Raw genomic sequence first — 56484 nt, 5'->3', positions numbered from 1 at the left:
GCTCAACGGGGAGACCGGTGCCGGGAAGACCAGCGTGCTGGACGGGATCTGCTACGCGCTCTACGGCTCGCTGCCCGGGGTGCGGACCGGGTCCAAGTCGCTGCGCAGCGACCACGCGGCCCCCGATGCGGTGCCGGAGGTCATCTGCGAGTTCTCCACCGGCGGGCGGCGCTTCGAGGTCACCCGCTCCCCGGCGTGGAATAGACCTTCGAAGCGCAGCAAAAAAGGTTTTACCCTTGAAAACGCCCAGTCCCGGCTGCGCGAACGCATCGACRGGGCGTGGGTGGAGAAATCCACCCGCAACGACGAAGTCGGGCAGCTGCTCACCGAGGTGCTGGGGCTGGACCGGGAGCAGTTCACCAAGGTCGCTATGCTGCCCCAGGGCGCCTTTGCCGCGTTCCTGCGCGCCAAGGACAAGGACCGCGAGGACCTTTTGCGCTCGCTCTTCGACACCAGCGAGTACGCGGCGACCGAGCGGATCCTGGGCGAGCGCCTCAATGCCGCCCGCGCCGAGGCCGAGGAGGCAGCGCGCGCCCGCACCACCACGCTCCAATCGCTGGTGGCCGACGCCGAGACCACGCTGTTCGCCGGTTTCCACGACGCCGAAACCGGGAAAACTGCCGGGGACCACGGGCAGGACCCCGGGGAAGGCACGGCACCGGAGGCCGGGCTGCCGCCCGAGGCCCGCGAACACCTGCAGGCCGGGGAAGACGCGGAACTCGGCGCCGTGCTGCGCGAACGCGTCGCCGCCACCCGCACCGCGCTGGGCGAGGCGCGGGCCTCGGCCGAGGCGGCGCTCGCCGCGGCCCAAAAGTCCCGGACCGCACTGGATGAGCGGGCCACCCGGCACCGCCAGCTGGCCGAGCTGTCAACCCTGCGCGCTTCCCACGAGGACCGCGCCGAAGAGATTTCCGCACTCGGGGCGCTGCTGGAGGCCGACGCCCGCGCCGTCGGCCTGCGCCCGTACCACCAGCAGCTGCTCGACGCCCGGACCAAAACCGAGAAGGCCCAGCACCGGCTGGCCGACGCGGTGTCCGCGATCGAATCCGGCGAGGCCAGGGCGGCACTGGATGCCCGGGATGCAGGCAGCGAAACCCTGCTGGCCGCCGCGCGCAGCGAGGAGCCCGAAGCCCAGTCGCTCGAGGCCCTGGGCGGGCATGCCGGCGCCGCGGCCAAGGACTCCCGTGCCGCCGCGGCCCTGATCGAGGCCGCGCTGCCCGAGGAAGCCGAACTGGCCCAGGCACGCCGGGACATCGACACCCTGCAGGAGGACATCGAGGCCGGCACCCTCAAGCAGGCGGAGCGATCCACCCGCATCCAGGCACTCGGGGACCAGCTCCCGGTCCTGCGCACCCGGAACGGGGAACTGGCCGCGCTCGCCGAATCCGCACCGGGCCTGGAATCCGCGGTGCGGCTTGCCACCGAACGCCGCGACGCCGTGGCCGCACGCACCAAGGCGGAAAAGGCGCAGGTCACCGCGCACAGCGCCTGGAACAAGGCACGCACCTCAACCATTGAGGCCCGGGAGCGGGTCGCCGCGCTGATCTCCCTGCGCCTGGAGCAGTCGGCCGCGGCACTGGCCCGGGAACTGGTCGACGGGGAACCCTGCCTGGTGTGCGGATCGACCACGCACCCGGAACCGGCCACCCTGCCCGAGGGCGAACTGATCGGGGCCCAGGACATCGAGGCGGCCCAGGCGCTGCTGGCCACGGCGGAAAAGACCGAGGAGAAACACCGCAGCGCGCTGAAGCAGGCGGACACCGCCCTGGATGTCGGCCGCGGCAAGATCGGCGAGCTCTCGACCGAGGAAGCGGAGGCCGAGCTGAAGACGGCCACCGACGCGCACGCCCAGGCGTTGGCCTCGGCGGGCGAATCCGCCGCCGCGGCCCGGGCGCTGGAAACGGCCGAAACCGAGCTCGAAGCCCTGAAGGCGGCACTGGCCTCGGCCGCCACCGCACTTGAGGTCGCGGCCGCCAGGAAGCAGGCCGAGGCGGCGAAGGCGACCAAGCTCGCTGCACGGCTGGCCAAGCTGGGCAGGGACGGCCAGTCCCTCACCGAACGCCACCTGGCCCTGTCCGCAGCCGCGAAGTCCCTGGAAACCGTGGCCGGCGCGGTTCAGGTGCGCCTCGACGCGGGCGCCGCCCTGGAGGATGCGCGGCTCCTGTGGGCGGGCAAGCTGGACGAGATCGGGGCGGCGGACACCGCCGCCTGGAAGGAGCTGCAGCTGGACGATGCCCGGCGCTCCACCGAGCAGGCACGGGTGCGCGCGCACAACGACGCGGCCGTGCGCATCAAGACCCTGGCCGAGGCGCCGGGGATCGAGCTGGCCCGCACCGAGGCCGCCGAAGGCATCGGCGCCCCGGACGAGGATGAACTCGAGGCCGCCGGCCAGTCCGTGGCCCGGGGCGCGGCGGCACGCGACGGCCTGCTGGCCCGCGACGCGGTGCTCGCCAGCTACGCCGCACGCCTGGAAACCGCCCTTGAACGCCTGGCCGCGCTGGTCGTGGAGGCCGGACCTGTCGTCGAACGCTTCGAGACGCTCAAGGGCATTGCCGACCTGGCCCGCGGCGCGGGGGAGAACCGGCTGAAGATGACGCTGAGCACCTACGTGCTGGCGGCCCGGCTGGAGTCGGTGGCGCTGGCGGCGACCGAGCGGCTGCTGGCGATGACCGGGGAACGGTACTCGCTGGTCCACGACGACACCCCGCGCGGCAACAACAAGTCCGGGCTGGGACTGCAGATCCTTGATTCCTGGACCGGGGTGCGGCGCGACACCCAGACGCTCTCGGGCGGGGAGTCGTTCATGGCCTCGCTGTCCCTGGCCCTGGGGCTGGCCGACGTGATCCAGCACCAGAGCGGCGGCATCGACATCGAGACGCTCTTCGTCGACGAGGGCTTCGGCTCCCTGGATGCCGAGACGCTCGAGGAGGTCATGGACGCGCTGGAGAACCTGCGCAGCGGCGGACGGGTCATCGGGGTCGTCTCGCACGTGGCGGACATGAAGCAGCGCATCACCACCCAGCTGAATGTGCACAAGTCACGCACGGGTTCCACGGTGTCGATGCAGGCGGGGGTGTGACCGGGACCCTTGTGGCCCTCCGCTAGACTGGTTGGTGTTTGCCAAGGGTTTTGTGTAGCGGGAGGCAGGGACGGTACACGCGTGTATGTGGAGTGCCCGTCATCACCATGAGTAATTCCGTTTCCAGGAAAACAACGCCCCAGCCCTCGCCCTATGCGGCGCTTCCGCCGCTGGTCGGCTGGGCCTTCTTCCCACTGGGCTTCTTTGCCCGCCTGCCGCTGGCCATGCTGACCATCGGCTCCATGACCCTGCTGATCGATTCGACCGGCTCCTACGCCGCCGGCGGCATGGCCGCCGCCATGGTCGGGATCGGCTCGGCCGTGGGAGGGCCGACCATCGGCTACCTCTCGGACCGATTCGGCCAGCGCCGCGTGCTGGTCCCGGTGGCGGTGGCCCAGGCCATCTTTATCACCGCGCTGCTCTGGTTCGGGGGTGCCGGTCCGCTGGCGCCGCTGGGCGTCATAGTGCTGCTGGCCATCCTGGCCGGTGCCACCGGCCCGCAGGTTGGCCCGCTGGCCCGTGTGCGCTGGATGGCGCTGACCCGCAAGCGCGACACCGGGGGACGCGAGCTCTCCGCCGCACTGAGCTACGAGTCGATGGTCGACGAGCTGGGCTTCGTGCTCGGCCCGGCGGCCGTGGGCCTGTTCGCCGCGCTGGTCGCACCCTGGCTGCCGCTGGCCATCGCCGCGGTCCTGACCATCGTGCTGGTCCCGCTTTTCGCGGTGCACCGCACCGAAAAGGCCGTGCTGCCCGCGGCGCGGAACGCCGTGAAGGTGAAGCTCAGCGCCAACCAGGTCACCGGGATTTCCTTCGCCGTGGCCGGCATGATCGGCATGGGGACCTTCTTCGGCGCGAGTGCCGCCGGAACCCTGGCCTTTGCCGGGGCGCTGGGCAACGCGAACATCGGCGGGCTGCTGTACGCCGCGGTCGGGTTCACCTCCGCGATCGCCGCGCTCTCGGTGGCCTTCTGGCCCAGCGGATGGCCGCAAGCCAGCCGCTGGCTCGCCGCGGCGATCTTCATGGTCCCGGCAGCGCTGGCCCTGCAGCTTCCCGGGGACCTTGCCCCGATGATTGCCGCACTGCTGATCGTGGGCATCCCCGTGGGCCCGGTGCTGGTCACGATCTTCACCCTCGGCGGGGAAATCGCCCCGCGCGAGCGCCTGTCCACGGTCATGACGCTGCTGTCCTCGGGGATCGTGGTGGGCACCGCCATCGGCAACTCGCTGGCCGGGCTGCTGGCCGATTCCCACGGCTATGCCGGAGCCTACGCGGTGGCCGCCGGGGCCGCCGGGTTGATCCTGGCCGCCGGCATCGCCATGGCGATCCTGCGCCAGCGCCAGCGCCGCATCATGATGTCCGGCAACGGCCCGCGCGCCTGACCGCACCGGCCCGGAAACCTCGAGCGGGCGCCGGCACCACGGATTTTTCCGGGTGCCGGCGCCCGCTTTTTCGCGTGCTGGGAACTTCCTAGGCCAGTTCGGCCTCGATCGCCAGCGCCGCGGCCTTCATCCTCTCGCCGATGGCAGCGACCTCGCTGGTGTTCGACCCGGTGCTGTAGACCACCGCAACGGCCGCCGGAAGCCGGCCCGGCACGTTGATGGGCGCGGCCACCGAGGACAGGCCGGGGATCACCTCGTCGATGCTGGTGGCGTATCCCTGGGCACGGGCGACGGCGGCGTTGTCCCGGTACGGCGTCTCGTGGTTGAGTTCGTTCCACTGCTCCGCGGTGAGCGTGGACTGCATGGCGATGCCCGGCGCCCCGTGCCCGAAGGGGTGCCGGGTTCCCGGGTGCTGCACCACCGTGGCGTGCACGTGGCGCGGCTCGACCGTCACCAGCGTGGTGCAGTCCGGCTGGTCCCACACGGCGATGAACGCACACATCTTCAACTCATTGGCCAGCACCGTCAGCTCGGGCAGCGCCGCGCTTTGCAGGTCGCGCTGCACCCCGCGGGCCAGTACCGCAAGCCCGGGGGCCCCGTGCACCCGCCCGGACTCGTCGCGGGTGACCAGGCGGTGGGATTCCAGGGTGCGCAGGATCCGGTAGGCAATCGAGCGGTGCACACCCATGTCGGCCGCGAGTTCCGCAATGGTCCGCGGTCCGTCGGCCTCGGCCAGGATCTCGAGCATGCGGATGCCGCGGGACAGGGTTTGCGATGCCGGGGCGGGGGCGCTGGTGGCAGTCATGGGTTTGGTGGCCATCCTCTGGGGAATCGTGCTGATGTGGCGTGCCGGTTGCTTCCGGGGGTTGTTGGCCAACCGGTGCTGGGCTATGGTGCAAATAGAGTTCTTTATTGGAACTATACGTTCGATATTAGAACATTTCCTCCTCCGTTGCGAGGAACCGAACGGCTGGAAATGGATCCGGGAGCACGCCATGATCGTTCCGCGCAGCAGGGGAGCCGCAGAGGGCGGAGTCCCGCGCAGGATCGATGCCTCAACATTGCCACATTTCCGCGGCAGTCTCGGGCGTTTTGCCACCGGCGTCGCCATCGTGACCTTCGACGGGGCAACCCGCCGGCACGGGATCACCGTCAATTCCTTCACTTCCGTCTCCATGGACCCGCCGCTGGTGCTGGTGTCCATCGCCCGCAAGTCCAGGGCCCACGACGAACTGGCCAACACGCCGTTCACCGTGAACATCCTGGGTGCCGAGCAAAAGGCGCTGGCCCTGCACTTCGCCGGCCGCCCGAGCCACGAGCCGGTCTGGGTCGAGGGGGAGACCGCCCCGCGTCTGGCCGGGGTGCTCGCCTATTTCTCCTGCACCCCGTGGGCCGCCTACGACGGCGGGGACCACACCCTGTACCTGGGCGAGGTCCAGGACTTCAACTACCGCCGCGGCGACGCCTTGGCCTTCGCCAACTCCGCCTTCACCACCATCCCCGAAAGCCAACTCGGCGTCGAGGAGCTGCTCTAGGTCCGCGCCCGCCGCATGTCCCTTCCCGCACACCGCCGCCACATCCGAAGAAAGCCCACCACGCAAAAAGAGGTCCTCACCATGGGAATCCGAACCGGCCAACAGTTCCTGGACAAGCTCGATGCGATGTCCCCGCACCTGGTGATCGACGGGGAGGTGGTGTCGAAGAACCTCACGCAGCACCCCGCCTTCAAGAACCTGGCGCAGACCTACGCCCGGCTCTTTGACATGCAGCACGACCCGGCGTACCAGGACGCCCTCACCTGCATCTCGCCCACCACCGGAGAGAGGGTCAATGCCTCCTTCCTGATTCCGCGCACCCCGGAGGACCTGGCCCAACGCCGGGCCGCCACCAACACCTGGGCGCAGTACTCCCATGGATTCCTGGGCCGCACCGCCGACTACATGAACTCCGCGCTCACCGCCCTGGCCAGCGCCAAGACCTTCTTCGCGAAGGGCGACCCGGTCTACGGGGAACGCATCGAGGCGTACTACGAGTTCGCGCGCGAAAACGACCTGCTGGCCACGCACACGCTGATTCCGCCCCAGGTCAACCGCTCGGTTTCGGGATCCGAGCAAATGGGCGGTCAGCTCACCGCCCGCATCGTGGAGGAACGCTCCGACGGGGTGATCATCAACGGGGCCAGGATGCTGGCCACCGTCGCCCCGATCGCCGACGAGCTTTTGGTCTTCCCCTCCACGGTGCTGCGCGGAACCCCGGAGGACGCCCCGTACTCCTTCGCCGTGGCGGTGCCCAACGACGCCCCGCGGCTGCGCTACCTCTGCCGCACCGGGTTGCACAACGGGGGGAACATGCACGACGAGCCGCTGGCCGCGCGCTTCGACGAGATCGACGCGGTGGTGGTCTTCGACGACGTGTTCGTCCCCAACGACCGGATCTTCATGCTCGGGCACCCGGAGCTGTGCAACGCGTGGTACACCGACACCGGCGCCGGCGCGCTGATGACCCACCAAGTCGTCACCCGCACCGTGGCCAAATCCGAATTCTTCCTCGGCCTGGCCTCGGAGATCGGCGCGGCCATCGGCATCGACGGCTTCGCGCACATCCAGGAGGACCTGGCCGAGCTGATCCGCAACGTGGAAATCGGCAAGGCGCTGGTGGTGGCCGCCGAGGCGCAGGCAGCCATGAGCGTCGACGGGGTGTTGCTGCCGCATTGGGAGACTCTGAACGCGGCGCGGAACTGGTACCCGAAGATCTCCCAGCGCTACCCGGAGATCATCCGCAAGATGTGCGCCTCGGGGCTGATGGCCCTGCCGGGGCAGGCGGACCTGGAAGTTGCCGGCGAGGACATCGCCAAGTACCTGCAGGGCAAGTCGCTGACCGGGCCCGAGCGCATCGCGTTGTTCAAGCTCGCCTACGATGCGTCGATCACCGGGTTCGCCGGGCGCCAGTCGCTCTACGAGTACTTTTTCTTCGGGGACCCCGTCCGCATGGCAGGGGCCATGGTCAACGGCTACGACCGCGAGCCGGTGCGCGCCAGGGTGCGCGAATTCCTGGCCCGCGACCACTGATTCCTGAACGGATTCCCCTGGCCGGTCGCCCCGTTGCGATGCCGTGCTCCTGTGCGTTGCGGGCGCCGGACCGGCGCGGAGCCGGCGCCGGAAGAGGTGGGCGGACGAACCCCCGGCCGGAGGCACGTGAGTGAACTCACGATCATGGGTTACCATGGTCACAGCCGCTTACCGTCCGAACGGTCGGTATAACCACACTCACACCGCGCCTAGCGCCAACCGCTGGAGATCCCCATGGCCCGCACCTCCCTGGCTGCAAGCAAGAAACGTTCCGAGGAACGCCGCGTCCTTGCCGGCACGCTGGTCGGCACCACCATCGAGTGGTACGACTTCTTCATCTTTGCCCAGCTCACCGCCACCCTCCTGAGCCCGCTGTTCCTGGAACCCCTGAGCAAGTCGAACCCGGGCTTCGGGCAGATCCTGGCCTTCGCCATGATCGGCATCTCCTTCCTCTTCCGCCCGCTGGGCGCCATCGTGGCCGGCCACCTGGGGGACAAGTACGGGCGCAAGCGCATCCTGGTCGCCACCCTGATCATGATGGGCGCGGCCACCGCGCTGATCGGCATGCTGCCGACCTACGCGCAGATCGGCGTGGCGGCCCCGCTGCTGCTGGTGCTGCTGCGCATCGTCCAAGGCTTCTCCGCCGGCGGCGAATGGGGAGGCGCGGCACTGATGGCCGTCGAGCACGCCCCGAAGAACAAGCGCGGCTACTTCGGTGCCTACCCGCAGATCGGCGTCCCGATCGGCATGATCCTGGCCACCGGCATGCTCTACATCCTGCGCACCTCGATGACCCCCGAACAGTTCGGCGCCTGGGGCTGGCGCATCCCCTTCCTGCTCTCGGTCGTGCTGATCGTGGTCGGCTACCTGATCCGCAAGGCCGTCGAGGAATCCCCGGTCTTCAAGCAGCTGGCGCTGCGCAAGGCATCCGAGCACACCCCGCTGAAGCAGCTGTTCCAGACCAACACCAAGGAAGTCATCCAGGCCGCGCTGATCTTCATCTCCAACAACGCCGCCGGCTACCTGGTCATCGCGTTCTTCATCTCCTACACCACCAAGGTCCTGGGCATGCCGGTCGCCCCGGTGCTGCTGGCCACCACCATCGGTGCCGTCGGCTGGCTGATCTTCACCCTGGTCGGCGGCTGGCTCTCCGACCACCTGGGACGCCGGAACACCTTCGTGATCGGCTACGGCATCGTCTTTGTCTGGATGATCCCGATGTTCATGCTCATCGACACCGGATCCATCTTCCTTTACGGGCTATCGGTCTTTGTGCTGACCACCGGGCTGGGGCTGTCCTACGGACCGCAGTCCGCCATGTACGCCGAGATGTTCCCGGCGCACATCCGCTACTCGGGCATCTCCATCGGCTACGCCCTGGGTGCAATCCTTGGCGGTGCCTTCGCGGCGACCGTCGCCCAGATCCTGCTGGAGGAAACCGGCAAGTCGATCTCCATCGCCATCTACATCATGGTGCTGACCGTCATCTCGGTCGCCGCGGTGCTGTGGGTCGGGGAAACCAAGGGCAACAACCTGCACGTCGAGGACGTGGACCCGGAACTGCAGGCCACCCACGATGCGGCGCAGCGCGACCAGCTCACCTAGCCACCACGACCGGTGCGCCGTCCGCGCACCGCGCAAGCGACGAACAAGCAAGGGGCCCAGCGGCCCCCGGTCCCCGATTTTCGGGGAGCGGGAGCAACTGGGCCCCTTTGCTGCTTGCGCCCGGGAATCGCCCGGGCATTGCCCGGGCACCGCGCGGCATTGCCGGCTAGAGGTGCGGAACCAGGGCCAGGATCTCGTAGTCGGCCAGCGAGTCGAAGCGCGAGTAGAAGGCGCTGACGGAGTGGAAGACCCGCGGGGTGATGGCGCAGATGAATTCGTCGACCAGCGGCTGGACCGCCTTGTGCGCCGGGGCCGGGGCCACCGGGACGGCCACCACGATGCGTCCCGCCTTGGCTTCGCGCATCAGCTCCACCGCGGCGAGCATGGTCGCCCCGCTGGCCATCCCGTCGTCGACCAGGATCACGGTGCGACCGGCCACCGGCAGCACGGACTGGCCCACCAGGCGGGCCCGCAGCTCGTCCAGCTCCTTGCGGGCGTCGGTTTCGACCTCGTCCAGGATCTCCTTCTCGAAGCGCAGCTGCGCCGAGTCCCAGACACCTTCGATGTACTTCAGCGAGGTGTGCTCCCCGTAGGCGGCCAGCGCGGCAAAGGCGATGTCGGTGCGTTCGGGCATCACCAGGCGGCGCACCGCCAGGGCATCGAGCGGCAGCCCCAGCCGCGCGGCGATTTCCGCGGCCACCGGGACTCCGCCGCGCAGCAGGCCGAGCACCAGCGCGTTCGGGTCCCGGGAATACCGCTGCAGGTCGACCGCCAGGAATTCGCCGGCGGCCGTGCGGTCCGCGAAGCGGTTGGGGGCAATGTGTTCGGGTGTCATGTCTCTTAGTGTGCACCAGTGCGGGCCCCGGAGGCGCCGCAGCCACGATCCCGTGGCCGCATTGCGGGCCAAACACTTGATATTGCGGCTAGCATGTGGGCATGAAGCGATCTCCGGCCCTCGTCCTGGCCGCGGCGCTCGCCCTGGCCCTGGCCGGGTGCGGGTCCGGACCGGGCACATCGACGCCGGAAAGCACCGCGCCCAGCGTGTTCTTGCGCCTGGAAAACGTCGGACCCACCGACGCCAACGGCGGGCCGCGGGCCATACCGACCAGCGCGGTGCCGGCACCGAGACCCACGCCGCCAACACCTTTGCCGGAGTCGGGAGCCTGGGTGCCGACGATCGCCGTGCCTTTGCCGCCACCGAGCGGCCCGGTTGCCGCCGCGGTCACGGGGCAGTGGGGCGGGGCGACCGAGGGATCCCCGGTGCTGTGGTTCTCCGAGACCGGACGCTTCAACGGCAACGACGGGTGCAATTCGCTTGCAGGATCCTGGGTGGTGGACGGGGCGCGCATCGAGCTGAACGACGAGATCATGACCCTGGTGGCCTGTCTCGGGATGGACACCTGGCTTTCTTCGGCCGCGGTGGTGCAGGTGAAGGGCGACACCCTCCACGTCACCAACGCCGACGGGCAGGAGATCGGCACGCTGCCGCGCCTCAACGTCGCCCAATGACCCTTGCGATGCGGGCGGGGAGGTGCGAGGGGGCATCGACCAGGCCGGTTCCGGCGATTGCCGATTCACCGGCTACTGCACGATGTTCCCGTTTTCCAGGTGGATCCGGCGCCCGTCGAATGCGGAGCGCAGCGCCCGGTCGTGGCTGACCATCACGACGGTGCCGGCGAAGGCCTCCAGTGCCTGCTCCAGGTCGTCGGCCAGTGCGGGGGACAGGTGGTTGGTCGGCTCATCGAGCAGCAGCAATTCCGCCGGCCGGGCAAAGAGCCGCGCCACATCGAGCCTGCGCCGCTGGCCCAGCGACATGGCCCCCACGCGCGCGACCAGTTCCCCTGGCCGGAACAGGCCCAGGGACAGCAACTGCCCCAGGTCCTCGTCGAGATCCCGCCCCGAACCCTGGCAGAAGGCCTGGGCAGCCAGCCAGTGCGCGGGGAAATCGGTGGGCTGCTGGCGCAGGTATCCCACCGCCTGGTTGACCGAGCAGGTTCCGGAGGCCGGCTCCAGCACCCCGGCGATCACCTCGAGCAGCGTGGATTTCCCGGCGCCGTTGGGACCGGTGACCAGGACCCGTTCCCCGGCGCGAACCTGCAGCAGGTCGATGCCCAGGCGAACGGGAACACGCACATCGGCCAGCTCCAGCACCACGGGACGGAGCTCGTCCCCGTGGCCGGCGACCGACAGCGGGCCTGAGGTGAACCGCAGGGGCTCGACGGGAACCGCGGCCTCGTTGGCCCGCAGCCGGGCCATGCGGGTCTTGGCCCGGCGCAAGGCCCCGGAGGAACCGTGCGAGCGGTCGCGGGCCCGGAACGCCCCGTGGCCGAATCCGGGCTTCTCGGCCTTCCGCGGGATCGCGGCCACGGCGGTCCCGGAATGCAGCCCCAGGCGCGCGGCCTGCGCCAGGTCTTCCTCCCACTGCTCCCGGGACAAGACGACGGCCCGGCGTTCGGCGGCCTTGGCCCTAAGGTATCCGTCGTAGCCGTCGGCATGGCGGGTGGGCACACCGCCGTCGAGCTCAAGGATCGCCTCGGCGACCTGCCCCAGGAACAGGCGGTCGTGCGTGCAGAACACCACCGTCCCGCGATGGGTGGACAGGCGCTGCTCCAGCCAGTGCAGGCCCGCCGCGTCCAGGTTGTTGGTGGGTTCGTCGAGCAGCAGCACCTCGGGGTTGGCCGCCAACGTGGCCGCCAGCGACAACCGCGACTGCTCCCCGCCGGAAAGCGTGGACATCGGCCGCTTGCCCGGGAGCCGGCCCAGGCCCAGCCGGTGCGCCGAGGCGGCCAGGCGGCGTGCGGCACCGGCACCGTCGCGGGCCTCGTGCTCTGCTGCCAGGCGCGCGTAATCCTCCAGGGCCGCGGGCAGCCGGTCCTCGCGTGCGCGCGCGAGGGCTTCGGCCGCGGCGGAGATCCTGGCTTCGAGCTCGCGCACCGGGGCCAGGGCATGGGACGTGAAGTCCGCGACGCTCCATCCCGGTTCGACGCGGGGTTGCTGCGGCAGGTAGCCGATTCCCCCGGCGGCCTGCCGGATGGCCGTCCCGCGATCCGGGGTGAGCTCGCCGGCCAGCAGGCGCAGCAACGTGGTCTTGCCGGCGCCGTTCTCGCCGATCAGGCCCAGCCGTTCGCCGGGGCGCACGGCAAGGTCCAGCTCGCGGAACACGGTCCGCGCGGGGAAGGAAAAGGTGATCCCGTGCAGGGAAAGTTGGGTTTTCATGATGGTGTCCCAGGTATTTGCGCGCAGTTGCCGGTTGCGGGGCCGGACCGCTGCGCTTGCTGTCATCGGGGTTAGGGTGCGCGGGCGCGGATGCCAGGACCGCCGGTACGGCGATGGACAGGGCAGGGGTTGCGCACCGAGCGGCCCGGCGGACGCGCCCCATGGGGGCAAGCGCCGGCAGGCGAACCGATTACAGGTAGACAACCATCATGGGCCAAACCATAGCAACGGATGGCGCGGGCTGTCGAGCAGTGCGAGAGGGGCAGGCACCTGCCGGGACTAGCGGTCCAGGCGCCGTTGGCGGATGGCGCCGTAGACCCCGGCGACTATCACCGCGCCGACGATGGCCAGGACCCAGGTGCGCAGGTTGAGGAGCCCGCCGAGCCCGGTGTGGAAGACGAGGCTGCCGATCCAGCCGCCGACGATGGCTCCCGCCACCCCCAGGGCCAGCGAGGTGAACCAGCCGCCGTTGACGCGCCCGGGCATGATGTTCTTGACCAGGGCGCCGACGACAAGGCCCAGGATGATCCAACCAACCAGCCCCATCGGGTGCTCCTTCGAGACATAGGGCGCCCGGGTCCCGGGCCGTCCGTGCGGACGGCGCCCAACCCCGGACGAGCAACAATTTACGGCGCAAGCCGCCGGTACGCAATGCGCGGCGGGCGGCGAATCCGCGCGGGAGTCCGCACCACGGCAGCCGCAACCTGGCCGGTGCCGGGGCCCGGCATCAATCGCGGCTGTGGCGTGGGTCTTTGGCGCCGGTGCCGGCAGCGCGTATGAATAGAGGGAGAAACGAAGGAGGACACGATGCGCGGCGAGGTGCCGGAAGCCCAGAGCCACGTGCCGGACCCCGGGCGCTGGCGGATCCTGGCGGTCCTGCTGGTCACCATGTTCATGTCGCTCGTGGGGGTGTCGATCGTCAACGTCGTGCTCCCGGCGATCCAGGCGGGCCTCGGCGCCTCGCAATCGGACATCCAATGGGTGCTGGCCGGTTACGCGCTGACCTTCGGGGTCGTGCTGGTGGCCGCCGGGCGCGCCGGGGACGTCTATGGCCGCGGCGCCCTGTTCATCGCCGGGGTCGCGGTCTTCACCCTGTCCTCGGTGGCCGCCGGGCTGGCACCGGATCCGCTGAGCCTGAACATCGCCCGGTTCGTCCAGGGCGTGGGATCGGGGCTGGTCAACCCGCAGGTGCTGGGCATGATCCAGCAATACTTCCGCGGCCCCGAGCGGGGGCGGGCCTACGGCGCCATGGGCACCGTGGTCGGCTTCTCGGTGGCGATCGGCCCGCTGCTTGGCGGGGCGCTGATCGCGCTGCTGGGTCCGGATGCCGGATGGCGGGCGACCTTCCTGGTCAACGTCCCGGTCGGGGCGCTGGCCATCGTGCTGGCGCTGCGCTGGTTCCCGCGGCCGATGTTCACCCAGGCCGCACGCCCGGAACCGCAACCCGCACCCGGTGCCGGGCGCCGCAGCCGGCGGGCCACCGACCTGGACCCGGTAGGCAGCACGCTGCTGGGACTCGGAGTGCTGGGAATGCTGCTGCCCTTCGTGCAGGGACGCGAGAGCGCCTGGGTGTGGTGGCTGCTGCCCGGCGGGCTGGCCGTGGTCGCCGGATGGGTGCTGTGGGAACGGAGCTACGCGGCCCGCGGGTACGCCCCGATGGTCGACCTGGACCTGTTCCGCATCGGCTCCTTCACCCTCGGCACGCTGATCGCCGGCTTGTACTTCGTGGGGATCTCCAGCGTGTGGGTGCTGGTGGCCATCTACGTCCAGGACGGTCAGGGGTTCACGGCGCTGGATGCCGGGCTGCTCGGGTTGCCGGCGGCACTGTGCGCGGCGGCCAGCTCGCACCTGGCCGGGCTGCGGGTAATGGAATACGGGCGCAAGATCGTGATCCTCGGGATCCTGTGCGCGCTTCTCGGACTGCTTTCCAGCATCGTGGTCATCGAGCTGCACGCGAGCGGGCGCGTGGGGCTGTGGTGGCTGCTGGGCACGCTCGCGTTCGTGGGCATCGCCCAGGGCGCGATCATCGCCCCGAACCAGGCCCTGACGATGCTCGAGGTGCCCGCCGAGCACTCCGGCAGCGCCGGGGGAGTGATGCAGACCTCCCAGCGCATCGGCACGGCCGTGGGCATCGCCATGATGACCGCCATCTTCTTCGCCACGCTGTCCGCCACGGCCTGGGACACGGCCATGAGCGTGGGCCTGGCCTCGATTGCCGCGGTGGTGCTGATCACGCTGCTGGTGGCGCTCGCCGACCAGCGCCGGCGCACCCGGGGGTAGCCGCCGGCCGGACGGCTACGCGTCGGGGTTCCGCGAACCGCGCAGCAGCGCCGCCACGGTCTCCTCCTGGACCTGGGAGAAGTCCTCGTAGTGGCTGCCGACGGCGGAGAAATCGCGCGGGGAGTGGAGGACGACGATCGCCGATGCCCCTTCCATGGCGTGCGCCCGCTCCCGCGGTGCCACCGGGACCGCGACGACGACCTGGTCCGCCCCGCACCGGGTGACCACGTCCAGGGACGCGTGCATTGTGGCACCGGTGGCCAGGCCGTCGTCGCACAGCACCACGGTGCGCCCGGCCAGCGGCGGCGCGAAGTCGGCGAAACGCGCGGCCAGCACCTCCAGCTCGGCTGGAGCCCTCTCTTCCACGGCCCGAAGCCCGGCGGTCCCGGCCGAGGCCAGCGCGTGGTGGTGGACCGAGGGCACCAGGTAGCGTCCGGCCACCCGGCGGTAGGTGGCGATGGCGCCGAAGGCTACCTCCTCATGGCCCGGGACCCCGAGCTTGCGCACGGCCAGCGCGCCGAGCTCGGCGCCCAGCCTGTGGGCCAGCGGCGCGGCGACCGGCAACCCGCCGCGCAGCAACCCGAGCACCACGGTGTCGGCACCCAGGCCCTGGGCGGCCAGGACCTCGCCGAGCAGCTCGCCGGCCTGCGCCCGGTCGTGGAACTTCACCGCTGCATGCCTGCCCATGCCTCCAGTGTGCCCGTGTTCGGGGCCGGGGTGAATACCGGACAGCTCAGCCGGCCGCCCGAGCCGGCGCCGCCGACGGCCGGGGCGCGCACGGATGCCAGGGGAATCCGGTCACTTGAAGGGGTTCCACCCGGCGGTGGGAAACAGGAACGCCAACGAGGACCGCATCATCAGGAACCCGAGGATGCCCACAACCCACGGCAGCCACTGGGAGGACGACTTGGCCAGCCACGCCGAGAGCCGCCCCAGCGGGCCCTGCACCCTCGGTCCGGCAACCGCCCGGATGCCGATGACCACCGCTGCCGGAAGCAGCATCACCAGGCAGTAGAGCACCAGCAGCCCGGATTGCGCCGGCAGGGGGTACGGACTTTGGGTCAGCAGTCCGATGGCCCCCAGATAGGGAAGCATGGTGGGCAGTTCCAGGAGCCCGGCGGTGACGCCCAGCCCCGCAATGCCCCACGGGCTGGCCAATGCCGCGTCCAGCCGACGTGCCCAGCGGCCCTCGGAGCCCGGCCCGGCCTGGTGTGCGGCGCCCCGCGCGGGAGCCGGTGCGCGGCCGGTTTCGGCGGCCGGGCGGCCCGCACCCGCACCCGCAGGCACGGCCCCGGATGCCGCCGTGGCCTTGTCCGGGTTCTTCCTGAAGGACCAGGCGAGCATCCCGGCGCCAAGCAGCAGCACCGCCCACCGGAAGGTCGAGGAGCCCAGCAGCGCGCCGGTGAATTCCTTGCTGACCAGGTCCACGCCGCCGAGCAGCAGCAGCCCGACGGCCAGGTAGAAGCTCCCCACAACGCCCAGGTAGCCCAGTGCCGGGCGCAGGTTTCCGCGCGACTTCGCCCGCAGCACCAGCCACACCGGGATCACCAGGGTGCCGATGCTGGTGGCATCGATCAGGGCCAGCACGGCCAGGGAGGCGAACAATCCGGTGGTTCCAAGCATCATGCTTCCAGCTTCCCCCGGGCACCGGTGCATGGGCGTCGCTCCATGGGAGCATCCGGGGTCATCCCTTCGTAGGACACCGGGTGCCGACGCCAGGGCGCCGCGTCGCGCATCCGCCATATCCGCTGCCCCCGCTGCCCCGGGCCTCGCGCGCGCGATGCCTGCCGCCACACCGGGTTTGCGGCGCGTCGCCCCCGGGTCTCGGTCTCGCGCGGGCGCGCGCGGGCGCGCGCGAGACGCCCGGAACGCCAGCGACGGACCCGGCAGGGGCACTTCGTGGTGTCGCCCTTGGTAATAGCGCCCCGACGTACCACGATGAAAGGGTGCTAGACGATGAGAACGCCACCGCGACGCCCGGGCCCGGCCGCCGCGCACGGGTGCGACCCCAGGACCTGGCCCTGGCGCTGGGCTATGCCGGAGTCACCTGGCTGTTGCACGCGCTGGCCATGAACAACGACGGGGCCTGGGGGCTGCACCGATACAACGGGTGGTGGCCGCTGCCCCTGGCCATCGGCTGCCTGGCCGTCGCGCTGAGGCAACGCCACGTCCTGGCCGCCTCGGCCACCATGGCGGTGGCCGGGATCGGGCTGTTGCTGGTGGGCAGCAGCGGCGGGTTCTTCCTGGTCTTCGAGTCCGTCTTCACGCTGGTGCTCTTCGGCGGGGCCAGGGTTTCGCGGGCCGCCGAGCACGGCTCGCTGGTCCTCACGGCGCTGCTGACCATCGTGATGTACTTCGTGACCGGTTCCGCCGCGATCAGCGTGACCCTCGCCCTGGTTGCGGCGATGGTCCTGGTGATGCCGGCGCAATGGGCGGGAAACATCCGCCACGCCCGGGAGCTGGCGGCCAGCGAGGCCCGCACCGCGGCGGCCAGGGCGGAGGCCGCGGAGGCGCGCTCGGCGGCGCAGGCGGCCGAACACGAACGGATGCTGGTGGCCGAGCGCACCACCATGGCCCGCGAGGTCCACGACGTGCTCTCCGCCCGGCTCGCCGCGATTGCGCTGCAAAGCGGTGCGGCGCTGAACTCCCCGCAGAACCCGGAGCTGGCCGCCCGCGCCATGGACGCCATCCGTACACAGAGCGTCAACGGGATCGAGGAGCTGAACACCATGATCCGCATGCTGCACCGCGGCACCCCGCTCGCGCCGGCCGGGTCGCTGGGCGATGTCCCGGCCCTGGTCCGGACCTACAGCGGCGCGGGGCTCCGCGTCGCCTACCGCAACGAGCTGCCCGCAAGGGGAAGCACCCTGGATGCCGTGACGCAGGCAACCATCTACCGCAGCGTCAACGAGTCCCTGGTCAACTTCGCCAAGCATGCCCCGGACGGCGAACTCGCGCTCTCGCTGGTGCCCCGCGACGGGTCGGTGCTGTTCTCGGCCTCCAACCCGGCGGCCGCCGGGCACCCGGGCGATGGCGGGGCCGCCGGCGTCCACGGCACGGGCACGGGCACCGGGCTGCAGGGCATGCGGGCCCGAAGCGCCGAGCTGGGCGGCTCGTTTCGGATCTCGACGGCCAACGACACCTTCGCGATCTTCATGCTGCTGCCGATGGGCCACCGCCCGCCGGCAGCGGCCGCGGCGCCCGGGATAGCGGATAGGCCCCTCGGCCACGCACCTGCCCACCTCAACGAAGGAACCACGTGAGCGCACACCAGGGGCCGGTTCCCGGCCACGAACCCCGCGAGGCCCCGCCCCGGCAAGCGATCACCGTGCTGCTGGCCGACGACCACGCCGCGGTCCGGCTCGGCATGCGCATGGTCGTGGAATCGGCACCGGGTTTCACCGTCGTCGGCGAGGCCGGGAACGGTGCCACGGCGGTGTCGATGGCCCGCGCCCTGCGCCCGGACGTGGTGCTCATGGACCTGCGCATGCCCGTCATGGACGGGGTTGCGGCCACCGGGCGGATCGTGGCCGAGTCGCTGTCCAAGGTCCTGGTGCTCACCACGTTCGACCACGACGAGTACCTCTTTGGCGCGCTGGCCGCGGGCGCCCAGGGTTTCCTGCTCAAGAGCGCGTCCCCGTCCTCCATCATCGCCGCCATGCACGCGGTGCTCGGCGGCGACCAGGTGCTGGCCCCGGAGGTCACCGCCAAGATCGTGCACGCGGCGCTCGAGGCGGCGCCCGCGCCCGCGCCGCAGTTCCCGGGCATCGACCCCCGCCTGGTGCTGACCGGGCGGGAACTGCAGGTCCTGCGGGAACTCGGTGCGGGCCTCACCAACCACCGGATCGGGCGGAACCTGGGCATCGGCGAGACCACCGTGAAGACGCATGTCTCACGGCTCATGGGCAAGCTGGGAGTCTCATCCAGGGTCCAGGCCGCCCTGGTCGCGCACCGTGCGTTCGCACAGGAATAGGACATCCGCACGGAGCAGCCGGGCCCGATCCAACCATCACCCGCGGCGCATCGCGCTGTCCGCGTGCGGGACTGGTTGCCCCGCCGCGGTCCGCCGGTGACTTCACGGCCGGCGGGGAGTAGCCTGAACCCGATGCGCCGCAGGACCCCCGTCCGCCGTTCGGGGACACCCGGGGCGCTCGGGAAGGGTAGCACCATGGCCAAGCTGATCTACGCATACCTCGCCTCGCTGGATGGCTACGTCGCCGACACAACGGGGGACTTCGGCTGGGCCTACCCGGGCGAAGAGGTCATGGACTTCATCAACGCCAAAGAGCGCGACGTGGGCACCTACCTTTACGGGCGCACCATGTACGAAATGATGGCCGGCTGGGAAACCGACCCCGGCTATGCCGCCGGGTCGCCCGGGGACGCGGAATTCGCCAGGCTCTGGCAGGCCGCCGACAAGGTCGTCTTCTCGCGCACCCTTGAAGCGGCAAGCACGAAGCGCACGCGGATCGAGCGCAGCTTCGATGCCGGTTCGGTGCGGGCCTTGAAGGAAAGCGCGGCAAAGGACCTGAACGTCTCCGGCGCGACGATCGCGGCCGAGGCGTGGCGCGCGGGGCTCATCGACGAGTGCCAGGTCTATGTGGCCCCGATGCTCGTCGGGGGAGGGAAGCCGATGTTCCCCGATGGGATCCGCCAACCGCTGGAACTGCTCGAGGAACGCCGCTTCGCCAACGGCATGGTCTTCATGCGCCACCGGGTGCTGCACTAGCCGGCTGCTATCCCCGGCCGAAGAAGCGTTGGAAAAAGCCCGCCTTGCGGCTTTCCGACACTTCTGGTTCATGCTCGATAGGGTCAACGTCCAAATACCCGGTCTCTAGGAGTTCCAGTTCGATTTGAAGCTCAGCCTCGGGAGTCGTGGGAGCCTGCCTTGCATGGTGCTCAAGCCGCTCGAAATAGTGGATCGAGCGTGCCCTGACAGGTGCTTCTTCAGAGATCTTCAGTAGCCCGATTTTCGAGGAGAGAAAGAGCCCTTGCTCAAATTCCTCGCCCATCACGTCTATCGAGTCTTCGTACATCAGATGATCAGAAAGGATTGGCAGAGTTGCATTGGGATCGGTTTTCCAGACGCCTGACAGACGATGCCGACCATTGACCAGGTTATCCAGCCATGGATCTCCTTGAGGGGCTTCGGCGTCGCTAAACCAAGACGTGACGATCTTGCGTTCAACCTCGCTCAGCTCCAACCTGTCATCGGCAACCAGCTCAAATTGGCCTTCGTCCTCGTCATCTTGCCTATGGAACTCTTGACGGGCCAGCTTTCCACCTAGCTCTTGGATTATTTCCCCCACGGCACCCCAGCGGATGGTGTCACGATCCGCATGGCGTTGACCTCCGTCTGCCTCGTCAGGGTCCACGAACCAGGGCATCTCCGACACGCGGGCGAACCAGAACCGTTCCGGATGCTGAAGCTGAATTCGGATCTCGTGGGATCGGCCTAAGCCTGAAGTCGTCATAGGCCGACAGTCTACGAGCTGACCACCGGTCCACCAGGACTCCTACCGAGGCTTTCCCATTCCTCAAGATCCACCCAATCGGCCGCCCGGACAGCGGCGGGATCCTTCGAACGCCAAAGGGGCCGGCGCGCACGCCCCATCGCCAGGATGGTGCATGCACGCCGGCCCCCGATCGGACGCGAAGGTCCGGTTATGCGGCGGGTTGCCGGGTGCCGGCTAGAGCTGGTGGCCCATCTTGAAGCCGACTTCCTCGCCCGGGTCGCCGGTCAGCGCGTCGCCCGGTGCGCGGGTGTAGGAGAAGCCGTCGGCCCCCACGGTCACAGCCATCTCCGAGGAATCGGTGCGCTTGATGACTTCCTGCGGGTTGCCGTCCAGGTCCAGGACCAGGGAGGCCTCGGTGTACCAGGACGGGACCACGGGGTTGCCCCACCAGTCGCGGCGCTGGTTGTCGTGCACGTCCCAGGTGATCACCGGGTTGTCCGGGTCCCCGGTGTAGTAGTCCTGGGTGTAGATCTCGATGCGGTGGTCATCGGGGTCCAGGATGTAGAGGTAGAACGCGTTGGAGACGCCGTGGCGGCCCGGTCCGCGCTCGATGCGGTCGGACATGCGCAGCGCGCCCATCTTGTCGCAGAYCTGGATGATGTTGTGCTTCTCGTGGGTGGAGAATGCCACGTGGTGCAGGCGCGGTCCGTCGCCGCCGGTCAGGGCGGTGTCGTGCACGGTGCCCTTGCGGTGCATCCAGGCGGCGTAGGTGGTGCCCTCCTCGTCCTGGATGTCCTCGGTGACCCGGAAGCCCAGGTCCTCCAGGTAGGCGCGGCCGCGCGGGACGTCAGGGACGACCTGGTTGAAGTGGTCCAGGCGGACCAGCTCGCCGGCCGAGTAGATGTCGTAGCGCTGGTGCAGGCGCTCGACGTGGTCGGTCTCGAAGAAGAACTCGTACGGGAAGCCCATCGGGTCCTCGACGCGGACCGAATCGCCGATGCCCTTCACGAAACCCTCGGTGCGGCGTTCGGTGCGGCAGCCCAGTTCCTTGTAGTACGCCTCGGCGGCATCCACGTCGGCGTTGGAGCGCACGCGGAAGGCCATGGCCTTCAGTGCGGCGACCGGTCCCTGGGTCAGCACCAGGTTGTGGTGGATGAACTCCTCGAAGGAGCGCAGGTAGATCTGGTTCTCGTCTTCCTCGGTGACGTGCAGTCCCAGCACATCGACGTAGAACTTGCGCGATGCGGCCAGGTCGGTGACGACGAGTTCGGCGTAGGCGCAGCGCAGGATGTCCGGGGCCGGAACCGAGGGGGTGGGAATGGGGTTTGCTGGGGTCTTGGTCATGACGGGTTCGCTCCTTCGCGAATAAAGCTGGAAAGTTGTGGAAGTGCCTAGGCGCCGAACTTGGGGGTGTGGACCTCACCGAGGGTGATGTGCACGGCCTGCTGGTCGGTGTAGAAGTCGATCGAGCGGTAGCCGCCCTCGTGGCCCAGGCCCGAGGCCTTCACGCCACCGAACGGGCTGCGCAGGTCGCGCACGTTGTGGCTGTTGAGCCAGACCATGCCGGCCTCGACATCCTGCGCGAAGTTGTGCGCGCGCTTGAGGTCGTTGGTCCACACGTAGGCGGCCAGCCCGTACTTGGTGTTGTTGGCCAGGGCCAGGGCCTCCTCGTCGGTGTCGAACGGGGTGATCGCCACGACGGGGCCGAAGATCTCCTCCTGGAAGATCCGGGCGTCCGGGGCGACGTCCACGAACACGGTCGGGGCGACGTAGGAGCCGTTTTCCTGGCCCTCGGGCAGGTTCTCCGGGCGGCCGCCGCCGGCCACGACGCGGGCCTCGGTCTTGCCGATCTCCACGTAGCTCATGACCTTGTCGTAGTGCTCGGGGTGGACCAGCGCGCCGACCTGGGTTTCGGGATCGTGCGGGTCCCCGACCTTGATGTTCTTGGCACGCGCGGCGTAGGCCTCGATGAACTTCTCGTAGATCGGGCGTTCGACCAGGATGCGGCTTCCGGCGGTGCAGCGCTCGCCGTTCAGCGAGAAGACGCCGAAGAGGGTCGAGTCGATGGCCGCGTCGAAGTCCGCGTCGGCGAAGACGATGGCCGGGGACTTGCCGCCCAGCTCCATGCTCATGCCCTTGAGGTTCTCGGCGCAGTTGCGGAAGATCAGCTGGCCGGTGGAGGACTCCCCGGTGAAGGAAATCAGCGGCACGTCCGGGTGCTTGACCAGCGCGTCGCCGGCTTCCTCGCCGATGCCGTTGACCAGGTTGAAGACGCCGGCCGGCAGGCCGGCCTCCTCGAAGATGGTGGCCCACAACGAGGCGGACAGCGGGGTGAACTCGGCCGGCTTGAGCACCACGGTGCAGCCGGAGGCGATGGACGGGGCGAGCTTCCAGGACTCGAGCATGAACGGGRTGTTCCACGGGGTGATCAACCCGGCGACGCCGATCGGCTTGCGGTTCACGTAGTTCAGCTGCGATCCGGGGACCTTCAACGCGGTGTCGTGCTGGGCGACGATGAGGTCGGCGAAGAAGCGGAAGTTCTCCGCGGCGCGCTGCGCCTGGCCGCGGGCCTGGGTGATCGGCAGGCCGGTGTCGAAGGTTTCCATCTCGGCCAGGCGGTCTTCCTGGGCGACGACGGCGTCGGCGATCTTGTACAGCACCTTGGCACGGGCCCGGGGGCTCATGGTCGGCCACGGGCCGTTCTTGAACGCCTCGGTGGCCGCGGCGACGGCTGCATCGATGTCGGCCTTCTGGCCGGCGGCTGCCGTGGCGTAGGTCGTGTTGGTCACCGGGTCCAGGACCTCGAAGGTCTCCCCGTTGATGGAGTCGACGAACTTGCCGCCGATGTAGTGCTGGATGGTCGTGGGAAGGTTCTCGGGAACGAAGTGCTTGCTCATTTACTGGCTCCTTGTGGGGGGGGATTGCGGGGAAGGTGGTGTGCTGCGGAAGTGCTAGAGCGGGGAGGCCGGGAGGTTGGCCGCCGCGAGGTAGGCGTTCAGGGTGGTGGTCCGGTGGGCCCGGGCCGCCTGCTCGATCTGTGCGGCCGGGGCATTGGCCTCGATCAAATCCAGCAGGTTTGCATGTTCCTTCACCGATTCCCGGGCGCGCCCCGGGATGTGGGTGAAGGAGGAGGAGCGCATCGCGGCCAGGCGGTTCCAGCCGCGCTGCACCAGCTCCAGGATGTGCGGGTTGGGGCAATTGCGGTAGAGCACCTGGTGGAACTCGTTGTTCAGCTCGGTGAAGCGCACCGCATCGAAGTCGACCAACAGGTCGGCCATGGCCTGGTTTATGGACCGGGCCGCGGCCAGCTGGTCGGCGTCGATGAACGGGGCGCTCAGCGCGGTGGCTGCGCCCTCGATGATCGCCAGGGTCTGCATGGTGTGCAGGTAGAGCGTCATGTCGGCCGCGGCCACCATGGCCCCGACGTTGCGTTCGAAGGTCACCAGGCCCTCGGCCTCCAGACGGCGGATGGCCTCGCGGACCGGGACCACCGAGCAGCCAAGCTCGGCGGCGATGGCGCCCAGCACCAGCCGGTAGCCGGGGGTGAAGGTTCCCTCGGTGATCTTCTCGTGCAGCAGCCGGTAGGCCGACTCTGACTTGCTCGGGGCCATCGTCGGCCTAGATTTCCGGTTCGCCGTCGGCGACCCACTGGTTGTACTTGGCCTTCCAGGCCGCGTTCATCGGGAACAGGCCCTCGATCTTGCTGCCCTTGGACACGTTCAGGAAGACGAACGTGTCCTGGCGCTCGGATTCGACGACCTCCTCGGCGATCTCGGCGGCCAGGTGCGGCGGGATGACCAGGATGCCGTCTGCGTCGGCGATCACGATGTCCCCGGGCACGATGGTGGTCCCTCCGCAGCCCACGGCCACGTCGGTGTCCCACGGCACGTGCTTGCGCCCCAGGACCGCCGGGTGCGCCCCGTTGTGGAAGGTGGGGATGTCCAGGGCCGCGACGGCGTCCAGGTCGCGGACCCCGCCGTCGGTGATGATGGCCTCGGCGCCGGCCACCTGGGTGCGCATGGCCAGGATGTCGCCCAGGGTGCCGGAGCCCTTCTCGCCGCGGGCCTCCATGACCAGGATCTCGCCCGGGCCGATGTCGTCGATGACGCGCTTCTGCGCGTTGTAGCCGCCGCCGTGGGTCTTGAAGAGGTCCTCGCGGTTCGGGACGTAGCGCAGCGTGCGGGCGGTGCCGATGACCTTCCTCATGCCCTTGGTGGCCTGCAGACCGTCGACCGAGACGTTGTTCAGCCCGCGCTTGCGCAGGGCGCCGGAGATGGTGGCGGTGGCCACCGACATGAGCTTTTCCTTGACGTCGTCGGTCAGCGCCTGCTTGCCGGTGACCGGCAGCTCGATGCCCGCGCCGGCGGCGGTGCCGAAGGCGTCGATGCGGTCCGCGTCGGTGATCTTGGGCTGGTTGCCGAAGGCCGCGAAGTCGGCGGTGCCTTCCACGACGGTGGTGGCCAGGCGCCCGGTGGACAGGCCGGCGGCCTCGTCGTCGACCTGCACCTCGACCAGGTCGCCCGGGACGATCACGGAGGATCCGGCCGGGGTGCCGGTGAGGATCACGTCCCCTGCCTTCAGCGTCATCTGCTGGGAGAGGTCCGCGACGATCTGCGCGAAGGAGAAGATGAGTTCTTCGGTCGTGGCGTCCTGGGCGAGCTCGCCGTTGACCCAGGTGCGGATGCGCAGGGCCGCCGGGTTCACGGCCGCCGCCGGAAGCAGCACCGGGCCCATCGGGGTGTAGCCGTCGCCGGACTTGGAGCGGATGTTCGATCCCTTGTCGGCGTACTTCATGTCGTACACGCCCAGGTCGTTGGAGGCGGTCACCGACCCGACGTGGGACCAGGCGTCCTCGACCGAGACGCGGCGGGCATCGGTGCCGATGACCAGCGCGATCTCGCCCTCGAAGGCGAGCAGCTCGGTGCCGGCGGGACGCTCGACGGTGGACCCGGAGGTTGCCAGCGAGGAGGAGGCCTTCATGAAGTAGGACGGGAAGGCCGGGGTGCGGCCGCGCTGGGCGGCACGCGAGGAGTAGGAAAGATGTACAGCAAGAACCTTGCCGGCCGCCTCGAAGATGGACTGGTCGACCTGCACCGGTTCGGTGGTGGTGGCGTCGCTGCTCACGGTTTCCTCCTGTTGTGTATGAAATCGTATACGATCCAGTGTGATGGAGATCTCCGCGATTGTCAACACGTGTAGCGCGAGACGGTCGGTCCCGCCCGGTCGGGCGGAGGAAAAGCGGATACACCGCGCGAACGCGGAAGGCCCGTGGCGGTTCCCGCCCCGTCGACGACGTCCACCCGGGTGGGGCAGGGGCCTGCGGACCCAGCCTTCCCCGGTCGGCGGCACCATGGGGATTCATCGCGCCGGAGGGATACCGGCGACGAGCGTTTCGTAGATTTCGCGGTGGGCCCGCGCGATCCCGAGGCGCTGCCTGCGGCGCCCCGCCGCGTCAAGTCCCGGCAGTCCCCGACGCAGCAACAATCTCCGGACCGCCTCAAGAAGCGAATCTTCATCCACCCCGCCGGGGGCCAGCCGGAACGTGGCAACCGAGGCATCTTGGCCGGAATAGTGCCCGCAGTCGGGCACCGCGACGGGCGTGCCCACGTCCAGTGCCGCTTCGAGCCAGCCCGAGTGGGTGCCGAAGCGGTAAGGCAGGACACAGGCATCCAGCGATGCGAGGTAGGCGAAGAGCTCCGGCTCGCTGAAGTACTCGTGGGTCTGCAGCTCCCAGAGTCCCGACTTCGCGCCGGCATGCAACTTATTCGCCAGCGCCGGCCGGTATTCGGCGTGGCCCGGATCCAGGGGCTGCGCGTGGATATTGACCTGGAGCCCGGCGGAGGGGATCTTCCCCACGACTCGCGCCAGTGGATCAAGGATTCCCGTGTCCATGTTGGGCCGCAAGCCCTTGAAATGCACGCCGATCCGCTTCATAGACCCGGCGGGCCGTGTTTCGGCCCGCCGTTGGCGTGCGGCACGGATCCGTTCCATGGACGCGCAGTCCACGACGTGCGGATGCGGGAGCACCTGGGCATCGACGGCCCAGCGCCGGCGGATCTCCGCCGCCGCGCCCTCGGTCAGCGTGATCAGCTTGTCCGCCGCCGGAATCAGCACATCGAGCAGCTCCATATGCGCGGCTGGGTCGGGCTGGTGCGGGTTGACGAGATCGTGCACCGTGTAAACCAGGGGCTTGCTGAGGCGGCGCAACTCGGAGACCAGGTCACGCAGCCGTGCCGGGGTTGCAGCGTCAAAGCCGAAATGAATGTGCATCAAGTCAAAGGCGCCATGGTTGGCCCGCACCCAGTCGGCCGAAAGCATGGCAGGAGGCCACCACCCGGATTGAACGGATCGCACGCCGGTTTCGGGCGGAGGATCGGGCAGCCGGAGCACCTGCGGCGAGGCCGAGGCCTCTGGGTCCTCAAGATGGCGAATATAGATCTGGTTACTCGGGATGGATGCGACCCTGACAGGTCCGGTGATGCGTGCGCGGTTCAAGTATTCCTCCCGGGAGTTGGCGAACATGGGCGGGGTGCCCGAGGGCCCATTGGACGTGGACGTATGCTGGTGCAGTACGGCGGACGGCAGCCGGTGCCTTCCCGGCACGACCGCGGGAAGTGGAGGAGGATGGATGGAATCTCGGAGCTTTTCGGTACTCGTGATCGCCCACGGGAGGGCAGGACACTTGCGCAACCTGCTGGCTGGCGTGGAACGCTCGGCCGAGCTCCCTGGCGAAGTGGTCCTCGTCTACATGAATGAGCCGAATCCGGCCCCTGTTTCGTGCTGCGTGCCGTTGCGCATCCACCATGTTTCCTCGCGTCCGGGCGAAGCGGGCCTGCCGCTGGCACGGGCCCGCAACACGGCCGCACGTGCGGCGGCTGGCCCGAATCTGGTGTTCCTGGACGTGGACTGCATCCCGTCGGCCACGCTGATCACAGCACTGCTCGATGCCATCGACGCGGGACCGGCGCTGGCCATGGCGACCCCCCGGTATCTTACGGCTGCGCTCCGCGACGGTGCCGGTGACGATGATGCAGCATTGCTTGCCGCTTCCGTCCCGCACCATGGTTGGGAGCATTTGCCGAGAGGGGATTGATTCAGTGGGACCCCGCCGGCTCCGGGATCGGGGTCCAGCGGATGCCGACCACAGCGGAAGTCGCGGCAACCCGCAGCAACGATCCCTACTGAATCCTGGATCATGTCCCTGCCGTTTCGAGGCAAGCGGCGAGCATCGACTCCAACGCCTCGGAGAAGCATGAGGGGGTGACCAACAAGGTGCTGGCCAATGTCGCGGGATCCGTGCCGACCGCCCGTTCCAGCAGATCCGGCCAATCGACGGTGGTCTCCCATGATCCGAGTACCGGTACTCCCGCTTTCTCCTCAAGCGCCCGGGCAAAATGAAGTTGCTCGCCGTGGGGCCGGTCCTCGGGGACCAACAGCACCGGGCGCCCGCTCGCGGCGGCTGCCACGACTGCGTTGTGGCCCGCCGAGCTAATGACCAAGTCCGCTTCGCTCATCGTCCGAGTCGGATCGGACAGGACCCCGTGCAGTCGGAGGTTAGGCGGCAGCGGGGTCCCGTCCTGGTCCACCGCACCGGCAACCTCCCATTGCCAACCACTGGATGCGGCAGCCGCGTCCGCCAACTGCCGCAGCGGAATCGAGGACGCCAGCGATGTCTGCACCACCACGCGACGGCGGCGGGATCGAGCGGCACGGGGAACCGTTGGCGCAGGCATGGATCCCGGCGCGCCCAGGTAGTGGCTCTTCTCGCCGAAGTCCCTTAAGTGGGCGGGGTCCTCGAGAGCTGCCGGAAAATACCCAAAGATTCCGTCGGAGACCTCATAGGCAAGTCGATGCGCAGGGTCGGTGCGGTCCCCTGGCATTCGCCGGAAGGCTACGGGGTAGCCGCTGAGCCTGGCAAACAAGGCGACTTCCACGGAGACATCCACCATGACCACGTCCGGGGCAAACCGCGCCCAGGCCTGGTTCAACATGGTGAAGCGCCGTTGGATGCCAGGCCCGACCGGGGCATAGTGCAGGGCGTCCCCGGAACGCATCTTTCCGTGCTTCTGCAGAGGACCTGCATCCGCGGGCAATGCCACGTATTCCAGGTCCCCTGACAACAGATCAAGCCGGCGCTCGCCGGTGCTGGCGACCTGCAATTCCATTCCGCCCAGTTCCGCCAGGCGCTGTGCATGACGCAAGTGCCCGGTGCCATGGTGGTGGGCGTAGTAAGAGACCTTGTACTTCACGAGAGCCGCCCCGGGGTGCATTGCGGCATGAGCACAACTGAACGCAAGTGCCCTTCATAAGCGTCGATCATCGAGTCCAACGAAAAAGAGCGCACACTGGCGCGTACCTTCCCACGGTCCAGTTCCCGGGCCCCGAGGACGGCCCTGGCCAGGGATCCGGCGTCGGGGCCCGTGGCAAGGACACCGGAGTGCCTGTTGATGATTTCGGTCATCGCGCCGAACGGAAGCGCGGCAACCGGGGTGCCGCAAGCGATCGCCTCCAGGGTGGTGAGTCCAAAGGGTTCCTCCCACAATGGCGAGGAAATGAACACCTGGGCCGACGCAATCATGGCGCCCAGTTCCCCTTGATCCAGATGCCCGAGATAGATGATGTCTGCGTCCAGTTCCGGTTCGACCAATGCACTGAAGTAGTCTCGGTCCTGGATCGGGCCGGCGATCTTCAGCTTCATGTTGGTTGCACGGGCAGCGGCGATGGCCAAGTGGGTACCCTTTTCCGGCGTGATGCGCCCGGTCCAAGCAGCGGTGCCGCGCAGTGGGCCAGCACCGGCCCGCCAGCTATCCAGCGTGATGCCGTTGTGGACCACGTCGACCTCAGGCAACCATTGGCGCCAGGCGCTGGCGTTGGCATGCGAGACGGTGACGTGGCGGTGCGCCGAGTCCGGACTCCAGCCCGGGGCACCGAATATCTCGGCCAGGCGGGGCAAGACCGGGGTGTGCAGGACATGCAAGGTCGGTACCCCGGCGAGTTCCCGGTGGGGTACGGGGCTGAGGGAATTATTCAACACTGCATCAAATCGTTCTCCGCGGATACGCCTGACGGCCCGGGCCATGGCGCTATCGAGGACGAGGTGTTGCCGGTCGCGCCCATCGCTGTCGGGGTAGCCGTCCACCGCATAGGAACGCGCGAGCACGGGTTCGACCCGGCATGTGGCTTCGCTGCCCTGTTTTGCAAAGAGCGTGACATCATGTCCCCGAGCAGCGAGTCCGTCGACCAGATGGGCGGTGTGGGATTCCATGCCGCCGGCAAATGGCGGGACCACCGGGTGGTGCAAGTGCGCCAGGACCGCGATCCGAAGGCGGTCGTCTGCGGGGAGGGCTCGGATCATGTACGCATCCGCATGGAAAGCTATCTCCTTCGTCAGGGCGCTGGCAGGTGGGCGCCTTCCGCCTATGTATCGGGAAGTGTGGTGTTCTGTCAGGATATGGTCAGAAGTTCGGTCTCGGATAGCTTTTTGCAACCCCAGGAAGAATCCGCGGGGTGCGACCGCCCGTTCCCCGGCGCAGGGCAGACCGGGCAGCGGGCGGGGCCAACGTGAAAGGAAGCAACATGCCCGGCCGATCCCTTCGGATTCGCTACCACTCGAGACGCTCCGTGACGGGGTTCGGCACGCCATGTCGCCGCCGCAGGGCACACGCAGTGCCCGGCATGGCGGCGATGGCCCAGCAGCGTGAGGAACACGGCGGCGAATCGGAAGCCTGCCGCAAGTCGTAGAGCTCCGCACAGGCCGGGCGGCAGAAACGGCTGGAGTGGCTACCGGAGCCAGGACCGGACAAAGACCGCGCTGATCACGTCACTGAGGAATTCCGGGGGTTCCCCGGCAACCAAGGAGGAACGACATTCCAACCACACCACAAAACGCCGGTACCGAACATGCGGACGATTATTCCGAGGTCGTCTTGGGATCACATACCGATGGGTAGTCCCATGGGGACCCCCAACGGTTCGGCGAAGCCGGGAATGGTCGACCCGTTCCGGGGCCCCGAATGCTTCAGCGCCCAATTTCCTGACGAGGCGGAAGCCGGGTCGGGGATCGGCAATGTTCCGACTATCGGCGCATTCGGTCCGGGGTCGGGTCGCGACCGGGGCAGTCCGAGCTTGGCCGCGCCCGCTGTCGATCCTGAAGCGGACGGTACTGGATTGGAGGCGCCGCCAGAGGGCCAGGACCACTTCGACGCAGGTATACCCAACCATCTCGCAATCGGACCGAAAAACCGGCGTTGGCTTGGTCTCGGTGCCCGATGCGGGACAACGCCGCTGCGCCGTGCCGCAACACGGCGAACCCGAGCAGGATGCCAGAGACCGTGAAGCCGAAGCCGACCCGTTGAACCTACGGCCGAAAGATCCGGAACGCTCAGACATCTACGATGGTCCGGCCAGGCACACCGGGTCGGCAACGACCAAACCTGGAAGCTGAATTCGAAATCGCTGGACATGAGAATATCCCACGGCCAAGAAATCAGGTTTCGAGCCGGAGGTCGAGCAGACCTCGGCGCCCGGGGAAGCAGCAGGGGACAAACCCCCGCAATGCCGGGACCATGGGTACGAGGCGTAGCGTCGCACCGCGCGCAGTCGCGGGTGTTCCCGTGGCTTGATTCGTCCCCGGCGGGATGCCACGACATCATGCACCGCAAACGCGTGCCGGGTCCCTGGCTTCCGGAAAGCCAGGGACCCGGCACGTCACGTTGGTGGAGCCAGAGCCAGAGCCTGAGCTAGAGCTCGACCGTGGCGGAGTCGCCGGGGGCGCTGCCCTTGCCGGTGACCTTTTGCTTGACCCAGCTGGCCACAACACTTGCCGCACCGCCGGGGTTTTCCCAGTACTCCGCGGAATCCGATTCGACATGGAGCAACACGGTGTTCGGTGAATCGACACCGTCGGGGGCGAAGGTCTCGACCATCGAATTCCACAACTCGCGCTTCTTCTCGACTTCCTGAACCACTGTCGCCCGGCCGCTGACAGACACCCACTTCTTTGCGCCCGCAAAGGAGACGTTGACGCTGTGGTTGGCCTTGACCTCTCCGACGATCTCGGAGCTAACGGTGGAGAAAAACCAGAGGTCCCCGTTCCCGTCCACCTCCGTAACCGTGAGTGGACGGCTAAGCAGCGCGTCCCTTCCGTGCGTGGTGAACATGCCGATCCGCACGTCCTTGATGATCTCGAGAACCTTTTCTACCTCTTCGTTGGCCATGCTGTAGCTCCTTTGATATCTGGGTTTGCCCCACGCTACCGGTTATCTGTCGAGATGGAAGGAATTGGCAAACATCGGCCAGCGACTTGCTTCGGCGTGAGGGTTAGGTCCGGATGCAGGTTCGGGCGATTACCGCTTCCTCGGGGCACCATCTACGACGGCCCGATGAAAAGCGCCGTCGCGCGGTGGCCGATGCACCCTGGCCGGTCCAGGAATGGGTCCGCGACATCCGCGCGCGACGGATGACGTTGCCGCCGTGGGTCCTGTGGAACACCGGGGCCCTGGTCCGTGCAACATCACGGCCATGCCGAAGCAGGGGCGCCGTGCACTCGTCGTTCCCGATCAGTCGGCCAGGAACGATACGGCCGCGTTTCTGAATTCCCGGCTGGTCACCGCGTTGGCATGGTCGCGTCCGGCCAGCCAGAGCACGGACTTCTCGGTGTTGCGGGCTGCCAGCAGCTCGGTCAGCCGCGGCATCGTCGTGGCCAACGCGTCCCCGTCCCCGGCCACCAGCAGCGTGGGCATGGCGGGGACCATCTGCTCGGGGGAGAAGGGCTCGGTCTTGATGGCCTGGATCATGCTCATGAGCGAGAACATGTCGTTGGATTCCACGGTCATCGCCATGCGCAGCAAATCTGCCGTCGACTCGTCGGCGATCGAGGTGCCGTCGGCCAGGAATTGCTGTGCGGCGTCCAGGTCGAAGGCGGCCAGCGGGTCGATGCTCGCCGGCCCGCCGAGCACGAGCCGGTTGACCAGCTGCGGCTGGGTGCCGCCGAATTCCCAGGCCAGGCGCGCGCCCAGGGAATAGCCGACCATGTCGACGCCGCTGAGCGGGTCGTTGTCCGACAGGGTTTTCGCCCCGTGGTCCATCAACAGCTGCAGCAAATCCGCGCGCATCCGGCTGGGCGTGTAGGCATCCAGGTCCTCGGGCGCCGGGGAGGTGCCGTGGCCGGGAAGATCGACGGCCAGCACCTTGCGGCCGGCCTCGGTCAGCGAGCGGATCCACCCGGATTTCACCCAGTTCAACTCGCTGGAAGAGGCAAAGCCGTGCAGTAGCACGACGGGTCGCAGCGCCGAGGCGGTGCCGGGTTCGTAAACCGTCAGGCCCAGGGCGTTGGCGGTGCCTTCGACGAGGTGCTCGTGTGTGGATTCCATGTGGCAGATCCTTTCAGATCCGGAAGGGCTTGGCGAATGCCCGGGCCGTGGTTGCCGGTTCAACGGCCTGAAAGTGTTCGACCACCGGGAACGGCTCGTAGAAGCGATGCAGCAGGGCCTTCCAGTGGCCGTAGTTCCCCGAGCCGCGGAAGCCCACGGTGTGCGCCTCGACGGATGCCCAGGAGACCAGCAGCAGGAAATGGTTGGGCGTCTCGATGCTGCGGGACAGCTGCAGGCCGCCGAAGCCCTCGGTGGCGGAAATCAACGGGCGGGCCTGCTCGAAGGCTGCCATGAATTCGTCCTCCATGCCGGCGATGACCGGCAGCAATGCGTGTTCGGTGATCATGCATCCCAGTGTGCACCACCCCGGCACGCCGATGCGAAACAGTGCCGCGGAGCGTCTCGTCCGCGGCACTGTCCCGCTGCGCCCGCCGTGGCAGGGGAGCCTTGGGCGGGAACAGCGGTTCGCGGGTCAGCCGTCGGCTGCTCCGGCCTCGAGCAGGGCCTTGAGCTTGCGCAGGTCCTGGCCCATGGCCCGGCGCATCATCGGCGCCATCAGGAATCCGGCAGCCTTCGAAAACCCGGCGGGTTCGCCGGTGTTGGCCAGGACCATGCGCGTTGAGGTTCCCACGTCTTCCCACGTGTAGGTGGTCTTCATGGGGAAGGGGCCCTGGGCAGTGCGCATGACCAGCCTGCTGCCGGGCACCCAGTCGGTGAACTTGTAGGTGTATTTCAGCTCCCGCCCCAGGAAGCGGGCGCCGAAGTCCGCGAGCGTGCCCACGCCCAGCGGCGGGCCGCCCCGGTGGTCGGCCGAGCCGATGTTCGCGTACCACGACGGGGCGTTGGAAGGATCGGCCGCATACCCGGCCACGACTGCTCGCGGCCGCTGGATCACGATCTCGTACCTGGGATCGACCATCTTGCCTCCTTGGGCCGCGGACGCGCCTCAGCGGGCCGCGATGTTCCGGCCGGTGAAGGCCACCAGGCGTTCGAGGCTGGCGGCGGATTCGTCGACCAGGGTCTCCTCGGCAAAGCTGTTGCCGCGCATCTGGGGGCCGATGGTGTTCCGGGCGAGCCCCAGCACGTAGTCGGACAGCCCCGGGTGGACCTCCAGCGACCGGCCGGTGGCCGTGGCCAGGTCCCAGGCGTGCACCAGGAACTCGAGGTTCAGGATGTTCGCGACGATCGTGGCCGGAAGCTGGGCGAAGCCCATGTCGATGGTGCCCTCCAGCCCGCGCCTGGTGAGGGCCTCGAGCGTCGCCTGCGCGGCGTCGGCCACGCGGGCCTCGGCGGGGGCGGAGGGGTCGTCGAGCAGCTGCAGCCCCAGCGCCTTGCCGATGCCGTGCACCGAACCGACCAGGTGGTCCAGCAGCTGCGTGACGCTGAAGTTCTCGCAGGGCGTCGGCAGCCCGTTGTCGGCGGGCTTGAGCTGGTGCAGCACCCGCTGGACAACGGCCAGGGTTGCCTCGGCGCTGCTGAGCTCGTTGAGCGGATCCGGGATCGCGGCCCAGTCGTCGGCCCCGGCGTCTCCGTCGGTGGCCAGGCGGACCAGGCGCTCGAGGAAGTGGTTCCAGCCCTCGGTGTGCCCGGCAACTTCCCCGGCGGCCAGTCCCTCGTGCACAAGGGTGAGCCTGGTGCCGCCGTCGGTAGGCTCCAGGGTGATGGTGACGGTCGAGGCCGCGGAATCGCTGCCTTCCCAGCCCCAGTCGAAGACCAGGCGCTTGCCGGGGTCGACCTCCTTGATGGTTCCGGCCGCCCAGTGGCCCGGCGTGACGGTCCAGCGGTATTCGCCGCCGGCGCGCAGGTCCATGCGCGCCGCGACCACTTGCCAGCGGCGGAGCCGGTCCGGGCGGGTCACCAGCTCGAAGGCGGCCTCGGGATCGATCGGGAGGAACACTGATTTTTCAATGGACATGGGAGTCTCCTAGGGGTGTGTTCATGATTGCGGTCCCGTGGCCTCGTCGACCAGCAGCTCGAGCTCCGAGGTCCAGAAGGACTCCAGCGATCGGCGCAGTGTGGCCATCCCGGACGGGTCGAGGCGGTAGAACCGGTTGCGGCCGTCCTTGCGGGCGGTGACCAGCCCGACTTCTGCCAGCAGCAATAGGTGTTGGGAGATGGCCGAGCGGGTCACGGGGAAGCGTTCGGCCAGTTCGGTGACGGTGTGTTCCCCGTTGGCCAGGATGTGGAGCAGGGCGCGCCGGGTGGGTTCGGCAGCGGTTTCCAGGACGTCGGGCACACAAGATACGTTAGTCGCCACTAACGCATCGCACAAGGGGTCCGAGCGGGGAAATTGACATGCCGGAAACCTTCCGCGTCACAGGGCTTGTGAACGGGAGGGCCGGGCCGTATTCTTAGTTCTGGTCAAGATGACACTAACTAGGAAGGTGGATCGGTTGCCGTTTTCGAATGTGGCCGAGCGCCGCGAACAACCACCGGCACTGGCCGTGTCCACGGTGATCTTCTCGCTGCGCGACGACGAACGCACCGGGCGCAAGGGCCTGTGGCTGCCCCTGGTGCGCCGCACGCGCGAACCCTTCCGCGGCCAGTGGGCACTGCCCGGCGGCCCGCTGGGGCCACGCGACTCGCTGCTCGACGCCGCGGCGAACAACCTGCGCGACACCACCGGACTGATCCCGCGCTACCTCGAACAGCTCTACGCCTTCGGGGACCTGGACCGCTCGCCCACCCGCCGGGTGGTCTCCATCGTCTACTGGGCGCTGGTCCGCGAGGACGACCCCCACGACACCGCCACCTCGGTGCTGCTCGATGACCCCAACGTCGCCTGGTTCCGCGCGGAGGACCCCGAGGTGCTGGGCAACCTGGCCTTCGACCACCGGCACATCATCGAATACGCACTCTGGCGGCTGCGCAACAAGGTCGAATACGGCTCCATCGCCCACCGCCTGCTCGGCGAGCGCTTCACCCTCGCCCAGGTCCGCGAGGTCTACGAGGCGGTGCTGGACAAGGCACTGGACCCGGCGAACTTCCGCCGGACCCTGCGCAGCACCCCCGACATCGAGGAAACCGACGAATTCCTCTCCGGCGGCAAGCACCGCCCCCCGCGCCTCTATCGCTACACCGGCTCAACCACCCACCCCCTTGAGAGCGAGAACATCTCATGAGCAGCATCAACGCCACCCTGCAGACCCTGAAGCTCGTTTCCCCCGAAGCCAGCTGCAACACCGACCTGACCAAGGGCCCCTGGCACTTCGACACCGGGGAGGCCGACTACGGGCCGGGCTCCTCGCAGGAGGACGTGGCCCCGGCCGACACCCCGCGGCAGGGCGAGATCCCGGCCGAGTACCGCGAAGCCTCCGATGCGGAACTGACCGCCCGGATCCTGGCCGCCAAGGAAACCCTGGGAGACGAGCTGGTGGTCCTGGGCCACCACTACCAGCGCGACGAGGTCGTGGCCTTCGCCGACTTCGTGGGGGACTCCTTCCAGTTGGCCAACGCGGCGCTGACCCGCGAGCAGGCCAAGTACATCGTCTTCTGCGGCGTGCACTTCATGGCCGAGACCGCCGACATCCTCTCCACCAAGGAGCAGGCGGTGATCCTGCCGAACCTGGCCGCGGGCTGCTCGATGGCCGACATGGCCGACGAGTCCTCCGTGGAGGAGTGCTGGGAACAGCTCATGGACCTCTACGCGGACGAGGACTCCTCCGACGGGCTGGCCTCGGTCATCCCGGTGACCTACATGAACTCCTCCGCCGCGCTGAAGGCCTTCGTCGGCAAGCACGGCGGGATTGTGTGCACCTCCTCGAACGCCGCCACGGTGCTTCGGTGGGCGTTCGAGCGCGGACGCCGTGTGCTCTTCTTCCCCGACCAGCACCTGGGCCGCAACACCGCCAAGGCCATGGGCATACCGCTGGAGGCGATGCCGATGTGGAACCCGCGCAAGCCGCTGGGCGGTTCCGACGAGGCCACCCTGCACGATGCCAAGGTCATCCTGTGGCACGGCTTCTGCTCGGTGCACAAGCGCTTCACCGTCGCGCAGATCGAGCGCGCCCGGGCCGAGCACCCCGGCGTGCAGATCCTGGCGCACCCCGAGTGCCCGATGCCGGTGGTCGACGCCGCCGACGCGGCAGGGTCCACCGACTACATCCAAAAGGCCGTCGCCGCGGCCCCGGCCGGTTCGGTCTTCGGCATTGCCACCGAGATCAACATGGTCAACCGGCTGGCCGCGCAGCACCCCGAGCACACCGTCTTCTGCCTGGACCCGGTGATCTGCCCGTGCTCCACGATGTACCGCATCCACCCGGGCTACCTCGCCTGGGTGCTTGAGTCCCTGGTGGACGGGGTCGTGTTGAACCGGATCGACGTGCCCGCGGACGTGGCGGCCGACGCCAAGGTCGCCCTGGAACGGATGCTGGCGGCACGGCCGTGAACGCCACCGACCTGGTGGTCGTCGGCTCCGGGGTCGCCGGGCTCTACGCCGCGCTGACCGCCGCGGTCCGCGGGCTGGATGCCACCCTGGTGACCAAGGACGCGCTGGCGGACTCCAACTCCTGGTACGCCCAGGGGGGATTGAGCGCCGTGGGCCCGGCCGGGGCCGCGGCGGGGGATTCGATCGCCAGCCACATCGCCGACACGCTCACCGCCGGGGCACACATGAACGACGCGAATGCCGTGGCGATCATGTGCTCCACCGCCTGGGGCCACGTCACCCGGCTCATCGAGGCCGGTGCGCACTTCGACACCGATGCCTCCGGCGCCTTCGCCCTGGGCCTGGAGGCCGCGCACGCCCACCCGCGGATCCTTCACGCCGGCGGGGACGCCACCGGCAAGGGGCTGGCCGGAGCGCTGATCGCCGCCTGCCGCGTCCAGCAGGCCGCCGGCCGGCTGGTAATCCGCGAACACGCCTTCGTCACCGAGCTGCTCACCGAGGCCAACCCGTTGGCCCGTGCCCAGCGGGACCCGGCAGCGGTGGTCACCGGGGTGCGGGTGCTCGGGCCCGACGGGCAACACGAGGACCTCTTCGCCAAGGCCGTGCTGCTGGCCACCGGCGGGGCCGGGCAGCTCTTTGCCGCGACCACCAACCCGCTGGGTTCTACCGGCGACGGGGCCGCCCTGGCCTACCGGGCCGGCGCGGCGCTGGCCGATGTCGAATTCATCCAGTTCCACCCGACCCTGGTGTCCCCGGGTGGCTTCATGGTCTCCGAGGCGGTGCGCGGCGAGGGCGCGGTGCTCATCGACGGCCACGGCGAACGCTTCATGACGAGGGTTCACCCGGATGCCGAACTGGCGCCCCGCGACGTGGTGGCCCGCGCCATCCACGCCGTGCGCGCCAACGGCGGCACCGTGCACCTGGATGCCCGCGGCGTGGAGGCCACCCACGGGCCCGGGTTCCTGGCCCGGCGCTTCCCGTCCATCACCGCCGAACTGGCCAAGCTGGGCTGGGACCTGGCCGCCGAACCGGTGCCCGTCACCCCGGCCGCCCACTACTGGATGGGCGGGATCCTCACCAACGACACCGGCGCCACCACGCTGCCCGGGCTCTACGCCGCCGGGGAGGCCGCCTGCACCGGGGTGCACGGCGCCAACCGGCTGGCCTCCAACTCGCTGCTCGAGGGCCTGGTCTTCGCCTGGCGCACCGTGGCGAACCTGCCGGCCAACCCGCCGGGCGCCGCCGTGGCAAGCAGCGCGGACACCAGCAGCGCGCTCATGAACGTGATCGTGACCCAGCCCGCCGCCGCTGGGGATGCCGACGACGCGGACTCGCGCGCGCGAGGCGAAGCACGCCGGGAAATGGAGCTGTCCGCGCTGCAGGCCCTGGCCCAGGCGCACCTGGGTGTCGAGCGCACCGCCGATGGTCTGCGCACCGCGCTGGCCCAGCTCGCGCGCTGGCGCGTCACAACCCATGACCGCGCCTCCCACGAGCGGGCCAACCTGCTTGACCTCGCCACGCTCATCGCCACCGCCGCGCTGAACCGGGAAAACTCCCTCGGCGCGCACTACCGCTCCGACGCCCCCGAGGCGCCGCAGCCGCTCAACGGGCACCTGCCCCGCTACGCCCAGGTGCCGGCCACCACGAACCTGAACCTAAGGATCTCCTCCCTTGTCTGACTTCACCAGCACCGCCACGGCCACAGTCGCCCGGGCCCGCCCCGCCACCCTTCTTCCGGTCCCAGCCCGCGCCATCGAGAAGATCGTGCTCGCCGCCCTGGAGGAGGACAACCCGCGCGGGGACGTGACCGGAAACGTGCTGATCCCCGAAAGCACCACCGCCACCGCCGCGGTCATCGCCCGCGAACCGGGCATCTGCGCCGGGCTTCAGACCTTCATCGCGGCCATGAAGCTCACCGACCCCGCCCTGGAACTGCGCCCGGCGCTCGCCGACGGGGACGCCTTCACCACCGGCGACACCCTGGTCACCGTGTCCGGCCCGGCCCGCGGGCTGCTGGCCGGGGAACGCGTGGGGCTGAACCTGCTCCAGCGCCTGAGCGGCATCGCCACCGCCACCGCGGCCTTCGTGGAGGCGGCCGCGGGCACCAACGCGCGCATCGTGGACACCCGCAAGACCACCCCGGGGCTGCGCGTGCTTGAACGCTACGCGGTGCGCTGCGGCGGCGGGCACAACCACCGCGACAACCTCTCCGAGGCCGTCATGGCCAAGGACAACCACCTGGCGCTGCTGGGCACCGGCTCCGAGCTGACCGCCGCGCTGCGCGCCGCCCGGGCCAACCTCGGGCACACCGTGCACTTCGAGGTGGAAATCGACTCGCTGGACCAGCTCGACGCGGTGCTGGCCGCCGGGGTCGACACCATCATGCTTGACAACTTCTCCGTCGCGGACCTGGCCGCCGGGGTGCGCCGGATCGCCGGCGCCGCGCTGGTCGAGGCCTCGGGCAACGTGAAGCTGGAGACCGTGGCGGCCATCGCCGCCACCGGGGTCGATGTGATTTCCTCCGGCGCGCTGACCCACTCGGTGCGCGCCCTGGACCTCGGCCTGGACATCGCCATCGATCGCGGCCGCGGGGCGGACACCCCGTGATCTACCTCGATGCGGCGGCCACCACGCCCGTGCGCCAGGACGTCCTGGACGTCATTATCCCGCTGCTGACCAGCGACTACGGCAACCCCTCCAGTACCCACTCGATGGGCCAGACCGCCGCCCGCGCGCTGGACTACGCCCGGGGAACCGCGGCCAAGGTGCTCGGGGTGCGCACCGGGGACGTGGTTTTCACTTCCGGCGGCACCGAGTCCAACAACCTGGCGATCAAGGGCCTGGCACTCGGAAACCCGCCCGGGCGCCACCTCATCCATTCGGCCATCGAGCACCCCGCCGTGGCCGAGGCCTGCGCCTACCTGGTCAAGCACCACGGGTTCGATCTCGACGTGGCCCCGGTCGACGGCCTCGGGATCCTGGACCTGGACGCGTTCGCCAAGCTGCTGCGCCCGGACACCACGCTGGTCTCGGTGATGGCGGTGAACAACGAGGTCGGCACCGTCCAGCCCGTCGCCGAGGCGGCAGCGGCGGCCCGCGCGGTGGGAGCCCTGGTGCATTGCGACGGGGTGCAGGCCGCCGGCTGGCTGGACATGGCCGAGATTGCCGCGCATGTCGATGCGCTGAGCATCTCCGGGCACAAGATCGGCGGGCTCAAGGGCGCCGGGCTGCTGATGGTCCGCGGCAAGCTGGCCCTGGAGCCGTTGATCCACGGCGGCGGGCAGGAACGCGAACGCCGCTCCGGGACCGAAAACGTGGCCGGGGCCGTGGCCACCGCCACCGCGCTGTCACTGGCCGCCGCGGCCAACGCCACCGGGACCGCGCAGGGCCACGGCAGGCACCTCATCGACACCGTGCTGGGCGGGCTGAACACCGACGGGCGGATCCGCGCCCGGCTCACCGGGGATCCGGAGCGCCGCGTGCCCGGCATCGTCTCCTTCGTATTCCCCGAAACCGGCGGCGAGACGGTGCTGCTGGAACTCGAGCGCCGCGGGGTGGTGTGCTCCTCCGGGTCGGCCTGCGCCGCCGGGTCCACCGATCCCTCGCACGTTTTGCTGGCCATGGGGTACGACGAGGACACCGCGCACACCGCGGTGCGGCTGAGCTTCACCCGAACCGTGAAGGAAGCGGAAATCGCCACCGCCGCCCGCGCCGTGGTGGCGGCGGTCAAGGCAATAGCCGGCCGGTAGCTCCCGGACCCGGCGGACCGTGGGTTCGCGAACCCGGCCGGATCCCTTGGGCCGGGGACTCCCTTCGTGATTTCATGGCCCCATGTCGATTGTGCTGGTTGAAGGCGACTCCGACGCCGTCGCCGTGCGGACCCTGGCCGGGAGGCTCGGCCTGCCCACCCCGCGCGTGCTGCCCGTCGGCGGGTCCAAGAGCGCCCGCCGCGCGGCAGGTCAGCTGGACGGGCAGCGGCTGCTTGGCCTGGTGGATGCGGCCGAGCGGCGCGACTTCGAGCGGGTGCTTGCCACCGTGTTCGTCTGCGACCCGGACCTGGAAGCCGAATTCGTCCGCGCCCTGGGCATCGAGGGAATCGAAGCGGTGATCGCCGGGCAGGACGAACTCGAATCCTTCCGCCGCCTGCAGGCCCAGCCCAACCTGTCCGACAAGCCCGTCGAACACCAGCTGGCCCGGTTCTTCGGCGGCCGCAGCGGCAACAAGGTGCGCTACGCCCGGCTGCTGGCCGAGGCGGTGCCCTTGGACGCGATTCCCGCCCCGCTGGCCGGTCTGCTTGCCGCGCTCGACGACGGGGATCCGGCTGCCGGAGCCTGATGGGCGGCAATTTCCCTTCCCCCAGGCTTGCGGGGGACGGGGAACCTCTCCTTGACGCCCTTCACAACCTTGGGGTTGTGCGATAAACATGGATGCCTGGAAGAAGACGCGAGCGCAGCAGCCCCGATGACACCGGCGGCCATCACGGCCAGGGCACAGGTCCTGGCGCGCGAACACCGGTTGATGCGCGCGGAACTGGTTGATCCGGCGTCCGACGGGACTGTCGCAGGGTGAGGTCGCCGAGCGCATGAGGGGTTACGCAGCAGGCAGTTTCAAAGTTCGAGGCGTACGATGCCGACCCCAAGCTATCGACCCTCCGGCGCTACGCCAATGCGGTGGGAGCGCTTCTCGGGCACCGGGGTGAGTGGGACCACGGGCAGTCCGAAGCACTGGCCGGTGATGCTTGCGCGCGCGTGAGCGCGCGAGGCAACGCCGGTTCCGCCGACCAGCCGTAACCGATCCTGAAAGACGCCTGCGGGCGCACGGCTGTGGACAGGTAGACTGCCCGGCGTCGCGGCATAGACTATCAAGCATGTCGCCCACCTCACATCCGGCAGAAATCCCCGGCCAGGCCGCGCAGCAGGTGGCGGCCAAGTTGGCGCAGCTGGTCTCCTGCCGGACGGTGTCGCATCCGGACCGCGACGACGAGGACCGGGCCGAATTCACCAAGCACGCCCACCTGCTCAGCGGACTCTTCGGGCACATCGCCGGTGCTGTCGAGAAGCGCACGCTGGGGATCACCGGGCAGCTGTGGCACTGGCGGGGCACCGAAAGCAGCAAGCCCGTGGTGCTGATGGCCCACCAGGACGTGGTCCCGGTTCAAGGCGAAGCGGACTGGGAGCACCCGCCCTTCGCCGGGGTCATTGCGCAGGGGCGCGTCCACGGACGCGGCACCCTGGATGACAAGGGCGACCTGGCCTGCATCCTGCAGGCGGCCGACGACCTGGCCGCCGCGGGCTTCGTCCCGGGGCAGGACGTGTACTTCTTCTTCGGGGACTGCGAGGAGATCTCCGGGCCCACCGCCATGGAGGCCGTGGACTTCCTCACCGCGGCCGGGGTGCGACCTTGGATGGTCCTGGACGAGGGCGGTGCGGTGGCCCACCAGGCGTTCCCGGGGATCGACGCCCCGGCCGGGGTGATCGGGGTGAGCGAGAAGGGGACCCTTGACCTGCTGCTGGAAGCCGAGGACTCCGGCGGGCATGCCTCAGCTCCTCCCCGCTTCGGCGCCGTGCAGCGCATCGCCCGGGCCGTGGGCAGGCTGCAGGCCAAGCAGTTCCCTGCGGCCCTGCACCCGGTCACCCAGGAGACCTTCCGCCGCCTGGCCGCCACCGCCCCCGGGATCACCGGCACCTTGCTGAAGCTGGCGTCCCGCCCCGGGCGGCTTGCCGGCGAGGTTCTGGCACGTGCCGGGGCGGAACCGGCGGCCATGGTGCGCACCACCGTCGCCGCCACCCGGCTCGAGGGAAGCGACGGCATCAACGTGCTGGCGCGGCGGGCCGCGGTGGGGTTGAACATCCGCATCAACGTCACCGAATCGGTGGAGTCGGTGATTGCCGGGGTGCGCAGGCGCGTGCGGGATGCGAAGATTTCCTTCACGGTGCTGGGAGCCACCGAGCCCTCGCCGATCTCACCGACGGACTCCGATGGCTTCGCCCTGCTGGAATCGGCACTCGGCCATTCGCACCCGGAGGCCCGCCCGGTCCCGTACATCATGATGGCGGCCACCGATGCGCGCCGCTTCACCGGGATCTGCGAGCAGGTCTACCGCTTCGCGCCGCTGGGCATGGACAAGGCCCAGCGCGGGGCCATCCACGGTGCCGACGAATCGGTGGAGGTCGCCGAGCTGGGAAAGGCCGTGCGGTTCTACACCTTCCTGATCCGGTCGCTGTAGCTCGCTGAGCTCCGGATGCTGCAAGGGGGGCGCGCGGGGATGCTCAGGGGCCGTCGGCAGTCGGGGGCGCGGTGTCCGCGTGCCGGTGCACGACCTTCCATTGGCCGTCCTCGCGGCGGTAGACCTGGGTCACGCGCAACGCGTAGGCGCTGGGTTCGCCGTTGATGTGGGTCGAGGTGATTTCCCGATGCACCGTGTAGGCCAAATCGCCGCTAACATCCGCCGCGATCAGCTCGATGTCGCCGGACACGGAACTGGAGAAGCTGTCGGCCAGCTTCAGGAAGACCTCCCGTGCCGCTTCGGGATCCAGGGCTTCGAGCCAGGCGCCGAAGAGCGTGACCGGCTCGCGGTCCGACCACGTCGTGAACCTGCCGCTCGAATCCCCGTTGTGCAGCGCGTCCTCGGCCCGGCGCCACGTCGTGTTGAACCACTGCAGGAAGTCATTGCGCTCGTCCATGACAGTGGTATACACCCAAGGCCCGGGCCAGGGAAGAGCACGGCCGAAGCGGATCGATCCGAGGTTGCCCGCACGCCGCGGCAGCCCCGAAGGCGTCGCGCAATACACGGGATTCGAAACTATGTTCTAGTCCGGTTCGGGCAGGGCCGGAAGCGGGGTGGCTAGAGGGCCCGATGCATCACGTTCAGGCCCACCAGTCCGTGGACCGGGTGGTTGAAGGCCTGCGGGATCACGGCCAGGACCTCGAAGCCCAGCGACTCCCAGAGCCGGATGGCATGGATGTTGGTGGAAACCACGGCATTGAACTGCATGGCCGTGAAACCCTGCCCGGAAGCCGCCTCGATGACATGGGTCGCCAGGGCCCGGCCCAGCCCCCGCCCGGAGGCGCGTGAGGCGACCATGAAGCCGGCGTTTGCCACGTGGGAACCTGCGGCGGACTGGTTCGGGTGCAGTTCCGCGGTGCCGGCCACCGCGCCGTCGTCGTCCACCGCCACGAACACCGTCCCGCCGGACTTGCCCATCCACCACGCACGGCACTGCTCCTCGGTGGCATCCACGGGCCAGCAGTAGGTCTCGCCCTGGCGCACGACCTCCTCGATGATGGGCCACAGGCCCGGCCAATCTTCCTGCGTGGCAACACGAATATCCATCCAGCCAATCTATTCCAGATTCCCCCTGTCACCGGCCACGCCCGCGCGGGTAGTGTGGCGCATAGCGGGAGGGAAGGCGGGGAATGCCGCCGGCGACGGGGGAACCAGGCAGGGAACCGGGAAGGGGCGGGGCAGATGTCCAAGCGCAGCGACGCCCGGGTGCGCGAACTGCTCGCCTCCATGGCCTCGATCGCCAGCGACCTCTCCGTCACCGCCATCACCCACCGCGTGCTGGACGAGGCGATGAAGATCTTCGGCGCCACCTCCGGGGTGCTGGAACTGACCAACGCCTCCCACCAGCAGGGGCACCTGGCCAAGGGCAAGGACGCCGCAAGCCTGCTCGAGGCCGCGGGCAAGGACGAGGCCAAGCGCCTGCGCCTGGCGCTGAAGACCCGCCAGCAACACTTCGCCCGCCTCACCCTGGGGCCCAAGCACGGCAAGGACCGCTACTCCCGGGCCGACCGGGAACTGGGGGAGGCGCTCGCCGGAAGCGCCGGGGTGGCCCTGGAGAACGCCCAGCTCTACCAGGACGCCGCGGACCGCGCCCGATGGCTGGCGGCCTCCGCCCGCATCGGCACCCTGCTGGGCGGCGAATCCCGGCACCACACCCAGGGCCTGAACGACGTCGCCGAACTGGCCCGCCGCGAATCCCGGTCCAAGTACGCGCTGCTGCTGACCCCCATCACCGGCCAGGAACCCGAGAACACCGGATACCGGATTGCCGGGATCAGCGAACACGTCCACCCGCACCTGGCCGGACGGGTGCTGCTGCAGGTGGGCGTGCGCCACCAGCTGGTGCTGCGCAACAGCCAGCCGCTGCTGCTGGCGGCCCCCGAGGCCATCCTCCCGCTGGGCGAACTGGCCGACGGGGAAGCCACCCTGGTCGCCGAGCTGCTGGCACGCGGCATCCACTACGGGCTGCTGGTCATGGTCAGGGAACACGGGGCGCCGGGCTACCGCCCCGTCGAGGCCCAGATGGCAGGGATCTTCGCCGCCAACATTGCCCAGGGGCTCGGCCTGGTCCAGATGCACCACCTGCGCGAGGAGGTGCTGCTCTACCTGGAACGCGAACGCATCGCCCGGGACCTGCACGACATCGTCATCCAACGCATCTTCGCCGCGGGCCTGGGCATCAGCGCCCTGCGCAAGCAACTGCCCACCCCCGCCGCCCGGGAGCGGGCCACCGGGCTGGCCGGGGAACTGGACACCACCATTGCCGAGCTGCGCGCCACGATCTACTCGTTGCGTGCCGACGCGGGGGAGACCGAGACCCCCAGCTCACGGATCCTGCGCGCCATCCGGCTGGCCTCCGAACCGCTGGAGTTCACCCCGGTGCTGCGCCTGGGGGACGAAGTTGACGCATTGACCGACGAAACCACGCTCACCCACCTGCTGGCGGTCATCACCGAGGCCCTGAGCAACGTGGTCCGCCATGCCCGGGCCCGCGCCGTCGAACTCACGGTGGAACGCACCGACGGAACCTTGGCCCTGACGCTGCGCGACGACGGGGCCGGCTTCGTCCCCGGCGGACCCGAAAGCGGGCTGGCGAACATGCGCCAGCGCGCCGGGGAACTGGGCGGAACCCTGGAGATCGACTCGACCCCGGGGGAAGGCACCATGCTGCACTGGGTCGTGCCGATGCCCGCCGAAGACTAGGCGCCCTGCGGGCTAGGTGCCTCCGTCGTTGGGCCCCGGCAGCGGATGGGTCACGAACACCGCCGCCTGCGTGCGCGACTCGAACCCCAGCTTCGCCAGCATCGAGGAGACGTAGTTTTTCACGGTCTTTTCCGCCAGGCGCATGCGCTCGCCGATCTGCCGGTTGCTCAGCCCCTCGCCGACCAGTTCCAGCACGCGGCGTTCCTGGACGGTCAGCTGGTTCATCCGCGGGTCAGGGTTTTCGTGGGTGATCAGCCCCGAGACGATGCGCTGCTTCAGGCCCGGGGTGAACAGCGATTCCCCGCGGGCGGCCCTGCGCAGCGCACGGATCAGGTCGTTGCCGGCGATCTGCTTGAGCACGTAGCCCACGGCCCCGGCCAGCACCGCCCCGCGCAGTGCCTGCTCGTCGTCGTAGCTGGTCAGGATCAGGCAGTTCAGCGATCCGTCGATGGAGCGCACGTCCCGGCAGACCTCGATGCCGGTGCCGTCGGGCAGCCGGGCGTCGAGCACCGAGACGTCCGGGCGCAGCGCGGGGATCTGCTTGCGGGCATCACGGGCCGTCCCCGAGGTGCCCACGACCTCGAAGCCCTCGCCCTCCAGCAGCTCGCGCAGGCCGCGGCGCACCAGTTCGTGGTCATCGAGGATGAAGACGCGGATGGGGGTCGCGGGCTCCGGGCCGGTGCCGGGCTCGGGGACGGTGGCGGGCTCGGGGCCGGTGGCCTGCCCCGGGGCGTTCCCCGTTGCCGCTGCGTGGTCCATGACGGTCCCTCCCGATCCCGTGGGTGCGTGCCGGTGCGCCTGCACCCTTCCATTCTTGGCCGCGGAACCGGCTTCGGACAAGGGGCCAAAGGCCCGTGGTGGATTCCGGTTGGCAGCAGGAACCTGCCCGGGGGACACCGGCCGGAGTCCCAGGGGGCTAGGCGGGCTGCGGGAATCCGAGCAGGTCCCGGACGCGGGCGTACTTCGCCGCCAGGCGGACACGGAGTTGCTCGGGCAAGAGCGCGGTGCGGGCCGGGTCGGTGTTGTCCTCGATGTCGGCGCGCTTGACCAGCATCCCGACGGGGTTGGCGCGCACCCGTGCGCAATAGTCCTCCAGCGTTTCGCCCTCGGTCTTGGTGACGGCACGGACAGCCTCGATCACAGGAGCCGGGATGCCTGCTTCCAGCAGGTCCCCGGCGGTGACGTCGCAGTCCTCGAGCACGTCGTGCAGCCAGGCCGCGGCCACCGCGGTGTCGTCCCCGCCGTGGCTGGCAACGCCGGCGGCCACGCGCGCGGGGTGGGTGATGTAGTCGACGCCGGACTTGTCGAGCTGTCCGGCGTGGGCGCGGCGGGCGATGTCTTCGGCAACCTGCACGAATGCGTGGCTGGTCATGGGTTCTCCTCCATTGGATGCTGGAATGCTCCGGCTCCCAGCGTAGCGAGGACCGGTGACGGTTGATCCACCCGGCAGTGCGAGGTGCGGGTGGAGTCGGCGGTGCGCAACCGCGCCGCTGTCCCGGAACGGGCACGGGAATGCGGAACAATGGAAGCCGTGAGACGAAAACGACGCAAGAGGAGCCGCTCGGCCGGCAGGGCGCTGAAGCGCCAGCGCAAGAAGCTGACGCCGCGTCAGCGGTTGGGCGTGTTCCTGTGGACGATCGGACTCCTCCCGGCCCATGTCGGGTTGTTGTTGGTGATCGGCGGCCTCATCTACCTGCCGTCCGCCGCCTCCGCCCAGCGTGCAGATGTCGAAGTGCGCCAAAACGGGGCCCCGGCCACCGGGGAAGTCGTTCAGATCGGGCGCGCGTCCACGCTCAGCAGCGGACGCAGCAGCGGGAGCACGACCTACTACCCGGTGACCGAGCAGGAAATCCGCGGTGTGCAATCGAGAACCGAATGGAAGCACTACGACTCGACGGACAGCGGGCTCTGGGTCGTGGGGCAGCAGCTGCCCCTGCTGTACGACATGGGCGGTTCCACGCGCATGGTCATCGACACCCCCGAGGCCACGGCGCTCCTGGGTCGGAAGGTCAGCTCGTTCCAACGCGCGATGCTCATCGGCGCCCCGGCGTCGGTGGTCGGGTTCGCCGTGGTCTACACGGACCGGCGCATGAATCCCGATGCCCGCGAAAAGCGGGCCCGGGCCCGGGCCCTGCGGAGCAAGCAGCTGCGGCGCCGAACCCCCTGACGTTCCCGGCTAGGGGGTGCCCTCTCCCGGGTCCTGCGCGGTCGGCGGGTAGGTGATGGCGGTGCCCTCGACGCGGGCGAAGGAGGTCAGCGTGTGCGCGGTGGACTTGGTCCTGGAGAAGATGTCCAGCACCTCGACGCCGCGCACCAGCAGCGCGTCGCCGACCAGCGAGCGGTGGCAGCGCCACGGCACCGCCTCGGCGCACATGATGGCCGTGCCGTCGCCCCGGGCCAAGTCGAGCAGGTCCTCGATGGCCGCGGCGAACTCCTCGGTCTGCATGTAGTCGGCGTAGCCGCGGAAGGAGTCGTTGCGCCATGCGCCGTTGACGCTGTCCCGACGGGTGGGGCGCAGCCCGCCGAGGTCCTTGGCGCGGTGGTAGCCGATGCCTGCGCCGGCCAGGGCCGCGGCCAACTCCTCGCCGTTGAACTGCGGGTTGTGCCGGGACTTGGGGATGGTGCGGATGTCGATAACCCGGGTGATGCCGTGGGCCCGGAGGATCTCGATGAATTCCTCGATGGCGTGCGTGGAATGCCCGATCGTGTGAATGCGGGTGGTGCCCATAATGTGTTCCCCTTTCTCGCGGTCGGGATCCGCAGCGCGCCAGCGGCACCCTGGTTTTCATCGTAGGCGATGTGGCGGCCCAAGCCCACGGCCGAAGCCCGCCGGGCACCGGGGGATCACTGCACGGGCATGGCTTCTTGCGGCCCGGGTTCCAAAGCCAGCCACTGATCGCGGGTGATGGCGTATTCGACGTCGCCGAGCTCGTCCCCGTCGATGTGCACCGGCCAGTCGGCGGTGAAGTGGCGCACCAAATCCATCCCGCATTTCTCCATGACCAGCCGCGAGGCGGTGTTCACCGCCATGGTGTTGGCATGGATGCGGGTGACCGCGGGAACGGAGAAGCCGTGGGCGATCAGCGCGCGGGCGCCTTCGGTGGCCAGCCCGCGGCCCCAGGATTCGTGCTTGAGCCGGTAACCGAGCTCGGGGTCCGTGGCCGGGAACCCGAGCTCGGGGCGCAGGTGGAACCAGCCGGTGAAAGCGCCGGTGCCGCCCAGCTGGGCCACCCAGAACCCGAAGTCCGGACCAGCCCGGTGGTAGGCCAGGTAGGCGGGGATGTGCTCGGAGACGATCTCCTCCCGCGGGGTGGGAACGCCGTTGGAGATGTAGCGCATGACCCGCGGGTCCGAGTCCAGCTCGACCAGCAGGTCTGCATCGTCGGCGGTGAATTCGCGCAGCACCAGCCGCGCGGTCTGCAGCAGGATCCTCATGCACCCATTGTGCGCCGGTTGGTCCTTTTGCGCGCCGGTTATTCCTTGACGGCTCCCTCGAGCATGCCCTTGATGAAGTGGCGCTGCATCAGGAAGTAGAGCACGACCACGGGCAGCGCGACCATCACCGCGGCGGCGGCCAGCAGCGCGGTGCCCTGGGTGTATTGGCCCTGGAAGAAGGCCAGGCCCAGCGGCGCGGTGCGGAACTCCCCGGAGGGGGACATGACCAGCGGGATCAGGAACTCGTTCCAGGTCCACATGAACATCAGCACCACCATGGTGGTGATCGCCGGGCGGCCCATGGGCACCAGGATGGAGAAAAGGATCCGGCCCTTCGAGGCCCCGTCCACGCGTGCCGCATCCATGATCGAGGGGTTCACGGACTTGAAGTAGGCGCGCATCCAGTAGGTGCCGAACGCCACGGACTGGGCGACCTGCGGCAGCGCCACGGCCCAGACGGTGTCGGTGAGCCCGAAGGTGCGCAGGTCGAAGAACAGCGGCACGATGATGGCCTCGGCCGGCACCATGATGCCCAGCAGGAAGAGGTAGAACAGCGCCTGTTCGCCGCGGAACCTCATGGTCCCGAAGGCGTAGCCGGAGAGGATCGAGAGCACCACGGCCAGGGACACCACGACCACCGCCACCAGCACCGAGGTGCCCATGTACTGCCCGAAGCGCCCCTCCACCCAGGCGGTGGCGAAGTTCTCGGGGTGGAAGGCCCCCTCGCGGGCGGCCGACGCGTTGGCCGGGCCGAACGCGGCGGCCAGGATGGAGGCCACGGGGGTGAGCACGATCAGCGAGAAGCCGACGAGGATCGCGTAGTTCAGCGTCCGCTCGGTGGCCGAGACCCTCATGCGCCGCGCTCCGAGACCCGGTTCACGGCCAGGGTGACCAGGAAGATGATGAGGGTCAGGGTGACGCCGATGGCCGCGGCGGACCCGACCTGACCGGTCTCGAAGGCCCGCCGGTAGACCTCGTAGCTGGGCACGGTGGTGGAGGAGCCGGGCCCGCCGGAGGTGGTCATGTAGATCAAATCGAAGGTCTTCAGCGAGGCGACGATCGTCAGTGTGAGGGCCACGGTGAGTTCGGCGCGCACCGAGGGGACGATGATGTAGAGGAACTCGCGCACCGCGCCGGCGCCGTCCAGCCGGGCGGCCTCGAACAGCTCGGTCGGGATGCGGGCCATGCCGGCGAGCAGCAGCACCGTGACCAGGCCGGTGGACACCCAGGAGCCGATCAGGCCGACGGCGGGCAGCGAGAAGACGTAGTCCCCGAGCCACGCGCGCGTGAGCCCGTCCAGTCCGATGGAGCGCAGCCCGGAGTTCAGCAGACCGTCGGGCGCGTAGATCTGCTTGAAGGCCACCGAGACCACGACCATCGCGATGACCTGGGGCAGGAACACCAGGGTGCGGAAGAGGGCCAGCCCGCGGGTCTTGGCCCGGGTCAGCACCGCGGCCAGCACCAGCCCGAGCCCGCACGGCAGCACCGCGTAGAAGAAGATGAAGGCGCCGGCATGGCCGAAGGCGGCGCGCAGCCGCGTATCGGCCAGGATGCCGGTGTAGTTCCCCGCGCCGACGAAGGTCGCCAGGGTCAGCCCGTCCCAGTCGTAGAGCGAGAGGTGCACGGCGCGGGCCAGCGGGTAGAGCATGAACGCCGCGTAGATGATGAAGGCCGGGGCGATGAAGAGGTAGGGGGTGATGGCGTGCCCCTGGCGGGCCGTGTGCCGGCCAGGGGCGCCGCTGGTGCTACTTGCCCTGGGTAAAGCCCGCATAGTCCGCTTCCATGGCCTCGGTGAAGGCCTTCGCGTCGATCCGGCCGTCCAGCAGGCCCTGCAGCGAGTCGCCGAGGGTGTCGCCCATGGTCGGGGTCGCGTAGTCCAGGTACGGCAGCAGCACCCCGTCGGTGGTGACGGACTCGAATGCGGTGTACACGTCCTTGAGCACGCCCGATGCCGGGGCGTGCGCCGCGGTGTCGAGCACCGGCAGGTTCCCGGTGTCGGCCAGGACCTTCATCGCGTCCTCGTTGGTGATGAAGTCGATGTAGGCCGCGGCCAGGTCCGCGTTTTTGGTCTTGGCGGTCACGGTGAACGGCAGTCCGGTGCCGCCGGTGGTGTGCGCGCCTTCCCCTGCGGTGGCCGGCGGGGCGAAGAACCCGACGTCCTCGCCCATGGCGTCGGCCAGGTCCGCGGCCATCCAGGAGCCTCCCATCAGGAACACTCCCTCGCCCTTGGCCAGCTTCTGCCAGGCGGCATCGTACTCGGTGCCGTTGACGCCCTTGTTGAAGTAGCCCTTGGCGCTCCAGTCGGCCAGTTCCGCCGCCGCGGCCTGGTTCTCCGGGGTGGTCCAGGAGGCGCCGGCGTTGCCGAAGCCGAGTTTCTCGATCTGTTCCGCGGGCACCTTGGCGCCCTGGATGGGGCCGAAGACGTGCCCGGCGGGCCACTTTTCGATGTTGCCCAGCAGCAGCGGGGTCTCGCCCTTCTCCTTGGCGGTGGCGATGGCCGTTTCGAAGGCGGCCCAGTCGGCCGGGACCTCCAGGCCCAGGGATTCGAGCTTCTTCTTGGAGTAGAAGACGCCCACGACCTCTCCGACCTGCGGCAGCCCGTAGGTCGAGCCGGAGCCGAAGGTGGTGCCGTCGGTGGAGTACTGCGAGTACTTCAGCACCGAGGCCGGGTAGCGATCGGTCCAGCCGTAGGCCTTGGCCCAGTCATCCAGCGGCAGCAGCTGCCCGGCCTTGACGAACGCGCCCATGGTGTTGCGGGCGTTGTTGGCCTGGACCACGTCGGGGGCGTCGGTGCCGGACAGGGCCAGGCGCAGGGTCTTGCCCAGGTCCTCGAAGGACTGGGAGTTGCGCTTGATGGTGATGTTCGGGTACTTGGCCTCGAAGGCGTCGTTGAGCTTGGTCATCTGCTCGTTCTGCCCGCCGCGGACCTCCTGGTCCCAGACGGTGAGGGTTTGCTCGCCCATCTTGGCTACGTCCGTCTCGATGGTCGCGCCGCTTTGCGGGGCCGACGGGGCCGGGGCCTCGGAGCCGGGGGCGCAGGCCGAAAGCAGCAGGGCGAGGGCGGCCGTGGCGGCCAGCGCCAGCGTGCGGGTTTTGCCTCTCGGTGACATGGTGTGTGTCCTTTCATGCAAGGTGCGGTGGAAATCGGTGTGCGGCCGGCTGCGGCGGAAGGCGGCGGCCGCGGGTGGAAGCGGGGTTCAGCGCGAGGGCGGCAGCGGCCCGTGCCCGTGCGGGCGGTAGTGGGCCTCGGCCTCGGTGAGCAGCCCGAAGGTGGCCTCGGCGCGGCGCACGGCATTGGGCTTGTGCTGCGGCAGCACCTCGTCGAGGAAGCCGTAGCGCTTGGCGACGTCGGCGCATTCGGCGTTTTCCCGGGCGCGCAGCTTCGTCGATTCCCACCAATCGGCGATGTCGCCCCAGCCCGGGGAGGCCAGGGAGCCGCCAAAGTGCTTCACGGCCAGGGCCGAACAGAGCGTGGAGAAGAGCAGCCGCCGTTCCAGCGGCCAGCCGGCCAGGGTGCCCAGCACGATGCCGGCCGAGAACACGTCCCCGGCGCCGGTCGGGTCGATGGCCGCCACGCGCAGGCTGGGCACGCTGGCCTGTTCCCCGGTGGAGGAGTCGATGGCGATGGCACCGTCCACGCCCCGGGTGATGACCACCAGGGGTGCGCGGGAGGAAAGCGCCTTGAGCGCGGCGTCGGGCGAGTCGGTGCGGGAGTAGGCCATGGCCTCGACGTGGTTGGGCAGGAACCCGTGGCAGAGTTCCAGGTCGTTGAGCGTGGAGGTGTCCCACTTTTCGGTCGGGTCCCAGCCGACCGCGGCGAAAACCTTGCCCTGCTTCGGGTGCGTGGCGATCCACCACGGTTCCTCGTGCCCCGGCATGGCCAGTTCGGCGATCATGGCCTTGGAGGTGGGCGGGGTGCCGATGAGCTCGGCGGCGCTGACGGGCATCGGGTGGCCGTGGGTGATCATGGAGCGGTCCCCGCCGCGGGCCAGGGAGACGGTGAGCGCCGAGTGCCAGCCCTCGAAGACGCGCGAGCGGCTCAGGTCGATGCCCTCCTGCTCCTCCAGCAGCGACCACGACCAGGCGCCGTAGGCGTCGTCCCCGAAGCCGGCCGAGAGCCCGGTGCTCAGGCCCAGCCGGGCGGCGGCCACCGCGAGGTTGGCGATGCCTCCGGGCACCGAACCCATGCCCTCGGCCCAGACCTCGGTGCCGGGCTGCGGGGCGGTGGGCAGGCCGGTGAAGATGATGTCGAAAAAGAGCGAGCCGGTGAGGAACAGGTCGAGTTCGGTGCCGGGCTCGGATGCGGTGTTCACCTGTGGGTTCCTCTTGCTTGCGCCGCCAGCGGCGGTCCGGTACGCGCGCCGGTTGCCCGGTGGCATGCGGGCGCGCGGCGCACCCTTGATTGGACGTTAGCACGCACCAGGGGGTGGTACAAGTGATTGAAAATGCTCGGTTCTGCTCATTGGTGGCTGTTAGTCTGGGGGCATGCTGATAAGTGCGAGGCAGGGCTCGATCCTGCGCCGGATCCAGGAGGCCGGGGACGTCTCGGTCCAGGAACTGGCCAACGACCTGGGGGTGAGCCCGTCGACCATCAGGCGGGACCTGAACCTGCTCTCCGCCGAGGGGCACCTGCGCCGGGTCCACGGGGGCGGGTCCCTGGACTCGGACAAGATCGACTTCCGCGAGGTGCTGGCCAGAAGCTCGCCGGCCAAGGAAAAGATCGCCAACCGCGCCGCCGAGCTCGTCGAGGACGGAGACGTGGTGCTGCTGGACATCGGCACGACGACCGCGATGCTGGCCCGGGCACTGCGCGGGCGCAGGATCACGGTCATCACCTCCAGCCTGGCGGTGCTCGACGAGCTGCGCACCGACCCCGAGGTGGAACTGGTCATCCTCGGCGGGGTGCTGCGCCGCTCCTACCATTCGCTCGTGGGCTCGCTGACCCTGGCGTCGCTGGCCAACATCCGGGCGAGCATCAGCTTCCTGGGCTGCAGCGGCATCAGGGAAGACACCACGGTGCAGGACACCACCGGCATCGAGGTGCCGGTCAAGCAGGCCATCCTGGACTCCAGCGCGAAGATCGTGCTGCTGGCCGACGAGACCAAGTTCCCCGGGGTGGGGATCCGCGACGTCTGCACCGCCGCGCGGATCACCACGCTGGTGACCAGCCGGGGTGCCGATCCGCGCACCCTCGAAGCATTCAGGAAATCAGGAAGCGAAGTGGTTCTGGCATGAAACTGACCATCATCGGCGGCGGCGGATTCAGGGTCCCGCAGATCTTCGAGGCGCTGTCGGCCGGGAACGAGGCCGTGCGCATCACGCAGCTGTGCCTCTTCGACTCCGACCCGGTGCGGGTGGCGGCCATCKAGGCCGTGCTGGCGCAGCTGGCCCCGACCCTGCCCGCGCCCCCGACGGTCACCACCGCCGCCTCGCTGGACGAGGCTGTCACCGGGGCCAGGTTCATCTTCTCCGCCATGCGCATCGGCGGGACCGAGGGACGGATCCAGGACGAGCGCGTCGCGCTGGAAATGGGCGTGCTCGGCCAGGAAACCACCGGGCCCGGCGGCCTGGCCTACGCCCTGCGCACCCTGCCGCACGCCCGTGACCTGGCCGAGCGCGTGGCCAGGCACGCACCGGAGGCAACCGTCATCAACTTCACCAACCCCGCCGGCATCGTCACCGAGGCGATGCGCGAAGCGCTGGGGGACAACGTCGTGGGGATCTGCGACACCCCCATCGGGCTGATGCGCCGGGCCGTGGCCGCCATCGGCTCCACCCCGGAGCAGGTGGACTTCGACTACGTGGGCCTGAACCACCTGGGTTGGCTGCGCGCGCTGCGCGTGGACGGGGTGGACAGGCTCCCTGCGCTGCTGGCCGACGACGCGGCGCTGGAGGGGATCGAGGAGGCCCGGCTGATGGGCCCGGACTGGGTCCGGGCGCTGGGCGCGATCCCCAACGAGTACCTGTACTACTACTACTTCCAGCGCGAGGCCACCGAGCGGCTGCGCGGCCCGGAACCCACCCGAGGGGAATTCCTGCACCGCCAGCAGTCCGGCTTCTACACGGATGCCGCCGCGCACCCGGAGCGCGCGCTGGAGTCCTGGCTGGCCACCAAGCACGAGCGCGAGGCCAGCTACATGGCCGAGAGCCGGCCCGAGGACCAGCGCACCAACCGCGAGGCCGCGGACATCGAGGGCGGGGGCTACCAGCAGGTCGCCCTGGACCTGATGGCGGCGCTGCTGGGCGGGACGCCGGCCACCATGATCCTGAACGTCGCCAACCGCGGGGTGGTTCCCCAGCTTCCCGACGATGCGGTGATCGAGGTGCCGTGCACCGTCAGCGCCGCCGGCATCGTGCCCAAGGCCATCGCCCCGGTCACCGGGGAGATGCTCGGGCTGCTGCAGCAGGTCAAGGCCGTCGAGCGGCTGGTCATCGCCGCGTCGCGCGAAAGGAGCGAGACGCTGGCCTGGCGGGCGCTGGCCGCCCACCCGCTGGTGGACTCGATCTCCGTCGCGCGGCAACTGCTGCAGAACTACCGGGAACGGATCCCGGGGGTGGCCGAAGCACTGTCCGGCGGGGCCTGAGCCCCGGGCAGGCTTTCGGTCGCATGGAGCGGATACACGCGCCCGCGCGAGGACCGTGAGAGTGGGCTTTGTTGGCCGACATCCCGGCCGATGACCAAGATCGTGGGTCGCCTTCCCGCACGGGAAAGGAATCTTCGCCGGGAACCGAGCAGAGACCCAATCCAATAGCCTGGCGGGCGGCGAGTACCACCGGGAGGCCTCGCGTGCGCGCGGGCCTGCGGGACGGGTTCAGTCCAGGAGCCGGGCCCCGGCCTCGGAAATCAGCGCATCGAACCCGCCGGCACGGAAGAAGCGCCGCTGGGCAGCCGCCCCGTTGCCCTCGCCGGCGATGCGCGCCAGCCCGGCACCCACGACGTCGGTGTCGCCGCTGGCCTCCAGTTCCGGGCCGATGTAGTCCAGCAGGGCCTCCAGGCGCCGGTCCAGGCTGCACTTTGATCCTGCGGCCAGGTCGTAGTGGTTTCCCCGGGTCCCGAACTTCGCCGCCTGCCACTGGGCGATGTCCAGCGCCTCGGGTGCGGGATCCGGGATGCGGGCGGGGCTGTGGATTCCGGCGGACACCAGGGCGCGCATCACCAACGCAAGCACCACGACGTCGGAGGCACACAGCTGGGCGTCGGCCACCCGGATCTCCACGG

The 56484-nt window shown here is 69.3% G+C and carries 53 protein-coding genes (2 of these 53 only partly in view); 22 read left to right on the top strand and 31 right to left on the bottom strand.

The annotated features are described in order from the left end of the window. Both BLJ79_RS20560 and BLJ79_RS20555 read left to right on the top strand, forming a co-directional pair. Positions 1–3079: the 3' portion of an AAA family ATPase gene (locus BLJ79_RS20560; protein ID WP_071216653.1), read on the top strand. The gene continues 95 nt to the left of window position 1, outside the view; only the last 3079 of its 3174 coding nucleotides appear in the window; its start codon lies off the left edge, out of view; the stop codon is at positions 3077–3079. Positions 3080–3186: 107 nt separating this feature from the next. Beyond that, the gene (locus tag BLJ79_RS20555; protein WP_071216652.1) at positions 3187–4458 is read left to right on the top strand and encodes an MFS transporter; all 1272 of its coding nucleotides are present in this window, start codon (positions 3187–3189) and stop codon (positions 4456–4458) included. A gap of 88 nt (positions 4459–4546) precedes the next feature. On the opposite strand, the gene BLJ79_RS20550 is transcribed toward BLJ79_RS20555, so the two are convergent. Then, positions 4547–5263 (bottom strand): IclR family transcriptional regulator, encoded by a 717-nt coding sequence (locus BLJ79_RS20550; protein ID WP_071216688.1) that lies wholly within the window; start codon positions 5261–5263, stop codon positions 4547–4549. A gap of 190 nt (positions 5264–5453) precedes the next feature. On the opposite strand from BLJ79_RS20550, the gene BLJ79_RS20545 reads away from it, so the two are divergent. The 3 genes from BLJ79_RS20545 (at position 5454) to BLJ79_RS20535 (ending at position 9131) form a co-directional block, all read left to right on the top strand. Then, positions 5454–5993, top strand: coding sequence for a flavin reductase family protein (locus BLJ79_RS20545; RefSeq protein WP_083411517.1), 540 nt, complete (start codon positions 5454–5456; stop codon positions 5991–5993). 81 nt (positions 5994–6074) lie between these two features. Next, positions 6075–7526, top strand: a complete 1452-nt coding sequence (gene hpaB / locus BLJ79_RS20540) for a 4-hydroxyphenylacetate 3-monooxygenase, oxygenase component (RefSeq protein WP_083411516.1) — start codon at positions 6075–6077, stop codon at positions 7524–7526. A 234-nt stretch (positions 7527–7760) separates the two neighbouring features. Further along, positions 7761–9131, top strand: coding sequence for an MFS transporter (locus BLJ79_RS20535; protein WP_071216651.1), 1371 nt, complete (start codon positions 7761–7763; stop codon positions 9129–9131). Positions 9132–9297: 166 nt separating this feature from the next. Here the strand turns inward: BLJ79_RS20535 and BLJ79_RS20530 are convergent, their stop codons facing one another. Further along, positions 9298–9966 carry a phosphoribosyltransferase gene (locus BLJ79_RS20530; protein WP_071216650.1) on the bottom strand — a complete coding sequence of 223 codons (669 nt, stop codon included), beginning with the start codon at positions 9964–9966 and terminating at the stop codon, positions 9298–9300. Positions 9967–10067: 101 nt separating this feature from the next. Here BLJ79_RS20530 and BLJ79_RS22660 point away from each other — a divergent pair, with 101 nt between their 5' ends. Then, positions 10068–10640, top strand: coding sequence for an META domain-containing protein (locus BLJ79_RS22660; RefSeq protein WP_083411524.1), 573 nt, complete (start codon positions 10068–10070; stop codon positions 10638–10640). Between the two features lie 72 nt (positions 10641–10712). Here BLJ79_RS22660 and BLJ79_RS20520 read toward each other — a convergent pair whose 3' ends face one another. Continuing rightward, positions 10713–12347, bottom strand: coding sequence for an ABC-F family ATP-binding cassette domain-containing protein (locus BLJ79_RS20520; protein ID WP_071216649.1), 1635 nt, complete (start codon positions 12345–12347; stop codon positions 10713–10715). A 279-nt stretch (positions 12348–12626) separates the two neighbouring features. Beyond that, positions 12627–12893 carry a GlsB/YeaQ/YmgE family stress response membrane protein gene (locus BLJ79_RS20515; protein WP_071216648.1) on the bottom strand — a complete coding sequence of 89 codons (267 nt, stop codon included), beginning with the start codon at positions 12891–12893 and terminating at the stop codon, positions 12627–12629. 261 nt (positions 12894–13154) lie between these two features. Between BLJ79_RS20515 and BLJ79_RS20510 the strand changes: the two genes are divergently transcribed. Then, a complete protein-coding gene (locus BLJ79_RS20510; RefSeq protein WP_071216647.1) occupies positions 13155–14627 on the top strand; it encodes an MFS transporter in 1473 nt (490 codons plus the stop codon). Positions 14628–14642: 15 nt separating this feature from the next. Here the strand turns inward: BLJ79_RS20510 and BLJ79_RS20505 are convergent, their stop codons facing one another. After that, positions 14643–15314, bottom strand: coding sequence for a phosphoribosyltransferase (locus BLJ79_RS20505; RefSeq protein ID WP_071216646.1), 672 nt, complete (start codon positions 15312–15314; stop codon positions 14643–14645). A gap of 111 nt (positions 15315–15425) precedes the next feature. Beyond that, the gene (locus BLJ79_RS20500) at positions 15426–16253 is read right to left on the bottom strand and encodes a GAP family protein (protein ID WP_175475556.1); all 828 of its coding nucleotides are present in this window, start codon (positions 16251–16253) and stop codon (positions 15426–15428) included. A gap of 320 nt (positions 16254–16573) precedes the next feature. Here BLJ79_RS20500 and BLJ79_RS20495 point away from each other — a divergent pair, with 320 nt between their 5' ends. The 3 genes from BLJ79_RS20495 (at position 16574) to BLJ79_RS20485 (ending at position 19356) form a co-directional block, all read left to right on the top strand. Next, on the top strand, positions 16574–17890 hold the full coding sequence (locus BLJ79_RS20495) for a sensor histidine kinase (RefSeq protein ID WP_071216645.1): 1317 nt from the start codon (positions 16574–16576) through the stop codon (positions 17888–17890). Next, on the top strand, positions 17887–18600 hold the full coding sequence (locus BLJ79_RS20490; protein WP_502686118.1) for a response regulator: 714 nt from the start codon (positions 17887–17889) through the stop codon (positions 18598–18600). Before BLJ79_RS20495 ends, BLJ79_RS20490 begins: the two co-directional genes overlap by 4 nt. 195 nt (positions 18601–18795) lie before the next feature. Continuing rightward, on the top strand, positions 18796–19356 hold the full coding sequence (locus BLJ79_RS20485) for a dihydrofolate reductase family protein (RefSeq protein WP_071216644.1): 561 nt from the start codon (positions 18796–18798) through the stop codon (positions 19354–19356). Between the two features lie 7 nt (positions 19357–19363). On the opposite strand, the gene BLJ79_RS20480 is transcribed toward BLJ79_RS20485, so the two are convergent. The 6 genes from BLJ79_RS20480 to BLJ79_RS20455 all read right to left on the bottom strand — a co-directional run bounded on the left by BLJ79_RS20480 (position 19364) and on the right by BLJ79_RS20455 (position 26605). Further along, on the bottom strand, positions 19364–20101 hold the full coding sequence (locus BLJ79_RS20480; protein WP_071216643.1) for a hypothetical protein: 738 nt from the start codon (positions 20099–20101) through the stop codon (positions 19364–19366). Positions 20102–20317: 216 nt separating this feature from the next. Continuing rightward, positions 20318–21427, bottom strand: coding sequence for a 3,4-dihydroxyphenylacetate 2,3-dioxygenase (gene hpaD / locus BLJ79_RS20475; protein ID WP_071216642.1), 1110 nt, complete (start codon positions 21425–21427; stop codon positions 20318–20320). 47 nt (positions 21428–21474) lie between these two features. Further along, positions 21475–22980: a 5-carboxymethyl-2-hydroxymuconate semialdehyde dehydrogenase gene (hpaE, locus tag BLJ79_RS20470; RefSeq protein ID WP_071216641.1), complete on the bottom strand. Its 1506-nt coding sequence runs from the start codon at positions 22978–22980 to the stop codon at positions 21475–21477. Between the two features lie 54 nt (positions 22981–23034). After that, a complete protein-coding gene (locus BLJ79_RS20465) occupies positions 23035–23694 on the bottom strand; it encodes a GntR family transcriptional regulator (protein ID WP_071216640.1) in 660 nt (219 codons plus the stop codon). A gap of 7 nt (positions 23695–23701) precedes the next feature. Continuing rightward, positions 23702–25207: a fumarylacetoacetate hydrolase family protein gene (locus BLJ79_RS20460; RefSeq protein WP_071216639.1), complete on the bottom strand. Its 1506-nt coding sequence runs from the start codon at positions 25205–25207 to the stop codon at positions 23702–23704. A 234-nt stretch (positions 25208–25441) separates the two neighbouring features. Further along, entirely contained in the window at positions 25442–26605 is a 1164-nt protein-coding gene (locus tag BLJ79_RS20455; protein WP_071216638.1) for a glycosyltransferase, read from the bottom strand. On the opposite strand from BLJ79_RS20455, the gene BLJ79_RS20450 reads away from it, so the two are divergent. Continuing rightward, a complete protein-coding gene (locus BLJ79_RS20450; RefSeq protein WP_083411522.1) occupies positions 26535–27176 on the top strand; it encodes a glycosyltransferase in 642 nt (213 codons plus the stop codon). The genes BLJ79_RS20455 and BLJ79_RS20450 overlap by 71 nt on opposite strands. A gap of 100 nt (positions 27177–27276) precedes the next feature. Here the strand turns inward: BLJ79_RS20450 and BLJ79_RS20445 are convergent, their stop codons facing one another. From BLJ79_RS20445 to BLJ79_RS20410, 8 genes are all read right to left on the bottom strand, one after another. Then, positions 27277–28332: a glycosyltransferase gene (locus BLJ79_RS20445; protein ID WP_175475555.1), complete on the bottom strand. Its 1056-nt coding sequence runs from the start codon at positions 28330–28332 to the stop codon at positions 27277–27279. Then, positions 28329–29438 (bottom strand): glycosyltransferase, encoded by a 1110-nt coding sequence (locus BLJ79_RS20440; protein WP_071216635.1) that lies wholly within the window; start codon positions 29436–29438, stop codon positions 28329–28331. Before BLJ79_RS20440 ends, BLJ79_RS20445 begins: the two co-directional genes overlap by 4 nt. Positions 29439–30822: 1384 nt before the next feature. Then, the gene (locus BLJ79_RS20435; protein WP_071216634.1) at positions 30823–31299 is read right to left on the bottom strand and encodes a pyridoxamine 5'-phosphate oxidase family protein; all 477 of its coding nucleotides are present in this window, start codon (positions 31297–31299) and stop codon (positions 30823–30825) included. 342 nt (positions 31300–31641) lie between these two features. Continuing rightward, positions 31642–32454: an alpha/beta fold hydrolase gene (locus BLJ79_RS20430; RefSeq protein ID WP_071216633.1), complete on the bottom strand. Its 813-nt coding sequence runs from the start codon at positions 32452–32454 to the stop codon at positions 31642–31644. Between the two features lie 13 nt (positions 32455–32467). Next, complete coding sequence (locus BLJ79_RS20425; RefSeq protein ID WP_071216632.1) at positions 32468–32800, bottom strand: antibiotic biosynthesis monooxygenase family protein; 333 nt, start codon at positions 32798–32800, stop codon at positions 32468–32470. A 126-nt stretch (positions 32801–32926) separates the two neighbouring features. Next, on the bottom strand, positions 32927–33373 hold the full coding sequence (locus BLJ79_RS20420) for an SRPBCC family protein (RefSeq protein ID WP_071216631.1): 447 nt from the start codon (positions 33371–33373) through the stop codon (positions 32927–32929). Between the two features lie 27 nt (positions 33374–33400). Then, the gene (locus BLJ79_RS20415; RefSeq protein WP_071216630.1) at positions 33401–34369 is read right to left on the bottom strand and encodes a TIGR03086 family metal-binding protein; all 969 of its coding nucleotides are present in this window, start codon (positions 34367–34369) and stop codon (positions 33401–33403) included. A gap of 21 nt (positions 34370–34390) precedes the next feature. Further along, complete coding sequence (locus BLJ79_RS20410) at positions 34391–34690, bottom strand: ArsR/SmtB family transcription factor (RefSeq protein WP_071216629.1); 300 nt, start codon at positions 34688–34690, stop codon at positions 34391–34393. Positions 34691–34847: 157 nt separating this feature from the next. Between BLJ79_RS20410 and BLJ79_RS20405 the strand changes: the two genes are divergently transcribed. The 7 genes from BLJ79_RS20405 to BLJ79_RS20375 all read left to right on the top strand — a co-directional run bounded on the left by BLJ79_RS20405 (position 34848) and on the right by BLJ79_RS20375 (position 43067). Further along, entirely contained in the window at positions 34848–35576 is a 729-nt protein-coding gene (locus tag BLJ79_RS20405; RefSeq protein ID WP_286135742.1) for an NUDIX hydrolase, read from the top strand. Beyond that, entirely contained in the window at positions 35573–36841 is a 1269-nt protein-coding gene (gene nadA / locus BLJ79_RS20400; protein ID WP_071216627.1) for a quinolinate synthase NadA, read from the top strand. The genes BLJ79_RS20405 and nadA overlap by 4 nt, the downstream gene beginning before the upstream one ends. Continuing rightward, the gene (nadB, locus tag BLJ79_RS20395) at positions 36838–38520 is read left to right on the top strand and encodes an L-aspartate oxidase (protein WP_071216626.1); all 1683 of its coding nucleotides are present in this window, start codon (positions 36838–36840) and stop codon (positions 38518–38520) included. Before nadA ends, nadB begins: the two co-directional genes overlap by 4 nt. Further along, entirely contained in the window at positions 38513–39448 is a 936-nt protein-coding gene (gene nadC, locus BLJ79_RS20390) for a carboxylating nicotinate-nucleotide diphosphorylase (RefSeq protein ID WP_083411512.1), read from the top strand. The genes nadB and nadC overlap by 8 nt, the downstream gene beginning before the upstream one ends. Then, the gene (locus BLJ79_RS20385; RefSeq protein ID WP_071216625.1) at positions 39445–40590 is read left to right on the top strand and encodes a cysteine desulfurase family protein; all 1146 of its coding nucleotides are present in this window, start codon (positions 39445–39447) and stop codon (positions 40588–40590) included. Before nadC ends, BLJ79_RS20385 begins: the two co-directional genes overlap by 4 nt. An 82-nt stretch (positions 40591–40672) precedes the next feature. Then, entirely contained in the window at positions 40673–41176 is a 504-nt protein-coding gene (locus tag BLJ79_RS20380; protein ID WP_071216624.1) for a hypothetical protein, read from the top strand. 532 nt (positions 41177–41708) lie between these two features. Continuing rightward, the gene (locus BLJ79_RS20375; RefSeq protein ID WP_071216623.1) at positions 41709–43067 is read left to right on the top strand and encodes a M20/M25/M40 family metallo-hydrolase; all 1359 of its coding nucleotides are present in this window, start codon (positions 41709–41711) and stop codon (positions 43065–43067) included. A gap of 43 nt (positions 43068–43110) precedes the next feature. Here the strand turns inward: BLJ79_RS20375 and BLJ79_RS20370 are convergent, their stop codons facing one another. Then, positions 43111–43524 (bottom strand): YybH family protein, encoded by a 414-nt coding sequence (locus BLJ79_RS20370; RefSeq protein ID WP_071216622.1) that lies wholly within the window; start codon positions 43522–43524, stop codon positions 43111–43113. Between the two features lie 161 nt (positions 43525–43685). Then, a complete protein-coding gene (locus BLJ79_RS20365; protein WP_071216621.1) occupies positions 43686–44174 on the bottom strand; it encodes a GNAT family N-acetyltransferase in 489 nt (162 codons plus the stop codon). 135 nt (positions 44175–44309) lie between these two features. Here BLJ79_RS20365 and BLJ79_RS20360 point away from each other — a divergent pair, with 135 nt between their 5' ends. Next, complete coding sequence (locus tag BLJ79_RS20360; RefSeq protein WP_071216620.1) at positions 44310–45830, top strand: GAF domain-containing sensor histidine kinase; 1521 nt, start codon at positions 44310–44312, stop codon at positions 45828–45830. 12 nt (positions 45831–45842) lie between these two features. Here BLJ79_RS20360 and BLJ79_RS20355 read toward each other — a convergent pair whose 3' ends face one another. Further along, positions 45843–46589: a response regulator gene (locus BLJ79_RS20355; protein WP_286135737.1), complete on the bottom strand. Its 747-nt coding sequence runs from the start codon at positions 46587–46589 to the stop codon at positions 45843–45845. A 157-nt stretch (positions 46590–46746) separates the two neighbouring features. Then, complete coding sequence (locus BLJ79_RS20350) at positions 46747–47202, bottom strand: HD domain-containing protein (protein ID WP_071216619.1); 456 nt, start codon at positions 47200–47202, stop codon at positions 46747–46749. 159 nt (positions 47203–47361) lie between these two features. On the opposite strand from BLJ79_RS20350, the gene BLJ79_RS20345 reads away from it, so the two are divergent. Then, positions 47362–47997: a hypothetical protein gene (locus BLJ79_RS20345; protein WP_139194993.1), complete on the top strand. Its 636-nt coding sequence runs from the start codon at positions 47362–47364 to the stop codon at positions 47995–47997. Positions 47998–48006: 9 nt separating this feature from the next. Here BLJ79_RS20345 and BLJ79_RS20340 read toward each other — a convergent pair whose 3' ends face one another. The 6 genes from BLJ79_RS20340 to BLJ79_RS20315 all read right to left on the bottom strand — a co-directional run bounded on the left by BLJ79_RS20340 (position 48007) and on the right by BLJ79_RS20315 (position 53578). Further along, complete coding sequence (locus BLJ79_RS20340; protein WP_071216617.1) at positions 48007–48558, bottom strand: DUF488 domain-containing protein; 552 nt, start codon at positions 48556–48558, stop codon at positions 48007–48009. Between the two features lie 116 nt (positions 48559–48674). Continuing rightward, positions 48675–49265, bottom strand: coding sequence for a GNAT family N-acetyltransferase (locus BLJ79_RS20335; RefSeq protein WP_071216616.1), 591 nt, complete (start codon positions 49263–49265; stop codon positions 48675–48677). 38 nt (positions 49266–49303) lie between these two features. Further along, entirely contained in the window at positions 49304–50119 is an 816-nt protein-coding gene (locus BLJ79_RS20330; RefSeq protein WP_071216615.1) for a carbohydrate ABC transporter permease, read from the bottom strand. After that, on the bottom strand, positions 50116–51036 hold the full coding sequence (locus BLJ79_RS20325; protein WP_083411511.1) for a carbohydrate ABC transporter permease: 921 nt from the start codon (positions 51034–51036) through the stop codon (positions 50116–50118). The genes BLJ79_RS20330 and BLJ79_RS20325 overlap by 4 nt, the downstream gene beginning before the upstream one ends. Next, entirely contained in the window at positions 51011–52375 is a 1365-nt protein-coding gene (locus BLJ79_RS20320) for an ABC transporter substrate-binding protein (RefSeq protein WP_071216614.1), read from the bottom strand. The genes BLJ79_RS20325 and BLJ79_RS20320 overlap by 26 nt, the downstream gene beginning before the upstream one ends. Before the next feature lie 87 nt (positions 52376–52462). Beyond that, positions 52463–53578 carry a PfkB family carbohydrate kinase gene (locus BLJ79_RS20315; protein ID WP_071216613.1) on the bottom strand — a complete coding sequence of 372 codons (1116 nt, stop codon included), beginning with the start codon at positions 53576–53578 and terminating at the stop codon, positions 52463–52465. Between the two features lie 172 nt (positions 53579–53750). Here BLJ79_RS20315 and BLJ79_RS20310 point away from each other — a divergent pair, with 172 nt between their 5' ends. Both BLJ79_RS20310 and BLJ79_RS20305 read left to right on the top strand, forming a co-directional pair. After that, on the top strand, positions 53751–54500 hold the full coding sequence (locus BLJ79_RS20310; protein ID WP_071216612.1) for a DeoR/GlpR family DNA-binding transcription regulator: 750 nt from the start codon (positions 53751–53753) through the stop codon (positions 54498–54500). Continuing rightward, positions 54497–55849, top strand: a complete 1353-nt coding sequence (locus tag BLJ79_RS20305) for a 6-phospho-beta-glucosidase (RefSeq protein ID WP_071216611.1) — start codon at positions 54497–54499, stop codon at positions 55847–55849. Before BLJ79_RS20310 ends, BLJ79_RS20305 begins: the two co-directional genes overlap by 4 nt. Before the next feature lie 228 nt (positions 55850–56077). Here the strand turns inward: BLJ79_RS20305 and BLJ79_RS20300 are convergent, their stop codons facing one another. After that, positions 56078–56484, bottom strand: the final stretch of a protein-coding gene (locus tag BLJ79_RS20300) for a carboxylate-amine ligase (RefSeq protein ID WP_071216677.1). 676 nt of this gene lie beyond the right edge of the window; only the last 407 of its 1083 coding nucleotides appear in the window; its start codon lies off the right edge, out of view; it ends in the stop codon at positions 56078–56080.

This window comes from Arthrobacter sp. UCD-GKA, assembly GCF_001863355.1.
In the GTDB taxonomy this organism is placed as follows: Bacteria; Actinomycetota; Actinomycetes; order Actinomycetales; family Micrococcaceae; genus Paeniglutamicibacter.
The sequence above is the reverse complement of the archived record's forward strand: the minus strand, read 5'-3'. Positions and strand labels throughout refer to the sequence as shown.

Coding starts and splice junctions, on each gene's coding strand:
- BLJ79_RS20325 (WP_083411511.1), bottom strand. CDS start 51,036: ATGCGGGCTTTACCCAGGGCAAGTAGCACCAGCGGCGCCCCTGGCCGG.
- BLJ79_RS20375 (WP_071216623.1), top strand. CDS start 41,709: ATGTCGCCCACCTCACATCCGGCAGAAATCCCCGGCCAGGCCGCGCAG.
- BLJ79_RS20310 (WP_071216612.1), top strand. CDS start 53,751: ATGCTGATAAGTGCGAGGCAGGGCTCGATCCTGCGCCGGATCCAGGAG.
- BLJ79_RS20435 (WP_071216634.1), bottom strand. CDS start 31,299: ATGGCCAACGAAGAGGTAGAAAAGGTTCTCGAGATCATCAAGGACGTG.
- hpaB (WP_083411516.1), top strand. CDS start 6,075: ATGGGAATCCGAACCGGCCAACAGTTCCTGGACAAGCTCGATGCGATG.
- BLJ79_RS20500 (WP_175475556.1), bottom strand. CDS start 16,253: ATGATGCTTGGAACCACCGGATTGTTCGCCTCCCTGGCCGTGCTGGCC.
- BLJ79_RS20515 (WP_071216648.1), bottom strand. CDS start 12,893: ATGGGGCTGGTTGGTTGGATCATCCTGGGCCTTGTCGTCGGCGCCCTG.
- BLJ79_RS20480 (WP_071216643.1), bottom strand. CDS start 20,101: ATGACGACTTCAGGCTTAGGCCGATCCCACGAGATCCGAATTCAGCTT.
- BLJ79_RS20505 (WP_071216646.1), bottom strand. CDS start 15,314: ATGGGCAGGCATGCAGCGGTGAAGTTCCACGACCGGGCGCAGGCCGGC.
- BLJ79_RS20415 (WP_071216630.1), bottom strand. CDS start 34,369: ATGTCCATTGAAAAATCAGTGTTCCTCCCGATCGATCCCGAGGCCGCC.
- BLJ79_RS20340 (WP_071216617.1), bottom strand. CDS start 48,558: ATGGGCACCACCCGCATTCACACGATCGGGCATTCCACGCACGCCATC.
- nadA (WP_071216627.1), top strand. CDS start 35,573: ATGAGCAGCATCAACGCCACCCTGCAGACCCTGAAGCTCGTTTCCCCC.
- BLJ79_RS20545 (WP_083411517.1), top strand. CDS start 5,454: ATGATCGTTCCGCGCAGCAGGGGAGCCGCAGAGGGCGGAGTCCCGCGC.
- BLJ79_RS20380 (WP_071216624.1), top strand. CDS start 40,673: ATGTCGATTGTGCTGGTTGAAGGCGACTCCGACGCCGTCGCCGTGCGG.
- BLJ79_RS20465 (WP_071216640.1), bottom strand. CDS start 23,694: ATGGCCCCGAGCAAGTCAGAGTCGGCCTACCGGCTGCTGCACGAGAAG.
- BLJ79_RS20350 (WP_071216619.1), bottom strand. CDS start 47,202: ATGACCAGCCACGCATTCGTGCAGGTTGCCGAAGACATCGCCCGCCGC.
- BLJ79_RS20425 (WP_071216632.1), bottom strand. CDS start 32,800: ATGATCACCGAACACGCATTGCTGCCGGTCATCGCCGGCATGGAGGAC.
- BLJ79_RS20365 (WP_071216621.1), bottom strand. CDS start 44,174: ATGGATATTCGTGTTGCCACGCAGGAAGATTGGCCGGGCCTGTGGCCC.
- BLJ79_RS20535 (WP_071216651.1), top strand. CDS start 7,761: ATGGCCCGCACCTCCCTGGCTGCAAGCAAGAAACGTTCCGAGGAACGC.
- BLJ79_RS22660 (WP_083411524.1), top strand. CDS start 10,068: ATGAAGCGATCTCCGGCCCTCGTCCTGGCCGCGGCGCTCGCCCTGGCC.
- BLJ79_RS20510 (WP_071216647.1), top strand. CDS start 13,155: ATGCGCGGCGAGGTGCCGGAAGCCCAGAGCCACGTGCCGGACCCCGGG.
- BLJ79_RS20320 (WP_071216614.1), bottom strand. CDS start 52,375: ATGTCACCGAGAGGCAAAACCCGCACGCTGGCGCTGGCCGCCACGGCC.
- BLJ79_RS20450 (WP_083411522.1), top strand. CDS start 26,535: ATGGATGCGACCCTGACAGGTCCGGTGATGCGTGCGCGGTTCAAGTAT.
- BLJ79_RS20420 (WP_071216631.1), bottom strand. CDS start 33,373: ATGGTCGATCCCAGGTACGAGATCGTGATCCAGCGGCCGCGAGCAGTC.
- BLJ79_RS20360 (WP_071216620.1), top strand. CDS start 44,310: ATGTCCAAGCGCAGCGACGCCCGGGTGCGCGAACTGCTCGCCTCCATG.
- BLJ79_RS20355 (WP_286135737.1), bottom strand. CDS start 46,589: ATGGACCACGCAGCGGCAACGGGGAACGCCCCGGGGCAGGCCACCGGC.
- BLJ79_RS20440 (WP_071216635.1), bottom strand. CDS start 29,438: ATGATCCGAGCCCTCCCCGCAGACGACCGCCTTCGGATCGCGGTCCTG.
- BLJ79_RS20485 (WP_071216644.1), top strand. CDS start 18,796: ATGGCCAAGCTGATCTACGCATACCTCGCCTCGCTGGATGGCTACGTC.
- BLJ79_RS20455 (WP_071216638.1), bottom strand. CDS start 26,605: ATGTTCGCCAACTCCCGGGAGGAATACTTGAACCGCGCACGCATCACC.
- BLJ79_RS20335 (WP_071216616.1), bottom strand. CDS start 49,265: ATGAGGATCCTGCTGCAGACCGCGCGGCTGGTGCTGCGCGAATTCACC.
- BLJ79_RS20520 (WP_071216649.1), bottom strand. CDS start 12,347: ATGAAAACCCAACTTTCCCTGCACGGGATCACCTTTTCCTTCCCCGCG.
- BLJ79_RS20370 (WP_071216622.1), bottom strand. CDS start 43,524: ATGGACGAGCGCAATGACTTCCTGCAGTGGTTCAACACGACGTGGCGC.
- BLJ79_RS20555 (WP_071216652.1), top strand. CDS start 3,187: ATGAGTAATTCCGTTTCCAGGAAAACAACGCCCCAGCCCTCGCCCTAT.
- BLJ79_RS20430 (WP_071216633.1), bottom strand. CDS start 32,454: ATGGAATCCACACACGAGCACCTCGTCGAAGGCACCGCCAACGCCCTG.
- BLJ79_RS20330 (WP_071216615.1), bottom strand. CDS start 50,119: ATGAGGGTCTCGGCCACCGAGCGGACGCTGAACTACGCGATCCTCGTC.
- BLJ79_RS20550 (WP_071216688.1), bottom strand. CDS start 5,263: ATGACTGCCACCAGCGCCCCCGCCCCGGCATCGCAAACCCTGTCCCGC.
- BLJ79_RS20530 (WP_071216650.1), bottom strand. CDS start 9,966: ATGACACCCGAACACATTGCCCCCAACCGCTTCGCGGACCGCACGGCC.